Raw genomic sequence first — 55,851 nt, forward strand, 5'->3', positions numbered from 1 at the left:
CACGCCTGACAAGTTGGCCAAGCGACGGTGAGCGGCGAGTTGTGGGCGGCAGGTTGCGCACGAAGAGGCGTGAGCCGTGCGGGGAAGTGGGAGATCGGGGGAGTAGGGGCTTGGCATACAATGCGATCTGTGATCAAGCGCGTGATCTTGCTGACGGCGATTTTGGTGGTTATCGTCCCGTTGTTGGCGCGTGGGTTTACGATGGCGTTTGCGCGAAGCCGCATCTACACCGCGCCGGAGGCGACGCCGCACCACCGCGTGGCCATTGTGTTCGGCGCGGGCGTGCGCGGCAACCAGCCCAGCGCCGTGCTCTATGACCGGGTTGTCTCGGCGGTGGCGCTCTATCGGGCCGGCGTGGTGGATAAGCTGCTGATGAGCGGCGATAAGCGCTTCGCGAACTACAACGAGCCGGCTGTGATGCGTCAGACGGCGCTTCGGCTCGGCGTCCTAGACGACGACATCGCGCTCGATTACGCCGGCCACAGCACCTACGACACTTGCTTTCGCGCCCGCACAATCTTCGGCCTGCGCGACGCCGTGTTGGTGACCCAGGCATATCATCTTGACCGCGCCATATTCACATGCAGCGCGCTCGGCGTGGCTGCGGTCGGCTACCCAGCCGATCGAAGGCCGTATGCCGCTATGTCTTGGTTCCAGCTCAGGGAATTCGGCGCGACGTTAAAAGCGTTCTGGGATCTGTTCATCAGCCGTCCGCTGCCGGCGCTGGGCGAGCCGCTCCCAAATCGCCTAAGCCGGGGCGGCCTGCTACACTTCCCACTCTCATGATGAGCGACTCCCGATACAACCGCGATGCCGCTTGGGCTATCGTCACAGCGTGGACGACCGACCCTGCCTTAATTCGGCACATGTTGTCCGTCGAGACCGCCATGCGCGCCTATGCGCCGCGTTTCGGCGGCGATCCGGAGCAATGGGGATTGCTCGGTCTGATTCACGACTTCGACTACCAGCGGCATCCTAACTTGGACGGCCAGGGTCATCCGAATGTCGGCATTGCTTACCTGCGTGCGCAAGGGTGGCCGGAGGAGATCCTGCACGGCATCGCTGCTCATGCGCCCGAACTGACCGGCGTGCAGCCCAAGAACGACATGGAGCGCGCCCTGGTCGCAGTGGACGAGCTGACCGGCTTCATCGCTGCTGTAACGTTGGTTCGTCCGACGAAGCACATCGCCGATGTGCAGGTGTCATCGGTAAAGAAGAAGTGGAAGGAAAGGGCCTTTGCCGCTGGTGTGCACCGCGACGCGATCGAGCGCGCGGCAGCAGCGCTCGGCGTCCCGCTCGATGAGCACATTGGCATCGTCCTGGCCGCCATGCAAGGCAACGCGGCTGCCCTGGGTTTGGATGGGGTGAAGTGACCGACTGCCGGCCGCAGCCGATCGCCGATCACTCTGTATGAGCAGCCCGCCCAAATCACGTTACAAGCGCTGCCCTTCCTGTGGCTCACGCGCCGCGGAAGATGCGCAAGTGTGCCAAGTCTGTGGACACGAATTCGGCACCACGCAAGCCATCCCGCGCGCGCGACCCGCAGCCCAGGCAACCGCCGAGCGTCGCCCTACCCTACCTCGCTCAGGCCCGGTCAAAACGTCCCCGTCGGTTGACACACGCCGGCGATCGTCCCGGGCGCAGATCCCTTGGGGGGTCTTCGGCGTCTTGGCCGTGATCGCCGCCATCATCCTCAGCGCGACGTGGTTTGCGCAAACCATCGGCCTGTCCCTACCTTCTGCCGAACCGACCGCAGCGTCCATCATTCACGGCTCGCCAACCGCAGAGGACGGGCTGATCGCCGGCAACTTGCCGTTCGCTGAGACGCTAACACCCGCGACAAGGCCGCCGACCGCTACACCGGCGCCGACGCCCACGCCCATCCCGCCGCTCGAATACACCGTGCAGTCCGGCGACACGTGCAGCGTCATCGCGCAGCGCTTCGCTGTGCAGCTGGATGAACTCATCACCTTAAACAACCTCGACGCCGCCCAGTGCTTGATTCGCGTCGGCGACAAACTGCTGATCCCTGTGCCCTCGCCCACACCGCTCCCTACTGCGACTTTGCCGCCGAACGTCACGCCCTCCTCTAACACTGCGCCCGTTCCGGGGGAGCCGACGGCGACGTTGCCGGCGCAAATCGTGTATGTGGTGAAAAGTGGCGATACCTGTAGCGAAATCGCCCAAAAGTTCAAAGTGACGGTCGAGCTGCTGATCCAGCAAAATAACCTGGACGCAAATTGTCTGATTCGCATGAACCAGGTGCTGACGATCACGTTTGCCACACCGACGCCGCTCGTGACCTCAACGCCGATTGTGCTACAGACGCCGACCCCGCGCGCGGGTTACAGCGCCCCTATCGTCATGCTGCCGCCCAATGGCGCGCAGATCAGTAGCACACAGGGCATCGTGACGTTACAATGGCTGACGGTCGGCCTGTTGCAGGAGGACGAATGGTACGTCGTGCAAGTGCAGCCGTCGGGCGCGCTGACCGTGCCCATTTTCGAAACCAAAGCGACTTCGCTCAAGTTGACGCAAGACATCCTCGGCGATCAAGAGGAGCGCGAGATCGCCTGGTGGGTGCAGGTCAAGCGCCTCCTAAGCGTCGAACCAACCACCGGTCAGCGCACATATGCGGAGATCAGCCCGCCCAGCGCAGCGCGCACTTTTGTCTGGCGCAAACGGCCGGTTGGCACACCGACGCCCAGCCCGTGAGCGATATGCGACATCCTAACTCAGACCGATTACGCTAAGGAGACGAGCGACGTGAGTCCACCATCCAGACAAAAACGGCGCTGTCCGTCCTGCGGTTCGAGCAATCCGGCGAACGCGAAGAGCTGCGACATGTGCGGCTATGTGTTTGGCCCATCCGATGCGGGATCATCCAAGCCGGCGATTGCCTTCCGGCCTGCATCGTCTGCGCAGCCGGCGCCACCACCGACGCCTCCTGCGCCGTTGTCAGCAGACGCATCCGCCGAGACGTGCTCACAGCCCCCTGCTCCACCGATCGCACCCGGCAAGCCGATGGACATGGCGCACGTCCCCCGGGTCGAGCCTGCCTCTCCGCTGTCGGTTGCGGATGAGATGTCCGACGAGCCGCTCGCACGCGCGCCGCAAAGGGACGAAGCACTGGCTTTCGCCCCAGCCCATCTTTCCGGCGCGCCAAACGCTGTTGACGCAGACACGGCCAGCCGCGTTGAGTTCAAGGCCAAACCACAGGCCGCAGCCTACCCGGCGCGGCCAAGGCCAGCCCCTGCGCTCAAACCTGCTGCGCCTTACAGGCCGAAGGCGACGGCGCTGAGTCGCCCGACTCCCATCTCGGGGCGGCGATCCCGAAGCCCACTGGGCCTGGTCATCATTCTGGGGGCGGTGCTGGGCGTGGCCGCTCTGCTGGCCGTGGCCATTGCCGGCTCTGACGCGGGGCGCGATGCATCGGCGCGGCAGATGGCGCCGCCAATCATCGCCACCCAGCCGAGGACCGACGCATCGCCCGCGGCTGCGGCGACCGAAGCGGCACCGCCGCCCTCGCCGCTGCCCTCTCCAACCGAGATGCCTGCGCCGCCAACCGGTACGCCGTTGCCACTCCCGACGGAAACGCCCGCGCCGCAACCCACCGACACGCCGGCGGCTCAAAACAACGCAGTGACCTATACCGTGAAGCAGGGCGACTCATGCTGGGGCATCGCCACGCGGTTCAACATCTCGGTGGACGACCTGATCCGCCGGAACAACCTTGCCGCCGACTGCCTGATCCGGCCGGGCCAGGAACTCGTCATCACCCGCTGAGACAGCCTGACAAGACATTGTCTTCGCCCACCCTGCTACTTGGCATTCACCCTCTGGCGCCGCGCCTTCATCGTTCGCAGCAACCAGTCCTGGTCCACCGGCAAGCGCCGCACGCGCACGCCGGTAGCGGCGTAGATGGCATTGGTGATGGCCGGCGTGGTGGGGATGCTGGAGATTTCACCCACGCCCTTAGCGCCATAGGGCCCGTCGGCCGCCGCATCCTCCACGATGAACGAGACGATCTCCGGCGTGTGGCGGATGCTGGGCATCTTGTAGCGCGCCAAGCGGTCGGTATAGGGGATGCCTTTCTCCTGGATAAACTCCTCAGTCAGCGCGTTACCGATGCACATCACGATGCCGCCGTCAATTTGCCCTTGCAAGGCCAGTGGGTTGATCGCCCGGCCGACGTCGGTGGCGCTGATTACCTTCAAGCAGGCGACTTCGCCGGTGAGCTCGTTCACTTCCACCAGCGCGGCCTGCGCCGCGTAGCTGAAGGCGACATGCATATCGCCGCCGGCGCCCAGCGGCTGCGTCTTGGGCGCCTCGTAAAGATGGCTCAGGCGCGTGGATTGCCCCTCGGCGTGGGCCTGCTGCACTACCTCGGCAAAGCTGACCGCGCGGTCGCCGGCGCGCACCTGGCCATCGCAGAAGGTGAGCGCATCGGCCGGCGCGTCGAGCATCTCCGCAGCCACCGCCGCCAACTGCTGGCGCAGCTTGATGCTGGCCAGGCGCGCCGCGTTGCCGGTCACGTAGGTCTGGCGCGAGGCCGTGGTCGGGCCGCCGTCCGGCGTCAGGTCGGTGTCGGAGAGCAGCACATGCACGCGCTCATAAGGCAGGCCCAGCTCCTCGGCGGCGATGCTGGCCAGCACCCCCACCAATCCTTGGCCGATCTCGGCGGCGCTGGTGCGCACTTCGACGCTGCCGTTGCTGAACGCCTCGACCTCCACCGTGGAGCAATCGTTGGCGCCGCCGCCCAGGCCGGTGTTCTTGTATGCCGCGGCGAAGCCCCAGGCGTATACGCGGTTGGGTTTATCAGGCCGGCGAAAGACCCACGATCCCTGCGCCTGAGCGAGATCATCGTTCAGCGCGTCGGCCACCTTCTCGATGCATGTCAACAGGCCACAGCTCTCGCGGATGAGCGCGCCGGTGTTGGTGACCGAACCGACGCGCAGCGCATTCTTGCGCCGCACTTCAATCGGATCCAGATTCAGCCGATGCGCCAGCTCGTCAATCGCCGACTCGATGGCAAAGCACGACTGGGTGACGCCGAAGCCGCGAAACGCGCCGGCCGGCACGTTATTGGTGTAAGCTGCGTAGCAATCAATCTTGACATGCGGCACTTCGTAGGGGCCGCTGGCGTGGGTCGCCGCGCGGGTCATCACCTTGTCGCCCAGGCTGGCGTATGCGCCGGTGTCGCCCCACAGCTCGATGCGCATGGCCGTGAATGTGCCGTCGCGCTTGGCGCCCACCTTCACCTTGAACTTCACTGCGTGGCGCTTGGGGTGGAAGATCAACGACTCGCTGCGCCGATAGAGCATCTTGACCGGCCGGCCGGTCGCGCGCGCCAACAGCGCCACGTGGATTTGGCCGGCGATGTCCTCCTTGCCACCGAATCCGCCGCCGATGAGCGTGCCGATCACGCGCACCTGCGATTCGGGCACGCCGAGCGCCGCGGCGATTTGCTTGCGGTCGGCATAGGGAATCTGTGAGCCGACGTACACCTCGACGCGCCCATCATCCGTGACGCGGCCGATGGCGCACTCCGGCTCCAAGAAGGCGTGCTCGGTGGTCGCTGTCTCATACTCGCCCTCGATGATCACATCGGCCTCGGCCAGGCCGCGCTCCACATCGCCCTTCTCGACGTGGATGTGCTTGAGCAGGTTGCCCGACTCGTGTACCTTGGGAGCGTCGGGGGCGAGCGCCTTCACCGGATCATCCACCACCGGCAGCGGTTCATACTCGACCTCGATCAAGCGCAGCGCCTGCTCCGCGATCTCGCGCGTCTCGGCAGCGACGATGGCCACCGCATCGCCGACATAGCGCACTTTGTCGTAGCACAGCACCGGCCAATCGGCGTACACCAGGCCGTGATTCTTGGCGCCGGGCACGTCCTCGTGGGTGAGCACGGCGACGACGCCGGGCAGCGCTTTGGCCTTGGACGTGTCAATTCGCGCGATGCGCGCGTGTGGGATGCCGGCGCGCAGCGTGCAAGCATGCAACATGCCCGGGAAGACGTAGTCATCGGTGTACTTGGCGGCGCCGGTGACCTTGGCCACCGCATCGGGGCGCGGCAGCGGCTTGCCGACCACATTCAACGGGGGGCGCGTCTCCGGCAGCGCCAAATGTCCGTTTTGGCCAGCCGCTTGTTTGATCGCGGCGATCACGCTCACGTATCCAGTGCAACGGCAGTAAGTGTCTTTCAGCGCGTGCTTGATGTCATCCTCGCTGGGATTCGGGTTGGCGTCGAGCAGCGCCTTGGCGGTCATGATCAGGCCGGGCGTGCAGAAGCCGCACTGCACCGCGCCCTGCTCGATGAAGGCTTGCTGCAGCGGATGGAGCTGGCCGCCGCGCGCCAACCCCTCGATCGTCTCCACGCGCGCGCCGTTCGCCTTCAGCGCAGGGTAGATGCACGAGTTCACCGGCGCGCCGTCCACCAACACGGTGCAAATGCCGCATTCGGCCTCGTTGCAGCCGATCTTCACGCCGGTCAGGCCAAGCTGCTCGCGCAAGACCTCGGCGAGGAACGCCGATGGCCGCACGTCCACCGTCACCGGACGACCGTTGACGGTGAACGTCAACGACGCGGTGTGCGTCATCTTCCCATTCGTCGTCGTTTGCGTCATAAGCGTGATCCTCCTTAGAGTGCGCTGAGTTAGGCGCAGGCGTCACCCTTGCCTATCCCGCGAGCTTCCTGTTTGAGATGTGCGCCAAAATTATCGGCGCAAAACTACGCACTGACCTCAAGCGCCGCCGCGCGTTGCAGCGCGCGGCCCATCGCCTCCTGGAACAACACCGGAATTACTTCGCGCCGATATTCCGCCGTGGCGCGGTGCGGGCTGGTGCGCGGATGCGCTTCGCCGAGGAGCATTTCGCCGGCCTCGCGCAAGGTCAGCGCGTCCAGCATCCGGCCGCGCAGATAGGCTTCGGTCGCCTGCGCGCGAAACGGCGTCGGCGCGGCCGGCCCAAGCGTCACGCGGATGTCGGCGATGGCGCCGTCGGCGCGCAAGCGCACGCGCGCAGCCAATCCCATAATCGGCAGCGCCACGCCTTGTGGGCGCATCACGCGGGCGAAGGCCGAGCCTTCCGACGGTGCGCGAACCGGAAAGCGCAGTGCTGCCAAGACTTGCCGCGTGCTATCTATGGCCGATTGCCCTGGCCCGCGAAAGAGCTGGGGCAGCGGCCGCCATTCCCGAACGACGGCGTCCCCATCGGCCCAGGCGATCAGCGCCTCGCCGTCCAACGCCAGCAACGCGATGGCGCCGTCGGCGGCCGGCAGCGCATGGGCGATGTTGCCGGCCAGCGTCGCGACGTTGCGCACCTGCGGCCCACCGATCTGCCCGCAGGCCTCAACCAAGGCCGCGCCGTGCGCCTGCACAAGCGGCGAGGCGACGATCTGCGCGTGCGACACGCCACAACCGATGACGACGTAGCCTTCTTCCTCCCAGATGCCGCGCAGGTCGGCAATGCGCGTCACGTCCACCAGCGCCTCCGGCGCCGGCTGATGCGCCTCATCCACAAAGTAGTCCGTGCCGCCGCCGATCACACGGGCGCGCCCGCCGTGCGCGGCCAAGAGGCGCGCGGCCTCCTCTAACGTCTTAGGCATGAAGTAATCATTCCAACTCATGGCTTAGCGATAGGCCCAGTTCACGATGCGCCGCTCAAGCAGGGCAAAGGCGGCATATAGGGCGATGCCCATCAGCGCGACGACGATCAAGCCGGCGAACACCAGCGGCACATCGAAGCGCGAGCTGGCGATCACCATCATGTTGCCGATGCCGCGATTCGACGCGCCCAACTCGGCTACGACTGAACCGACGAAGGCCAGCGTCACCGCGACTTTGAGCGAGGCGAAGAAGTATGGCATTGCGCGCGGGAAGCCCACCTTGATGAACAGGTCGAACTTGCTGGCGCCCAACGAGCGCAACACGTCGCGCAGCTCGGGCTCCACGGTGGCGATGCCGGTAGCCACATTGACGGCGATGGGGAAGAACGAGATGAGGAAGGCGATGAGGATCGCCGGCAGCGTGCCGATGCCGAACCAGATCACGAACACCGGCACCAGCGCCGCTTTGGGGATTGAGTTGAACGCGATCAGCAGCGGGTACAACGCATCGTAGAGCAACGCCGAGTAGCCGATCAGCGCGCCGATCAACGTGCCGGTCACGATGGCCAGCGCCAGGCCGACCAGCGTCGTGAACAGCGTCTGCAGCGCATTGGGCCAAATGGCCGCTTGCCACTGGAAATAGGCGGCCACGGCGACGCTGGGGCGCGGCAGGATGAACTCGTCCACGCCCAACACCAGGCAGCCCACCTCCCATGCGAGGAAGAAGAGCGCCACGGCGACGATCGGCGGCAGGATGCGCCGCAGTGGGGAAGCCGGCCTCATGCGCGCACCTCCCCGATTCGGGTGTAGATGTCGTGCACGTAGTCGTTGAAACGCGGCTCGAACATGTGCTCCGCTGTGCGCGGACGCGGCAGATCAACGTGTGTGGCATGCACCAGGCGTCCCGGTCGCTTGCTCATCACATACACCGTGGTGGCCAAGAAGACGGCCTCGCGCAAATCATGCGTCACCAAGATCACCGTGCAGCGCCGCGCTTGCCACAGCGACTGTAACACGCCCCAAAGCTCCTCGCGGGTGAAGGCGTCCAGCGCGGCGAACGGCTCGTCGAGCAGTAGGATCTCCGGCTCGTGAATGAGTGCGCGGCAGAGCGAGACGCGCTGTTGCATCCCGCCGGAGAGTTGGTAGGGCGGCTTGTGAGCAAAACCATCCAGTCCCACCAGCCGCAGCAGCTCATGGGCGCGCGCCTCATATTCTCGTCGCTTATGGCGAAACTGCCGACGGTGCGGCTCCACAACCTCAAGCGGCAACAACACGTTCTCCAGCGCACTGCGCCACGGCAGCAGCGTGGGGTTCTGGAAGGCCATGCCGACGTTCTTCTGCGGCCCGCAGACCGGCGCGCCGTCAATCAACACCTGGCCGCGCGTGGCCGGCATCAGGCCAGAAACCAGCTTGAGAATGGTGGTTTTGCCACAGCCGCTGGGGCCGGCGATGGCCACGAATTCACCTTGCGCAATGGACAGCGACACGCCTTCGAGGGCGTGCACCTCACGCCCATCGTCGCCGTAGTAGATCAGCGACACATCGCGCAGGGCGACGCAGGGGACTGATGCTGCCACGTGAATGACGAGCAAAAGGCGGCCCGCGCAGGATTGCGGACGCCTGCGCGGGCCGATGCAAGGCGATCACATCGCCGGCGGCATGCGCGACTCCTTGGCCGGCAAATACTTATCGGTGAACACTTCCTCCGGCTTGGGGACGCTGGGCAACTCAAAGCCCTCAGCCACCAGCGCGATGCTCTTCGCCAGCCGCTCGGGGTCGGCCGCGCCAAAGCCGTTCTTCTTCACTTCTTCGGTCAGGAAGTGCTTCTCGATGGCCATCTTGAGGCGCGCCGTCTCGACCTCGGCGTCAATCAACGGTTCACGGCGCTTGATAATCTCTACGGCAGCGGCCGGATCGGCCAGCGCCTCCTGCCAGCCGCGGGCCAGCGCGCGCAGGAAGCCCTTCACCGCTTCTTCGTTCTCGGCCAAGAACTTGGGCGAGGCCATCACGGCGTTGCCGTACAGCGGCAGGCCCTGTTCGGCATACATGAAGGCGACGATCTGATCCGGCTCCACCTTGTTGCGCAGCAAGCCAAACCAGCCACTGCCGTAGAAAGCTGTGATGGCGTCCACTTCGCCCTTGGCCAGGGCGGCCTCGCGCAGGGCCGGCTCCATCGTCACCCATTCCACGCTGGCCGGATCCAAGCCTACCTGCTTGGCGAACAGCGGGAAGAGCCGTCGGCCTGCGTCGCCTGCCGGCGCGCCGAGCTTCTTGCCGGCGAGATCGGCCGGCGAAGCGATGCCCTTGTCCTTGAGCGTGAAGACCGTCATCGGCGCGTTGTTGTAGAGGATAGCGATTGCCTGCAGCGACTTGTCCGGGTTCTTCACGTTGAACTCGATCATCGAGTTGATGTCGGCGTAGCCCATCTCGTACGCGCCGCTGGCGATCTTGGTCACCGTGCCCGCCGAGCCGGTGCCCCGGTCAATGACGACCGATAGCCCTTCCTCGGCGAAGTAGCCCTTGTCGAGCGCAATGAGAAACGGCGCCGACGGCCCTTCGATGGCCCAGTCCAACGCAAAGCGAATGTGCGTGACTTTGGGCTTGGCGGGCGGCGCTGCGGCAGGTTGCTGGCCGGCTGAAGGCGGCGGCGCCGGCATCGTCGTGCATGCGGAAACGGCCACAGCAGCGGCGACAGACAAGGCAAACTTTTTGATCATGTCAAAACCTCCTGGGAATCGGTATTACGGGTGATTCGTCCTCGTCGCGGAGCATACGTGATGCATGGCGCGCGGAGAGCCAAGCAGCGCCCTCATTCGCCTTGCCCTAAATTCTATCGAAAATCGCCGCAGGCGCACCTGGGCGGGGCGGGCGAAGGTGATCCCCTCACCCGCCGTTGCGCATTTGACAAGTTGCACCTCATGGCTTACTATTTCGGCATCTTAAACATGGTACTCGCGCGCTTTGGGGGCTACTTTTGGTTTAGCTACTTTGCCGTGGGCAAAGGCAGCTTACTGGCGCGCGGGTTCGAGACGACCGGCAGGTAACCCAACAGCAGCAAGTGCAGGTCAGGTAGAAGCGCGGAGCTGGTAAGCTCCGCGCTTTTGATTTTTATACTGGGGATGACACGATGAACTATCAAACCGATGATGTCCGTATCCGCGAGATCAAAGAGCTGGCGCCGCCGGCGCATCTGATGCGGGAGTTCCCGATCACGCCAGAGGTGGCGAAGCTGGTCTACGAGACGCGCCGCGCCGTGCACCACATCCTGCACGGCAACGACGATCGACTCTTCGTCGTTGTTGGGCCGTGCAGTGTGCACGACGTACAGGCGGCGTTTGAGTACGCGACGCGGTTGAAGCCCGTCCGGGATCGCTGCCGAGACGCGCTGGAGATCATCATGCGCGTGTATTTTGAAAAGCCACGCACGACGATAGGCTGGAAAGGCCTCATCAACGATCCCGACCTCGATGGCTCATTCCGCATCAACAAAGGGCTGCGGATGGCGCGCAAGCTGTTGTTGGACATCAGCGAGTTGGGAGTGCCGGCGGCCACCGAGTACCTCGACACCATCTCGCCTCAGTATGTCGCCGACCTGATCGCCTGGGGCGCCATCGGCGCGCGCACGACCGAGTCGCAGGTGCATCGCGAGCTGGCCAGCGGCCTGTCATGTCCGGTCGGCTTCAAGAACGGCACCGACGGCAACATCAAGATCGCCATTGACGCGATCAAAGCCGCTCGTCAGCCGCACCATTTTCTATCGGTCACCAAAGGCGGCATCAGCGCCATCGTGCACACCGACGGCAACGATGACTGTCACATCGTGCTGCGCGGCGGTAAGATGCCTAATTACGATCATGCCAGCGTGCGTGCGACAGCGGAGGCGCTACTGCGGGATGGCCTGTCGCCGCGCCTCATGATTGATTGCTCGCATGGCAACAGCAACAAGAGGCATGAGCAGCAGCTTGTGGTTGCCGAGGACGTGGCCCGACAAATCGAGGCGGGCGAGCATGCCATTGCCGGCGTGATGCTGGAGTCGAACCTGCGCGAAGGCCGCCAAGACCTGACGCCGGGCCGCCCGCTTGAATACGGCAAGAGCATCACCGATGCCTGCCTCGGCTGGGAGGACACCGAGCGCGTGCTCGACCGGTTGGCCGAAGCCGCGCGCGTTCGACGTCGCAGTCGCACAACATCCTTTCACACCATCGAGCAGATGAACGGCCAGGTGGCAGCCCGATGAACTCACCTGTAACACGGGTTTCACACCGCGATACCCGCGATAAAGGCAGCGTGAGCTTAACTGTCAAACGCGAATGGTAGGAAGCATGGTCATCGTCATGAAGGCTGGCGCGTCCGCGTCCGAGATCGCCAGCGTAATCAGACATATCGAGTCAATCGGCATGCGCGCGCACCTCTCCGAGGGCGAGGAGCGCACGATTATCGGCATGGTCGGCGACGAGCGCCCGGTGGACCCCGCGCCGTTCGAGCTGCTGAGCGGCGTTGAGCGCGTGCTGCCGATCTTGCGGCCGTTCAAACTGGCCAGCCGCGACTTCAAAAAGCAAAACACGGTCATTCAACTGCGCGTGAAGCATCGCACCATCGCCATCGGCAATACGCATCTGGCGATGATGGCCGGCCCATGCGCCGTGGAGAGCCGCGAGCAGATCATGGAGAGCGCGCGCGCCGTGAAAGAGGTCGGCGCAACCATCCTGCGCGGCGGCGCGTTCAAGCCGCGCACGTCGCCGTACTCCTTCCAAGGTCACGGCGAGGAGGCGCTGAAGTGGTTAGCCGAAGCGCGCGACGCGTACGGCCTGGCCATCGTCACCGAGGTCATGTCGCCGGAACAGGTGCCGTTAGTCGCCAAGTATGCCGACATCCTACAAATCGGCGCGCGCAACATGCAGAACTTCCCGCTGCTGCACGCCGCCGGCGAAGCGCACAAGCCGGTGCTGCTCAAGCGCGGCCTGAGCGCCACGATGGAGGAGCTGCTCATGGCTGCGGAATACATCCTCTCGCACGGCAATTACGACGTGATGCTGTGTGAGCGGGGCATCCGCACGTTCGAGAAGTACACGCGCAATACGCTGGACATCAACGCCGTGCCGGTGTTGAAGGAACTCTCCCATCTGCCGGTCATCGTAGATCCCTCGCACGGCACGGGCAAATGGGAATACGTCACGCCGATCGCCAAGGCTGCTGTCGCCGCCGGCGCCGACGGGCTGATCATCGAAGTACACCCCGACCCCACCAAGGCGGTGAGCGATGGCGCGCAGACCCTCACGCCGCAGCGCTACGCCGAGCTATTCGCGCAGGTGCGGCGCGTGGCCGCTGCCGTGGATCGCACGGTATAGTCTGGTGCATCATCAACCGACGTGACACATACAATTTGCATCGTCGGCCTCGGGCTAATGGGCGCCTCGTTCGCCTTGGCGCTGCGCGCCAACGGCTACGCAGGCCGGCTGATCGGCATCTCGCGCAGCGCCGAGACGCTGCGCAAGGCGCAGGCGCGCGATCTCGTGGACATCGTCTCGTCGGAGCTAAGCCACGCCGGCGAGGCCGATGTGGTGGTGCTGTGCACACCGGTGCGCACGCTCATCACCCAGATCGGACAACTGGCCAACCTCTGCCGACCCGGCGCGATCATCACCGACATGGGCAGCACCAAAACCGAAGTCGTCCGCGCCATGGACGCGCTGCCGGCGCACCTGCGCGCCGTCGGTTCGCATCCGATGTGCGGCAAAGAGACCGCCGGCATAGATGCGGCCGACGCATCGCTGTATCGGGGTGCGCCTTGGTTGCTCACCCGCACCCGGCGCAGCGACGACGAGGCGCTGAGCATCGTCCGCGCCCTGGCGGAGCGCGTCGGCGCCACGCCGCGCGAAATCGGCGTCGAACATCACGACGCCCTATTAGCCTTCGCCAGCCACCTGCCCTATGCGCTGGCCGTCGCCCTGGTGACGGCAACCGACCAATTCAGCTTGAACCAGCCGGAGGTCTGGCAAGTGATGGCCGGCGGCTTTCGCGATACCTCGCGCGTGGCCGCCAGCGACGTCACCATGTGGCTGGACATTTTGCTGACGAACGCCGATGCCGTGCTCGGCGCCGTGCGCGACTTCCAATTCACGCTGGATCAATTCACCGCGCTGCTGGAGCGTCGTGACGAGGAAGGCCTGCGCGCCTTCCTCGCGGCTGCGGCTCAAGCGCGCAAAACACACTTCCGATGACCGTCGAGACCGTTCAACAAACGCGCGCGCTGCGCGGGGTGCTGCGCGCGCCGAGCGACCGCAGCATCACGGTGCGGGCCGCTATCCTGGCCAGCGTCGCTGAGGGCGTCAGCCGCATCCGCGAGCCGCTGGAGAGCGACGACGCAGACGCCGCGCTGCGCTGCATCGCTGCGCTGGGCGCGCCGGCGGCTCCGCTCGGTAGCGGCTGCGACTCAGCCGGCCTGCGCATCGCCGGCCGAGGATTGCGCGGCCTGCGCGCGCCGTCCCAACCACTGTTCTGCAACTCATCCGGCACGACGATGCGGCTGCTGGCCGGCTTCTTGGCCGGGCAGGCGTTCGACGCAATCTTGGACGGCAGCGAACAACTGCGCCGCCGCCCCATGCGCCGCGTCACCGATCCGCTGCGCCGCATGGGCGCACAGATCGAAGACTCAGACGGCCACGCACCGCTCGTCATCCGCGCCGCGCGTCACCCATTGCATGGGCTGACCTACGACATGCCCATCGCCAGCGCGCAAGTGAAGAGCGCACTGCTCCTGGCCGGCCTATACGCGGATGGGCCGGTGACCGTCCGCGAGCCGGCGCCAACGCGCGACCACACCGAGCGTATGTTGCGCGCCGCGGGCGTCGAAGTCACCGTAGGAGCCGAAGGAGACGCCGGCCGCATCACCACGCATCCGCCGCAGAAGCCGCTGCGCGCGTTGGATATGCTGGTGCCGGCGGACTTCTCCTCGGCGGCGTTCTTCATGGTTGCGGCGGCCATCACGCCCGGCGCGCGGCTTCGCCTCGTCGAAGTCGGCTTGAACCCGACGCGCACCGGTCTGCTCGACGCGCTGCGCGCAATGGGGGCAACGATCCATCTGTCCGGCCTGCGCGAGGAGGGCGGCGAGCCGGTGGGCGATGTGGAAATCGTCGGCGGCGAGCTGCGCGGCGTCGAAGTGGGCGGCGCGCTGACGCCGCGCATGATTGACGAGTTCCCCATCTTCGCTGTGGCCGCAACTCAGGCGCATGGCATCACCATCGTCCGCGACGCCGAGGAACTGCGCGTGAAGGAAAGCAACCGGCTGGAGGGTTTCGTCGGCGAGCTGCGCAAATTGGGTGCGCCGATTGAGGCGACGGCGGATGGGTTCATCGTCGAAGGGCCGGCCCGCCTGCGCGGCGCGGTTGTGGATGGCCTAGGCGATCACCGCGTGGCAATGGCGCTGGCCGTCGCCGCGTTGCGCGCCGAGGGCGAGACGAAAATCCTCGGCGCCGAGTGCGTGGCCAAGACCTACCCGGCGTTCTTTCGCGACCTGGCGTCGTTGGTTGACGATTGTGGAGCGTGAATCGCTGGTCGGCAGGTCGTCAATCTCTAATCCTGTCATCACCGATTACCAGTTACCAACCCCAACCGAAGATTCCCATGCTCGTCGGTCTGATCGGCCATCCGGTGGCGCACAGCAAAAGCCCACAAATGCAGCACGCGGCGTTCACCCACATCGGGTTGAGCGACTGGCGCTACGAATTATGGGACACACCGCCGGAAGCCCTGCCGGCGCGCATGCGCGAGTTAGGCGAGCGCGAGGACATCGCCGGCTGCAACGTGACCATCCCACACAAACAGGTGGTGATGCCTTACCTCGACGAGGTAAGCCCACACGCGCGCGCCATCGGCGCAGTGAACACCCTCTTCAAACGCGGGCGCGCCCTGCTGGGCGACAACACCGACTGGATCGGCTTCCTGGCCGACTTGGCCTTTCACGGCGTGGATGTTCATGCCGGGACGCAAGCGCTGGTGCTGGGCGCCGGCGGTTCGGCGCGGGCGGTTGTCTATGCGCTGGTGTCGCGGGGCGCGCGCGTGTGGATGCACAACCGCACGCCGGCCCGCGCCCAGCATCTGCTGGACGACCTGGCCCGTTCGCCCTACGCGCGCGAGGCGCGTGAGCACTGCGCTGTTGTGGCCTCGCCGCTGGATCCAGCCTGTCGAGCAGTAAACTTGATCGTCAACTGCACCCCCGTCGGCATGTGGCCGCACGAAGACAACTCGCCGTGGCCAGACCGCACGCCCTTCCCGGCCGGCGTCACACTCTACGACCTGGTGTACAAGCCGCGCCGGACGAAGCTGATGCGACAGGCCGAGGCTGCCGGCGCGCGCGCCATTGGCGGCATCGGCATGTTGGCCGAGCAAGGCGCAGCAGCGTTCGAGCGGTGGACGGGCGTGCCGGCTGCGCGCGTTTCGGCTATCATGCGGGAGGCGATCCAAGATGCTTAGGTTCCTCACCGCCGGCGAATCGCACGGCCCATCGCTGACCGCCATCCTTGAAGGTATGCCGGCCGGCGTGCCACTGCGTTCTGAGGATATTGACCGCGACCTGGCCCGCCGACAACAGGGCTACGGCAGCGGCGGACGGATGAAGATCGAGCGCGACCACGCGCGCATCACCGCCGGCGTGATGGCCGGCAAGACCACCGGCGGCCCCATCGCCTTCGTCGTCGAGAACCTCGACCACGCCAAATGGAAAGACCGCGACATCGAGCCGATGACCATTCCGCGCCCCGGCCACGCCGACCTGACCGGCGCGGTGAAATATGGCTATCGCGAGCTACGCCTGGCGCTGGAACGCGCCTCGGCGCGCGAGACGACCATGCGCGTCGCCGTCGGCGCGGCCTGTCGTGCGCTGCTGCGACAGTTCGGCATCGTCGTCGGCGGCTACGTGGTCAGCATCGGCGAAGTGGAGACGCCCGACCACGCTTCGGCCGTGGACGCCGAGACCTACCTGCGGCGCTTTGCACAGGCCGAGGCCAGCGACGTGCGCTGCTACCATCCGCCCACCGCCGAGCGCATGCGCGCCCGCATCGCCGAGATCATCGCCGCGAAGGACACGCTGGGCGGCGTCGTCGAGGTGGTCGCGCTATACGCGCCGCCCGGCCTCGGCAGCCATGTGCACTGGGATCGCCGCTTGAGCGCACGGTTGGCGCAGGTGGTGATGAGCGTGCACGCCGTCAAGGGCGTCGAGATCGGCGATGGCTTTGCCGAAGCGCGGCGGCCCGGCACCCAAGCGCAAGATCAGCTCTACGCCGCCGATGGCATGATCCGCCAGCGCACCAATCATGCCGGCGGCCTGGAGGGCGGCATCACCAACGGCGCGCCGATCGTCGTGCGCGCTGCGCTCAAGCCCATCGCCACCACGCTCAACCCGCTGGACTCGGTGGACTTGGCCACCGGCCAGATGGTCAAGACGAAATACGAGCGGAGCGACTTCTGTCAGGTGCCGCGCGCCGTCCCGATCATCGAGGCGATGGTGTGCTTCGCCCTGGCCGATGCGCTCATCGAGAAGCTGGGCGGCGACTCGCTGGACGAGATGCGTCCGCGCTTCGCGGCGCTGCGCCGGCTGCGGCTGGACGATTTGCCGATGGATGCCCTACCCTGGCGCTTCGGCTATGAGTGATCGCCAAAGATGCGTGAGGACATCGTTGACCCGCCGCGCAACCTCATCCTCGCCGGCTTCATGGGCACGGGCAAAAGCACCGTCGGCCGGCTGTGCGCACAGCAGCTCGGGCTGCCCTTCGTGGACACCGACGAGGAGATCAGCCAACGCGAAGGGATGCCGATTCCGGCGATCTTCGCCTCGCGCGGCGAGGGCTATTTTCGCACCCGCGAGCGCGCACTCGTCGCCGAACTGAGCGCGCGCCGGAACTGCGTCATCGCCACCGGCGGCGGCATGATCGTGGACGACGACAACCGCGCGGCGCTGCTCCGCAGCGGCGTTGGCGTGTGTCTAACGGCGACGCCGGAGGTCATTGCGCAGCGCGTGGGCAGCGAGGCAGCCGCCGAGCGCCCGATGCTGCACGGCGACGACGTGATCGCACGCATTACGCAGCTCTTGCGCGAGCGCGCGCCCAAATATGCCCAGTTGCACTATGCGATAGACACCTCTCAATGCACGCCCGATGAGGTCGCCGCGTTGGTGTGCGAAGCCTACCGGCGCGAGCGCATCCGGATCGCGGTGGACGCGCCCGAAGCCGGCGCGCGCTACGACATCGTCATCGGCGAGGGCGCGTTGGACGCGCTGGGATTCATGCTGGCTGGGCGCGGCTGGGCGCCGCCGTTCGCCGTGGTGAGCGATGCACACGTCGCCGCGCGCTATGGCGAGCGCGTGCTGTGCGCGCTGGCGCGCGCCGGTCTGGACGGCTTTCTGCACGTCATGCCTGCCGGCGAGGCGCACAAGACGCTGGCCAGCGTCGAGGCCATGTATCGCGCCTTCAGCGCGCACGGCATGGAGCGCACGAGCGCCGTCATCGCGCTAGGCGGTGGCGTGGTGGGCGACACGGCCGGCTTCGCCGCGGCGACTTTTCTGCGCGGCGTGCCGCTCGTCCAGGTGCCCACCTCGCTGCTGGCCATGGCCGATTCCAGCATCGGCGGCAAGGTCGGCGTGGATACCGACTTTGGCAAGAACTTGGTCGGCGCGTTCAAACAGCCTGATTTAGTAGTGGCCGATTTGAGCGTGCTGGCTTCGCTGCCGCCGCGCGAGCTGCGCTGCGGACTGGCCGAAATCGTCAAAGCAGCCCTGCTCAGTGGCGGCGCGGCCTATGGGCGGTTGCGCGAGGCGGCGACGAGCGGCGCGTTGACCGATTGGCGCAGCCCAGGGCTGCTCAATGCGCTGGTGGACGCCATCCTGCTCAAGCGCGCGATGGTGCAAGCCGACCCATTCGAGCGCGGCCGGCGCGCGCTGCTGAATCTGGGCCACACGTTCGGCCACGGCCTGGAGGCGTGGAGCGGCTTTCGCCTGAAGCACGGCGAGGCGGTGGCGTTGGGCCTGGTCTGCGCCGCGCGGCTCTCGCATGCGATGGGCGTTTGCGAGGACGCGCTGGTGGCCGAAGTGATCGGCCTGCTGCGCGGCGTCGGCCTGCCTGCGGCGCTCGATGACGCGCACGACGCGCTCGGCGACCTGGCGTTTGCGCCGGACGCGGTGTGGCGCTACATGCTGAGCGACAAGAAGAAGCGCGCCGGCAAGCTGCGCTTCGTCCTGCTGCGCGCGCCGGGCGATGCCTTTGTGTGCGACGCCGTGCCGGAAACGATGGCGCAAGACGCGCTGGCGTCTCTGGGGAGTCCGGGATAAGAAAACAGGAGGTCAACATGGAGAACGCGGCGGACAGGTCGCAGCGTCCAGCAGAGCCGCAACCGGCGAGTGACGCCGGTTCCGCGATGGCCGGCGCGCCGTGTGCCATTCTCGTGCTGCATGGCCCCAACTTGAATTTGCTCGGCTTGCGCGAGCCGGATGTGTATGGCCGCGTGACGCTGGAGGACATCAACCGGCGCTTGCGCGAGCTGGCCGCGCAGCGCGGCGCGGCGCTGCGCATTGCACAGTCGAACCACGAGGGCGCCTTGATTGACGCCATCCACGACGCGCGCGCGTGGGCGCACGGCATCCTGATCAACCCCGGCGGCCTGACGCACACCAGCGTCGCCCTGCGCGATGCAATTAGCGCGATCGCCTTGCCGTGCGTCGAAGTGCATCTCTCGAACGTGCACAAACGCGAGCCTTTCCGGCACCACTCGTTCATCTCGCCGGTCGCCGTCGGCGTGATCGCCGGCTTTGGCTGGCGCAGCTACACATTGGGCTTGACGGCATTGCTGGACATCCTGGCTGAGCAGTCGCACAATCGAAGCGATGGATGAAGCGGGGTTGATCCGCGCGGCGCAGCGCGGTGATGTGGCCGCATTCAACCAACTGGTGCTGGCCTACCAGTCTCAGGTTTACAACGTCGCCTATCGCATCCTGGGCGAGCCGGCCGCAGCATCCGACGCAGCACAGGAGGCGTTCCTCTCAGCGTTCACGCACATCAACGACTATCGCGGCGGTTCGTTCAAGGCCTGGCTGCTGCGCATCGTGACCAACGCCTGCTACGATGCGCTGCGCTATGCGCAACGCCGGCCGACTGCCTCGCTCGAGGCCAGCGACGACGGCGACGAGGGGCGCAGCCTGGCCGATGTGTTGCCCGCCGACGACGAGGACCCCCTGCGCGCCGCCGAGCGCAGCGACCTGCGCCGCTTCATCGGGCGCGCCGCGCTGCAACTGCCGCCCGATCAACGCATTACGTTTGTGCTGTCCGACGTGCAAGGCTTGAGCTATGAAGAAATTGCTGAGGTGATGCAGGTGTCGCTCGGCACGGTGAAAAGCCGGCTGAGCCGGGCGCGCGCCAAGCTGCGCGACGCCCTGCTGGCCCATGCGGAACTGCTGCCCGACGAGTTCCGTCAGTAATGGGAAGGGGAATGACCGAAGACGAGCTGATCTCCGCTTACGTGGATGGCCGACTGAGCGAGGCCGAGCGCGCCGCGCTCGACGCGCGGATGGCGCAGGACGCAACGCTACGGCGCCGCGTCGCCGCGACGCATCTGCTCGTCCGCGAATCGCGCGCGCTGCCGGCGCTGCAACCGCCGCGCAACTTCATCTTGCCACTCGATGCCGGCCGAAAGACGGCCGCGCCCAAACGGCGACGGCCCTCGTTCTCCCCGTGGCTCTTGCGACTGGGTTCGCTGGCGGCGACGGCGCTCTTCGCCGCGCTGGTGGCGTTTGAGCTGGCGCGCCCTACGCCCTTCACCGCAACGCCTGCCGTCGCCCCGGCGGCTGTGCCCGCCCTGGAGATGCCAACGCAACACGAGTCGGCGACGCCCGCCGAACCAGCAGCCGAGATGGCGCCGGCGGCGCAGCCGACGCAGAGCGAAGCGGCGCCGGCTGCCCCGATTCAAGCCGCCGCCGCGCCCGAGGCTAAAGCCGAAGCGGCAGGCGCGGATGCAGCGCAGCGCTCCCTTCAAGCGTCCGGCGCGCCGACGGTCGCCGTCGGCGCGCCGGAGCCTGCGCCCGCGCCATCGGCCGCCGGGCCGATCACGCCCACGCGCCTGTTGGCTGCGATTGCGCTGCTTGCCGCTATCGCCCTGGGCTTGCTGGGCGGGGTGAAGCGGTGACCGCGTCCGGCCACGGGTCTTTCGCTTCGTGCGCGTGCGAGCGCTTCTATAATCCGCAGGTCAATAACAGGTCGAGCTGCTTTGAGCGATTCGACCGGCAAGCATCCAGGTTTCATCATGCGGAACTTTATCTCTCAGCGCGTCGCGTCTGTTCCCCCTTCCGGCATCCGACGTTTCTTCGACATCGCCGCCACCATGCCCAATGTGATCTCGCTGGGCATCGGCGAGCCGGACTTCGTCACGCCGGCGCCGATCCTCAACGAGGGCATCGCCTCGCTTCAGCGAGGCGAGACGGCCTACACCAGCAACTCCGGCATGATCGAGCTGCGCCGCGCGCTCAGCGCGCACCTGGCCCGACTCTACGGCGTGGAATACGACCCGGAGACCGAGCTGCTGATCACCGTCGGTGTGAGCGAGGCGATGTATCTCGCCTTGACGGCGATCGTTGACCCCGGCGACGAGGTCATCGTGCCGCAGCCGTGCTTCGTGTCCTATGCGCCGGAGGTGGTCTTCGCCGGCGGCGTGGCCGTCCCCCTCCCAACGCGCGTCGAGCACGAGTTCCAGGTGACGGGTGAGGAGATCGCCGCACGCATTACGCCACGGACCAAGGCCATCCTGATCGGCTATCCCAACAACCCCACCGGCGCGGTGATGAGCCGCGCGCGGCTGATGGAGATCGCCCACCTGGCAGAGCAGCATGACCTGGTGGTCATCAGCGATGAGATCTACGATCGCCTAGTGTATGGTGTGTCACACGTGTGCTTCGCCGCGCTGCCGGGCATGCAGGCGCGCACGATCCTGTTGGGCGGCTTCAGCAAAGACTACGCCATGACCGGCTGGCGCATCGGCTACGCAGCGGCGCCGGCGGAGCTGCTGGCCGCGATGCGCAAGGTGCACCAATACACCATCATGTCTGCGCCGACCACCGGCCAGCATGCTGCGCTGGCCGCGCTCCAGGAGGGCGAGGAGCATGTGCAGCGGATGGTGGCCGAATACGACCGGCGGCGCAAGCTGATCGTGAGCGGGTGCAACGCCCTGGGGCTGGACTGCTTTGAGCCGCGCGGCGCGTTCTACGCCTTCCCCTCGGTCGCCCGGACCGGCATGAGCGACGAGGCATTCGCCGAGAGGTTGCTGCTGGAGGAACAGGTCGCCGTAGTGCCGGGCAGCGCGTTCGGCGCAGGTGGCGCCGGATATGTGCGCATGGCCTACGCCCAATCCTACGAGAAGATCGAACAGGCCCTTGAGCGTATCCATCGCTTTATGCGGCGGCACGGATGACGCGACACTCAACCGTCTCCGACGATATGCTCAGGCCGGCATATGCCCTCACACCGCCTACCGCGTGGCAATGCCCGGTTGCCGGATGAGCGCGCGACTAATCCTCCTACCCTAGATCAAGGACTTCACCGCGCGGCTGCGGATGAGCCCACGGCATCGCTCGATCCACAGGCGCGCGCCGCGTTAGTCGGAAGGTTAGGGCAACTCAAACAGTCGGGCGTGGCGATGATCGGTGTGTTTCACCACGTCGAGGAAGTGCGCCATTTGGTGGACAAGGAAGTGGTGCTGGCGCAAGACGCAAGACGCAGCAGGAGCGCATCGCCCAGATGCGCGACACGCCGCCGGCATGGGACGTGGTGCGTGAAGTGACGGCGCTCTCTTCGCGGCACCGGTTGCCTATCGCTTCGCACGACGACGACACGCGCCAGAAGGTGGCCTTGATGGCCGAGATGGGCGCGACGATCAGCGAATTCCCGGTGACGTTGGAAGCCGCCGAGGAAGCCAAGCGGCGTGGCATGCATGTGGTGATGGGTGCGCCGAACGCGTTGCGAGGTGGTTCGCATTCCGGCAACCTCAGCGCGCTCGATGCGATTGCTGCGGGTTTGGTGGACATGCTGGCGGCGGACTATCACCCGGCAGCGCTGCTGCAGGCGGCCTATGCTCTCGTCCGGCGTGGCGCCTTGCCGCTGCACGCTGCCGTCAGGCTGATCACCCAGAACGTGGCTGAGGCCTTGGGGCTGCGCGAACGCGGCGTCATCGCCGAGCGGCACTACGCCGACTTCGCCTTCGTCGAGGAAGGCCCGCTGCGCCCACGCGTGCGCGGCGCGCTGCGCAACGGTCAATTCATCTACCTCGATCGAACGCTCGCCGCGCGAAGGAAGCATGCTACACACGGTTGACCGCTTTCCCTCGGATCGCATCCACACGCGGAAGCACTTGTGCGAGCGACCGACCATTCATCCATCATCATTCGTGCTCGACAGTCGCCTCGGCTCGTGGACGGATATCGGGCCGAACTGCTCGATCATCGAGTCGGTCTTCGACGATTACAGCTACGCCGCCGATAACGTCTCGATCATCTACGCGCAGATCGGCAAATTCTGTTCGATTGCCTCGCACGTGCGCATCAACCCCGGCAACCACCCGATGGATCGCGTGACGCAGCATCACTGCACGTATCGGCGCGTGGAATATGGGTTTGCCGAGACGGATGACGAAGCGTTCTTCGACTGGCGTCGCGCGCACCGATGGGTCGTCGGACACGACGTGTGGATCGGACATGCGGCCGTTGTCATGCCTGGCGTGAGCATCGGGATAGGCGCGGTCGTGGGTGCGGGCGCAGTGGTCACGAAGGACGTAGGGCCGTATGAGGTCGTCGTCGGTGTGCCGGCGCGACGCATTCGCAAGCGCTTCGATGATGCAGTGATCGAGAGGCTCATGCGCATTGCGTGGTGGGATTGGGATCGGCCGACGCTTGAAGCGCGCTTTGACGACTTGCGCGACGTGTTGGCGTTCTTGGAGAAGTACTCGCGCTGACAAAATCAAGCGACGAGCGATCGTGGGGCGCAAACGGCGCGACGGCTGAACGGCCGGAAGACCCGCCATCGTCTCGCCCAAGCGTCAGTGCGTCATCCCCGCGCAGGCGGGGAATGCGCGGGGAATGCGCGGGAATGACAGGGAATCCAGCCTTGCCCAGTTTCTGGATGCCCTAGGTGCATTTTCTTGTAGGGGCAGCCCTGCGTGGTTGCCCCCATCTTTCGGACATGACGATGTAGCAGCCTACGGCCACCGGCGCCAGACGTCGCGCAGGGCCGACCAGAGTTCATCCACCGCGGCCTGCCCCCTTGATGCGCGATGAGCGGCAAGACGGCAACCAGATTCGCCACGGAGTCCTTGATCGGGCGTGACGCGAACGCCGCCAGGGCTGCTGCTCTCCACCTCCTCATCGCCGATCTCTCGCGCCGAGACCAGCTTCATCGTGGACGACGCGATCCGGATCGGCGCGCGGGTGGTGTGGATGCAGGAAGGCATCGAGAACGAGTTCACGCCCTCGATCACTTCATGTAGCTACATTCGCTTGCTGCTGATGCATCGGATGACTGTGTTCAGGAGATGCGTTTCACGCGCCGGACGAACTCGTCCAGGCTGATGGGGGCGTCGCTATCATCGAACCATTTGCTCGATCGCGTCAATGAGCTCCGCCGGTGTAAACACCCGTTCTGAATTCGCAAACTTCAAGGGTTCCTTTGCGCCGTTGCTCACACGGACTATCTCGCCATCTATGACGAGGCGGCTCCAGGGACCATAGTAGAAGCCATAGGAACCATCAGGGTTCTTGCTCAGCAGCAACAAATGACGGTCGCCGGGAAAGGACATGGGAAAGTCAACCTGCAGATCGTCACTCAGTCGGCGCACTTCATTCGTTGGATGTCCTGTGATGCGCAAAATGATAGGCTGACCCGCTGCAATCGAGCCGTCATCTTTCAATGATCTTTCGACCTTGATGCTGAAGTCGGTGAAAGGAACTCCGGATACTGGCTTATCCGGTTCACCGGCATGAAGAATTAGCCTGCCGGTTGCATCGTAGCCGCCATAATATCCCTGTCGTATGACCTCTGCTACTTCACCAATCGCGATGATATCCGCTTTGCTCACGAGTTCTGACAAATCCTTTGGCGGTGGGACGAGCATGGCGGTAGAACCGAAGGGTGCTCTGGCACACGCTTGAACGAGCAACAAGGCAAGGATTGTAAGCGCCTTGATGTTCATGGCTTTTCTCTGGCTCATCGTAGCCGTGTTTGCCCTACCTGCGCTTGCACTGTTGAAATTCAATAGTACAGGTTGATAAACCCAATTTCATCGGACTGAAGCACGGATGGAAGGTTGCCACAATTGGGTGTCTTCATGACGGTGTAAACCGAGCAACTCTCATGTGCAAGGCCGAAGACATGACCCATCTCGTGTCGGGCAAGGTAATTACCCTCTGGCAGCACGTAGTAGGTATTGAAATACAGGTCGCCTCTTACGGCTCTTCTATCATAGCCATTACAGTTGCCAAAGATAGGAAAGAGGCTGGGCCACCATACACAAGAGTAGTATTGACCGTTGATATATGAAAACGGCACGGCACCTCCGGCCCAACCTGTTGCTCCATAATTGCCTGTTAATGCGGCAATCAGTCCCCCTGAGCCTTGTGTGAGATCTGTGCTTGAGTCATAGTTGTTTGCTGCACTCACCATATAGGGCCACATAGAACCCGCACCATTACCTCTCTTGATTGAGAGTGATTCCAAATTACTTGGCCATTGCACTACTGGCAAGATGCACTGCACTACGTTTGGCATAGTACGTTGCATCAAATTTGCCGACGAACTTCAAATCCATCCCAAATCCATCCCAAATGCTGGGCCCGATGCACCGCCTCCTTCCGGCTGTGCACGTGCAGCTTGCTCAGGATGCGCTGTGCCTCGTTGCGCACGGTGTGCACGCTGATCTGCAACTCGGCGGCGATCTGTTTGGAGCTTTTGCCCTCGGCGAGCTTCCGCAACACCCGCAACTCGCATTCCGTCAACCGATCAGCTTCCGCCTCGGGCGGCAGCAGCGATTGGTTCAGCCAGGCCAGCTTGATCACGTCGAATAGATCGTCGAGGCTGACGTCCACCGGCAGACACGCCCTCACTCCCAGCCGGGCTGCGTCGGTGAGCACCAACGGGTCTTCGCACCGGTCGGTGATGAAGACGACTCGCACGGGCGTCACCTGATCCCGCGCCCAGCGGCAGGCAGCGAAGCCGTCGGCGGTGTGCAGAAGCGGGCCAACGAGCAGCACGACCTTGCCGCTCACGTCCAGCTCGCGCCATCGCGCGTCCAGCTCCGCAATGCTGCTGGCCGAACCCAGGACGTGACAGCCACGCTTGGTCAGCCCATGGACGGCGCCTTCCAGCACCAGCGGGGAACGATCTACGACCAGGAGAAGGAGATGTGCAGATGAGGAAGGTATAGATGAGGCGACTGGCGGTTTGTCACTCCGCTGCATGTCCTCCCAGAAAATTTCCTGTTCACGCCTGTACGTAATATATGATTGCGCCTGTCCGTTGGGAGTTGCGTTTATACGAGTGCTATGGTGCAGGCTGATGTTGCGGCCATTAGGCAAGCGCCTATGCTTAACCTCACTTAACACGATTCTGTATCATGTCGTATCAACGAAGATGGATATGGCATGCGGTGTGTGCGTTCCAGCCGAAAGCGAACGTGAAGCGCCTCCGCTCGAACTTGAGCAAGTCTATGTGTTGCTCAAGTTGCTCGGAGAGCCGAACCGGTTGCGCATCTTCACGTTCCTCATTCGCGGGGAGCGTTGCGTGTGCGAGATCGAGGCGGCCGTGACGATGCCGCAGAACCTAGTGTCGCATCACCTGCGCGTCCTGCGCGAGGCCGGCCTGATCGAAGTGCGGCGCGAGGGGCGCTGGGCGTATTATCGGGTAAACAAGGCCTACCTGGCTCAGGTGTATCCCGCTTTGTGCACCCTGTTCGACCCGAATGCGGTAAGTGATGCGCGCGCCGCCTGTTGATAGTTCATAGCGATGACTGAGATTCCAAAGAAGCGTGTGCTGATTCTGTGCACGGCCAATTCGGCGCGCAGCCAGATGGCCGAAGGCATCCAACGCTGGCTAGGCGGCGATCGCTACGACGTCTTCAGCGCCGGCACCAAGGCTACTAGCGTCAACCCTTTTGCCATCCGGGTGCGAGATCGGAGTGGACATCCGCAGCCAATACTCGAAGACCTACGAGCAGTTCATCGGCCAGCCGTTTGACGCCGTGATCACTGTGTGCGATGACGCTGCCGAGACCTGCCCCGTTTCGCCGGGTAGTTACCGGCGCATTCACTGGAGCTTTCCCGATCCCGCGGCTGTGGCCGACGACGAGGCCAAGCTTCAAGCCTTTCGCAGTGTGCGGGACGGGTTGATCGAGCGATTCAAGAGATTCATCGAAATGAACCAGGAGGTTTCGCATGCCTAAGTCCAATGTGTTGTTCCTGTGCACCGGCAACTCGGCCCGCAGCCAAATGGCCGAGGCTTTCCTGCGCCACTACGCGAGCGACCTGTTCAATGCCTACAGCGCCGGCCTGGAACCGAAGGGCATGAACCCGTTCACCGTCAGGGTGATGAACGAGATCGGCATCAGCGTCGAAGGACAATACTCCAAGAGCCTACGCGAGTATCTCGGCAAGCAGCTATTTGCCTACCTTGTCACCGTGTGCGCCGACGCCGAGGCGCGCTGTCCGTCTGTGTGGCCGGGTGTGCAATTTCGGCTGCACTGGAAGTTCGACGACCCCGCCGCTTTCGAAGGCACCGAGGAAGAGAAGCTGGCCAAGTTCCGTGAAGTGCGCGACCAGATTAAGGCTGCCATCGAAGCATTCGTCGCACAGGAACGGGCGAAGTATGACACAGCGGCAGCCTCTCAACGCTAGCCGGCATCACTGGCAACGCTATCTAGCCGAGTTCATCGGCACGTTCTTCGTCGTCTTTGGTGCCTGTGGCGCGGTCATCAGCGATCGCGCGAGCAACGGCGCAGTGACGCTGCTGGGTATCGCGCTTACGCCGGGCCTCGTCGTGCTGGCGATGGTGTATGCACTAGGGCCGATCTCGGCGGCGCACTTCAACCCGGCGGTCACGCTCGGATTCGCCGTTGCGCGGCGCTTTCCGTGGCGGTATGTGCCGGCCTATCTCTTGGCGCAGGCGGCGGGCGCGCTAATGGCCAGCTTGCTGCATCAACTGCTGTTCGGTCGCGATGTGGCGCTCGCAGCGAGCTTCGGCGCGCACATTCCGGCACCGTGGGTGTCTGTGCCGGCGGCATTCGGCTTCGAGTTCATCTACGGCTTCCTGCTGATGTTCGTCATCATTGCGGTAGCGACTGATCGGCGCATTGCTGCGCCGATTCCCGGCTTAGCCATCGGTCTGACCGTAGCGCTGGCGATCATGATGGGCGGGCCGATCAGCGGCGCATCTATGAATCCGATTCGTAGCCTTGCCCCGGCGGTATTTGCGGGTGGTCAGGCACTGGCGGTGCTCCCCATCTACCTCATCGCACCGACGGCCGGCGCGGTGATGGCCGCCCTCACCTACGAGGTGCTGCGCGATGGGCAAGTGCATGCCCAATCCGCGCCGGCGGATTTGATGTGACTGGCGCATCGCATATTACTCGAACATGCACCCAAAAACCATGTGCGCGGTGGACTTCGTCGCGCAACTCCAACCTTACGCAGATAAGCTGCTCATCTTCGAAAGCGATGGCCGGCGCATCCGGCCCGGCTATCACATCACCGAGATCAAGGCGGCCAGCTTTCGCTCACTCGACTGCGGCGCCCGCCCACAGCAGTGGGAGGAGGTGATCGTTCAACTCTGGGATGTAGCCGACGGGCCTGAACAAGGCCACATGCGCGTAGGTAAGTTTCTCGGCATCTGGCACAAAGTCGAAAGGGATGTCGGTCTGAACAGCAATGCCGAGATCAAGTTTGAATGGGGCGACGCCGTCCATCCCGCCGTCCACTACACTTTCGCTTCTTTGTATGAGGATGGTGACGCACTGATCGTCTCGCTGGAGCCGGTGCGCGCCACCTGTAAGCCACGCGATGACTGGTGGCTGGCGCAAGGCGGCGCAGCTGTATGTTGTGCGCCGGCCGACAGCTGCCGCTGCTGGCGGTGACCGGTTCATTCCTCCACCAGAACGGGCAAGATCCAGTGTTTCTGATGGGCTATCTGTACGTAGTGATCATCTACTCGGTGCTGTTCACCTGGGTGTATAACACAACGCACGCAGCATGCTGGCCATCATCCTGTTGCATTTCTCCATCAATCTGACCAGCCGCGTCCTCGTCATGCCCGCTGAGATCTTCACCTACAACAGCTTCATCCTGCTCGCGGCGCTTGCGCTGGTGCTGTGGCGCTACGGTGGTCAGTATCTGGTGCGCGATCATCGGGCGAAAGGAGGAAGATGATCCGCCCATCCCTCGTCGTTACATTACTTCTTGGTCGCTTACGCCTTCTCGTGGGCGATTGGCGGCCTGCTGACCGCCGACCACCACGGTGTAGTCAATGTGCCGAAGGTCTTGCACTATGTCAGCGCATTTGGACCGGCGTTCGCTGCCATCGTCGTGACCGCGCTCGTCGGCGGGCGCGCTGGGCTGGCTGACCTGTGGCGGCGTGTCGTTCACGCCAACGTCGGCCTCCGCTGGTGGCTGATCGGCATCGGCACGCCGTTGCTGCTGGGTATTGCCGCAGTCGCCGTGTATGTCCTGAGCAATAATACCCTGCCTGACCCGGCGTTATTCAGCGAGGTTGACTATCTGGGGAATATCGGCCTGCTCGCGGCGCTGGTTCTGTGGGTTGCGACGTATGGCTTCGGTAAGGAGATCGGCTGGCGCGGGTTTGCCTTCCATCGCATGGAGCCCGGCGGATTGGGTGCGGGCGACGGCAGTGGTGGGTGCGTTGTGGGGATTGTGGCATCTGCCGTATTTCTTCTACAAGGCGAACTTCATGGCGCCGGGCGCGAGTGGCTTCGTCGGCGATGTCATCAGCATCACGATGGGGTCTATTTTGCTGTCGTGGATGTATCGGGGCAGTGGTCACAGCATCCTGATCGTGGCGCTGTGGCACGGGCTGTTCGACTTCGTGAGCGCCTCGCCCGTCGCGGAAGGCACGGGCAACGCCGTCATCAGCGGCGTGGTCATCGTCTGGGTGATCTTGATTCTGCGCACGGCGGCGCGTCGGCGGTGACATCTCTCTTTGTTCGAGATCGGGACGGATTTGTCGCTAAAATTGAGATGTGCTGATTGCCTAAAGCAAACACAATTGGTGCGGCCCGCTAGTCAACCGACCCGACTGACCCAATGACAAAGACGCTTGCTAACGGTCAAGGTGCGCTACTCGAGGCGCGCCAGCCGATCTACGTCGTAGGCCACAAAAACCCGGACACGGACGCCGTCGCGTCGGCCATCGGCTACGCCTGGTTGTTGCGCGAGCGCGACGGGAGCGAGGCGGTCGCCGCGCGCGCCGGCTCGGTGAATGCGCAAACCCGATTCGCGCTGGAGCACTTCGGCGCGCCGACGCCCATGCTCTTGGAAGACGCTTCGCCGCGCTTCGAAGCCATCGTCAACTGCATCGAGCCGCTGACCCCGGACACGCCGCTCTCGGCAGCTTGGCAGCTCTCAGCCAAGACGCATCGTGCTGCGCCGATCGTCGAAACCGACGGCACGCCGGTCGGCCTGGTCACCGGCCAGTCGGTGTTCGGTTACCTGTCGCAACGGTTAGACATGACCTATGCCGTGTTCGGCAAATTGATCGCCATTCCCTGCGGCGAGGCGTGCGATACCGATGTGCCGAAGTTCGCACTGACCGACCGCATCAGCGACCACCGCGAGCGGGTGATGCGCACCCAGCGCGATGACTTCTGGGTGGTGGACGGCGATGGCAAATACGCCGGCATCTGTACGCGCGCCGACATGCTGCACCCGCCGCGCGTGAAGTTGGTGCTGGTGGATCACAACGAGCCGGGGCAAGCGGTGAACGGCTTGGCCGAGGCCGAGCTGGTGGAGGTGCTCGACCATCATCGCCTGGGCCCGATCAACACGAACACGCCGATCTCCTTTCATGTGGATGTCGTCGGCTCGTGCTCGACGTTAGTCGCCGAGCGCGCCCAAGCTGCGCGGCTGACGCCGCCGCGGGAAGTGGCCGGCCTGTTGCTATCCGGCCTGCTCAGCGACACGCTAGCCTTCAAGTCGCCCACCACTACCCCGCGCGACCGCAACGCAGCGACCTGGCTAGCCAAGCACGCCTTCGGCGCAGAGGATGCCGAAGGCAAGATGCGCGAGTTCGCCGAAGCCCTGTTGCAGGCCGGCGCGGACGTGAGCGGCCGCTCGGCGCAGGACATGGTGCAGGCCGACCTCAAGCTCTTCGAGTCTGGCCCGGTCAAGTTCGGCGTGGCTCAGGTCGAGGTGACGAGCTTCAACGCAATCCTGCCACGCATGGACGAGATTCGCGCCGCGCTGAAAGCGTTGCAAGAGCAGCGCAGCCTGGATTTCGTCGCGCTGATGATCACCGATATCGTCGAGAACAACAGCCTGCTGGCCGGCGTGGGCGAGACGCGCTTCTTCGAGCGCCTGCCGTTCTCGCGCAAAGCCGACGGCGTGTGGGACATGCCCGGCGTGGTCTCGCGCAAGAAGCAGTTGTTGCCGACGCTGCTCGGCATGCTCCAAGGCTGAACGAATCGAGAATTGAGAATGAAGAATTGAGAAAGGGTTTACGTCTCTGCGCTTGGTCATTGTAGCGTGCTGCCTATTGACCTTTCTCAATTCTCAATTCCCACGCGTTGGTTGAGCCTTTCGATCCGGTCTTTATCATCACCGATGAAGAGTTCAACGACCCAGGCGCGATGTCGTGCGAGCAGATCCAGGCGTTCCTGAACGCGCGGCACGGCATTTTGAAGCGTTACGCTGTGGACGGCCGGACGGCGGCCCAAATCATCTGCGACAACGCCAACCGCTTCGGGACCAACCCGCGCTTGCTGCTGATGATGATGCAAAAGGAGATGGCGCTGCTGACCGATCCCGCACCAAGCGAAGGGGCATTGAACTGGGCGATGGGCTGCGGGCCGGGCTGGGACAGCACCGAGGGCTTCGCCGTCAACGTCGAGTGCGGCGCGCGCACGCTGCGTCGCAATTTCGACCGGCCGGGGCTAGGCCAGGAGACGATTGACGGCGTCACGCCGGTCAATCGAGCCACGCTGGCGCTGTATCGCTACACACGCCATGTCAGCGGCAACCGCGACTTTTGGACAATCTGGACCGGCTACTTTCCGCAAAGCACGGCGAGTGGGGTGCCGCCGGAGATCTATGTGGACAGCCGCAACGTCGAGTTGTCGCCACCTATCCTAGGTGAGCCGACATGCCGCAGCGGTTGGGTGGTGGGCAGCAAAGGGCGCGGTGGGCATCACCTGGCCACACCGAACGTGGCCACACTCGGCGAGTCCACCAACAAAGTGATCTGGCGGCCATATCTGCCGTTCGAGGGCGCCTATCGCGTGTTCGTCTTCATCCCCGACCGCGCGGCCATCGTTTGGCTATGTGGACCCCTCGCCACTCAGTTGGATACGACCAACGCGCGCTACAAGATCAGGCACCGTGATGGCGTGACCAGCTACGCTATCAACCAAGCGCCGATTCACGACGGATGGGTGGAGCTGGGGTCATAATTACTTCGCCGCCAGCTCGGAAGGCTACGTCATGCTCGATGATGTGACCGGCGAGCCGAGCGGCACGCGCTGGGTGAGCATAGACGACATGAAGTTCGTCTGGCTGCATCCGTGAGTCATCTTTGGGCAAGTCGCGGGATACAGACCCAACCCGCGCTCAATGCTGGCTGCACCCGCGTGTCATCGGTATGCGGAATATGAGGCAACATCCGTCACGGCCGGATAGCTGCTTCGCGCTGACGGCGGTGCACGATGACATCCGTCGTCGCGAACGTGGACGCCGCGCTGGCGGCAGTGAGCACGGCCGTCTGTAAGGCATACGCTGAGTCAAGGATGCCGGCGCGATAGAGGTTGACCGGCTGACCGGTGAGCACGTCCACACCCCACCCGCGCTTCGCCTTGCGGACGTACTGCACCGTTGCCCCGCCGTGCATCCCCGCGTTCTTGGCAATCGCATGCGCGGGCGCAGACAGCGCTCCGAACACACATTCCATGCCCAAGCGCACATCTTCCTTTGCCCGACTCACTGCTCGTTGCAGCGATCGCTCACAGTGCACCAGTGCGACACCTGCGCCGGGGACGACTCCATATCGCCTTACCTGCAACAGCAAGCCGGCCAGGCGCTCGGCCTGTGCCTTGCGATGCTCTCGCTCGGCGTTGGTGTGAGCGCCCACTTTCAAACGCACCACGCCGCTCCCGAAGGTGGCCATGCGATCGCGGTAGAAGCGTATGCGCGCAGGGTCATCCTCAGCTTCCCAAGCGACGTCCAGCTGGGCCAGATGCGCGACTTGCGCGGCGCGGTCGCCGCAGCCATCCTCGATCCCGAAGAAATGCTCACTGGCCCATGCGACGCCGGCGCGCCCCAGACAACTGGGCAACAGATCGGGCAGGCGAAGGACAGGTGCTGCGCCTTCTCGCGCTTCGACGTAGGGGATGAACGTCGCGCCGGTCAAGATCGCCGCATCGGTCAGCACCGCTACACGGTCAGGGCCGCTCACTGCGGGCGGTTTGACGAAGACTACATCGCCGATGCCCTTCTGCCGCGCCTGCGCGAACAGCGCCAGCATCTGAGGCGAAACGCGACGGCAAATGATGAGTAGGCGAGCCGGCCGCAGCCGCGACAATGTCCGAATGAGCGGCTCCATGTGCGCTTCGTCCGATAGGTCGAGATCGGAGACCAGGACGTATGCGCCGGGCAGCCGCAGCATGAGATTCGCGGCATATTCGTTCGCCGCAAACGGAGAACCATGCCAACCGCTACGCCAGAGTGCTCCGCGGATGAATTCGTACTCGATGCATGTGCCGGTGCCGTTTTCGACATGGATGTGCACGTCGGGCGGGAAGGAAGTCGTGATCGTTGCCATGATTTCGCCCAAAGCGAGATCGTCGCAGTGCGCACGCAACCACGCCCGCAGCACAGCCGGATCGTCCTCGGGCAGCGGCTGAGCTTGACGGCCCAATTCCTCGGCGACGATCTGAGCGGCTTGCAGGAAGCCGTCACACAGGCGCATAGGGTTGCCGCCTGCCGCAAGGATGCAGCGCGCACGTTGCATGATGGCTTGGAAGAGCACGGCTGTCGTCGCGACGCCGTCGCCGGCGCGCTCGTGCACTCGACACAAAGCGTGCCGGAGCAACATCGCACCGACGTCGGCATCCGGGTTGGACAAGGCGATAATGCGACGAGCAACAACCCCGCCATCGCTCAGCACATCGGGCGAGAAACGACGGCCCGCATTCCGCTCGGCCAGCACTGTGCGGCTCTGCGGGCCGAGCGTTAGGCGCAGCGCGTCCACCAACAGACGCGCGCCGACCCACATCCTATCCGCCACATCGGGCTGAAAGACCACGCGCTCCTTCGATAGGAAGCCATTGCCCCTCGGAGCCGGTGGCCGGAAGCTTCTCAGCATGGCTCACTTCAGTCCACCCAGCACGATGCCGCGAATCAGATACTTGTTGGCGAAGAAGTATAGCGTCAGGACGGGAATGGCCGCCACGAGCGCGGCCGCGAAGCGCGAGCCACGGTAGATCACCGACATGTGCTGCGAGTTGAAATATGAGAGGCCGACCATGATGGTCTGGCTCTCCGGCTTAGACAGATAGATCAAGGGACCGAGCACATCGTTCCAACTGCCCATGAATGCGCCGATGCCGATGACGGCCAGCACTGGAAAGGAAAGGGGGAGAAAGACGGACCAGTAGATGCGGAAGAAGCTGGCCCCATCTATCCGCGCTGCCTCTTCCAACTCCTTCGGGATGGTGAGGAAGTACTGGCGCATCAGGAACACGGCGAAGGCCGATGTCAAGAAGCTTGGGATGACCAGTGGGCCGATGGAGTTCACGCCGAGATTGATGCCGATGAGGTTGGTCGTGAAGCGACCCACGTCGCGCCAGAACATGTAGGCCGGCACGAGGCTGATCCAGCCAGGGATCATCAGCGTGGTCAGCATAGCGCCAAAGATAATGCTCCTGAGCGGGAAGCGCAGCCGGGCAATGGCAAAGGCCGCCAGCGAGTTGGATAAGATCGAACCGGTCACCGCGATCAGACAGATCACGAACGTGTTCAGCGCCATGCGCAAGAGCGGCACTACCTCGAACGCGCCTCGAAAATTGTCGAGCGTCCACTTCTCGGGGATGAGCGTCGGCGGATAGCGGAAGAGTTCCTCCGTCGTCTTGAACGACGCCGTGGCCAAATAGTAGAACGGGTAGGCCAGGATGACCGTGAGCAGGATCATCAACCCATAGACGACGATCAGCTTGAAGGTCTCGCGATTGCGACCCAAGATCGAGCGCGCATAAGTGGGGGTGGAGGTCGAAGCGGTCGCAGCCATGATCAAGACAGGTCGTAATTCACCCAGCGCCGCTGAGTGGCGAGGTTGATAATAGTAAACACCAGGATGACCAGCCCAAGGACGATGGCCGACGCTGCCCCCATGCCGGGCTTGTTATAGGCGAAGGCATACTGGTAGATCTGCACCGACGCCGTCCACAAGTTCACGTCGGCGTTCTGTGTGCCGGGCGTCGCCCAAAAGTAGATGATGTCAAATGTCTGCCAAGCACCAATCACCCCGAGCACCAATTGGAAGAACAGTGTCGGCGTCATCAACGGCAAGGTGATGCGCACAAGGGTTTGCCAGGCGTTGGCACCGTCTACCTTCGCCGCGTCATAGTAGTCTTTAGGAATGGCCTGTAAGCCGGCCAGCGCAATAATCATTCCCGGTGCGGCGCCCCACGCCAACAGCAGGAGGATGGCGACCTGTTTCCACTCGGTGAGCGTGTTCCAGCGTGGTGGGTTGGCGATGCCGATGCTGCGCAGAAAGCCGTTTACCGGCCCATCGACACTGAACAGGAAAGTCCACACCGCAACGAGCACCCCTGCGCCCGTGACCGCGGGCAAGTAACACACCACGCGGAATAGGGTCTGTCCTTTCACTGCCTGGTTGGCCAGCAGCGCGATGCTAAAGGAGATGGCGATGCTGACCGGCACGAACAACACGTAGATCAACGTGCGGCCTAGGCCTTTGAGGAAATCGCTACCCGGCTGCAGGATGGCCTGATAATTCGTCCAGCCCACTGGTTCAGGCGGCCGGCGGCTGATCCAGCTCCAGTTGGTGAAGCTCAGCTCGACGCCGCGAAAGTTCAAATAGACGAATATGATGAAACCGATCACTGCCGGCAGCACGAACAGCCAGCCGGTGAGCGCTTCTTCACGTTGATTCGGTGATCTCAGCCAGCGCAGCAATTGGCTGGATTTGGAAGTCGTCCTTTTCGTCACCGTGCTTGCAGCCATACCGATCCGTCGTCCAACGTAGTTTACGCGCGCTTATCGCGCCGTCGCCGGTTCGCTCACGGCCTCAAACCCAAGACGCCTGCAGCGCCTTGGGGTCTGAGAAGCCTAATCCCGACTAATGTTCGATCGCCGATGCCGCTATGCCGCGGTGCCCGCCAACACCTTGTTCGTCTCTTCCTGAGCCACCTTCAGCAGCTCGGCGATGCGCGCTTCATCGTCGGTCTTGCCCTGGACGACCTCCTCCAACACTTCGTTCAGCTTACTCAGGAACTGTCCCCAATAAGCTTTGGGCGGCACCGGCCATGTCTTCAGATGCCTCACGACATCAAAGTTGGTGGTGACTGCCGCACGGAAGCCTTTCTCGCGTTCGCCGAGCTGATTGTTGTTCCTGGAGAACCGGACGTAGTCATCCACGGTGTATTTATCCGTCGGAGCGAAGCGACCTGAGCCGGCCCAAATGTCCAGGCCCTCTTGGGCGCCGCAGAAGTAGCAGAAGTCGGCCGCCTCTTTTGGATGCTTGGAGTCGCGCGCGAAGGTCCAGAAGTTGATGCCTGTGAAGCCGTCCACGCGCGGCTCGACACCTTCGTAGCGCGGCCCGGAGTGCGATCCATACTCGAAAGCTGCGGTGTTCATCTGCGTAGGCGCCCAGGTGGACATCGGGGCGATCATCACCTTGCCGCTGAGCATCCCGTCGAGGTGAGGCGGAGCGACATCGCCGCGCGCCAGCACGTGCGTGCGATAGAACTTGGCCAGCATGGCGACCGTCTTGACGTTCGCTTCGTTAGCGATGATGGACTGAGTCGCATCCTCGTTGACCATGCCGTGGAAGCCCGGTTGGTTCGCGCTGGCAGCCATAAACGCGCTCCAGAACTGCCAGGAGCCAGGTCCCATCGCGAACTCGTCGCTACCCACCTTGCCCTTCGCCTCGGTAAGGAAGTCGTTAAGTTGGGTGAAGGATGGGTTTTGCGGCAGCGGCTGCAGGCCGGTCTTGTTCAGAATGCTCTCGTTATACATCCAGTTCACGCCGTCGGAGAACACCTCAAAGGGCATGCCGACCAGCTTGCCGTCCACCTTGCCGGCGTCCACGATGTTCTGGAAAGTCTTGGCAGCTTTGGTGTCGAAGATGTCGGTGACGTCGGCGATGATCTCTTCTTTGATATAAGTGGCCGCTTCGATGCCTGGGTCCCACTGTCCAAAGCGCATGAACCAGAAGATATCGGGGACTTCGCCGCTGTTCAGCAGCACGCGAACCTTAGTGATGTATTCGCTCCACGGCACGCCAACTTCCTCGATGGTGACGTTGGGGTTCTTCTCTTTGAATTGCTTGCGTTGCGCCTCGAAGAGCGGGAAGTGATCTTTTTCCATCGAGGCATAGCGCTGCAGCGTGATAGGTTCGCTCGCCGGCGCAGGCGCGGCATCGGTCGGCTTCTCTTCGGCGGCGGGAGCAGCCGGTTGCGCGGGTGGCGCCGTCTGGGGCGCGGCCTGGCAGGCAGCCATGTAAGCGGCCAGCGCCGATGCGCCGGCTGTCAGACGGACGAATTGTCGTCGGGTAAGCGTCTTACGTGGACTCATCTTCTATACCTCCTGAGGAACCGATAAAATCTCTCCCGTGCGAGCACTGCGCTTGTCTACAATGCAGGCAAGCCTGCTGCACATGTCAATGTAGTCTGTACCCATTCCTGTGTCAATCGGCTGGCGGACAGATTTAGGACTATCTGAGGACATTTCACCTGATGAACACGAATTTGGCGAGCGACGATGCTGTGACATGGACGCGTAAGGCGCTGACCAACCTCTTCGACCTGGACTTTTTGGCCAGGCATATCAGCGCCCAGGCGCGATTTACCAACGCCCTGCAGGCTCAGCAGCGCTTGCTGCGCGCGATCGAGTCCATCCGTCCGCCAGCGGACATGTCCATTCACGCGCCGGCCTGGCGACGGTATAACGTCCTGAACCTGATTTACGTGCAGGGGCTGCCGCAGGCGGAGGTGGCCGCACAACTCAACCTCAGCGTGCGGCAGCTCCGACGCGAGCTAGCCAAAGGCGTGCGCGTCATCGCGGCGCTGCTCTTCACCGAGGAATGGTCTCAGCTAGCCCAGCCGGCCGTCCCTGCTGCGCCTTGGCACGCGCCGGTGCCGCCCAAGGATTACCTGCGCTGCGAAGAACTGTTGCGCAGATCGCTGGCGCTGTTGGAACCCTTGCTCGAACGACAAGACCTCACGGTGAATGTCGCTATCACCGACGGCCTGCCGGCTTTGTATGGCGACCCGATGGTCATCCGCCAATTGATCATCAGCGCGCTGACCTGGCTGCTGAGCGACATCCAGGGCACGACGCTGCGCATCGAGCTCGTCGCGGAGGACGATGCACTGATGCTGAAGCTGGAGCGGCCGTCGAGTGCCGACGCCACCGAACAGTTGAACACCGTGCGAAGCTTGGCCGAGATGGCCGGTGTGCGCGTTGAGCTTCAGCCAGCGGACGCAAGGTTGCGCCTGACGCTGCGCCTGAACACCTCTAGCAAACGCTGCGTACTGATGATTGATGACGACCCCGACGCCATTCGGCTTGTCGGGCGTTACCTGGAGGGCAGCGCGGAATTCGACCTGGTATCGGCGACGAGCGTTGACGAGGCGCTGCGTGTCGTGACGTCATTGCAACCGGCCTGTATCCTGCTCGACGTGATGCTGCCGCAGCGCGATGGTTGGGAGTTGCTCACGCTGCTTAGGGCGCATCCCGAGACGGCGCGCATCCCGATCATCATCAGTTCGGTGCTGCACCAGGACGAGCTGGCGTGCGCCCTCGGCGCAACGGCTGTATTGCCGAAGCCCTTCACGGCTGAGGAGCTGCTGACGACGCTGCGGGCCACATCGTCACCGGCTCGGCCGCTCGCTCGGCGAGCGGAGGTAGCCCTGGCGACGCAATCGGCAGCAAAGCAGTGATGCTTTGCACGAGTTCACGCGCCGTCAACCCGCCCGGTTTGATCAGTGTCAAATGCGACGAGGTCAGCGGATCGTTCTGCATCTGTTGGCCGCTGACGATGCACACCGGCAGGCGTTGCGTCCGCTCGTCCTCTCCCATGGCGCACAGCACGTCCCAGCCGTTCACAGCACCCAGGCTCAGATCGAGGATGAGACCGGCCAGCGATGCGGCATCGGCACTCCTCAGCACCTCGAGAGCCTGCTCGCCGCTGCGCACTTCGATGGGCAGCAGCACGTCGAACCCGAATGGCCGGATCAGTGACGATGGCACGGCGCGCAGCATACGACCCAAGAGCCGCAACGCATCTTCGTCATCCTCGATCAGGAGGATGCGCGCAACGCGGTTGCGTCCCCCATTCAGTAGGCCGTTGCCGTCACATTGGGCGCGACGCTCGAGAATACGCTGTACTGCCTCGTTGAACTGTTCCTGCGTCACCGGCTTGACGATGTAGCCGCAGACCTGCGGATTCTGCAGATAGTCCTCCGGCCCCGGCACGAAGCATTGGAAGATCGGCGTACGTCGCCATTCCGGCACCAATCGCATCATCGTGTCTACGATCTCTCCGGGAGCGATGGGCTGGTTGACGATGACGGCCTCGGGGGCGGCTTCGAGTCGCCGTTCGGCCAGATCGGCTAACGATGCAGCGTGCACGATCGCCATGCCCTCGATGCGATGCTCGAGGATGCGCGCGAGGATGGAGCGTGGCTCGATAACAGCGAGCGTGCCGATGGCATGGCGCCGGATCGAGCGGCGCGCGGTGACCATCGTCGCCTCTGGTGCAGGGAGGTGCAGCGGCAACGAGAAGCTGAACGTGCTGCCCATACCGACTGCGCTGGTCACCCACATGCGTCCCCCATGCAGCTCGACGAATTCCTTGCTGATGGTCAGGCCAAGGCCGGTGCCGCCCTGAGGTCGGTCAGATGGGCCTGCCAGTTGCGTGAAAGGCTCGAAGATGCGCTTCAGGTCGTGTGGCGCGATGCCGATGCCAGTATCGGCGACGGAAATGACTACTTCCGGCGACGATGCGTTCGTCGGTGGTGACGAGTCGTCGGCCGGCACGCCATGCGGCCTGCGCAACTCGGCACGGATCGTGATGCCGCCACGCTGGGTGAATCGGAGTGCGTTGGCCACCAGGTTCAACAGCACCTGGCGGATGCGCGTTTGATCGGCATACACCGTCGGCAAATCTGGGGCTATCTCCAGTGTCAGCGTCAGGCCGCGCTCGTGAATCAGTTGGCGGAAGTCTTCCAGGGCGCTCTCGATGAAGTCGCCCAGTTGCACCGGCTCGCGCACGATGGTCATGCGGTTCACGTCAATCTGGCTCAGGTCGAGGATGTCGTTCACCAAGTTGAGCAAATGCTTGGCGTTGCGGTGAATGATGTTGATGTCGGACAACATGCCGGCAGGTATGTTCCGCGCTTTGTAGGTCGCGGGTGCGTGGAGTAAGACTTCCGAAAAGCCGATGATCAGGTTGAGCGGCGTGCGCAGTTCGTGGCTGATGTTGGCAGCGAATCGCTGCTTCGAGCGCCGCGCGTCCTCCGCATACTGCATGGCGATTTGCAACTGCTCGTTGGCTTGCTCCAGCGCGAACGTGGTTTGTTGCAATGACTTGAGCGCGAGCGCCAGCTCGGCGCTTCGCTCGCTCAATCGTTGCGCCTGTTCGCGCGCCTCAGCATAGCCTTGCTGCATCCATGACAACGTGCGCAACAGCACGCGCGATACGCTGTGCGCTAACCAGACCGAACATCCGATGGCCAAACCGACGAGCAGCGCCTGAGACGCGTTTAGCCAGGCGACTTCATCCGTGTTCGCCAGCCAGATCAGCGCTGCGACGGCGGCGCACACGCTGGCCCAGCCGGCCGCCGCGCCGGCGATGAACAGCGAGACCACACAGGCGAGCACCAGCCAGCCCAGCGCACTAGGCTGGCGCAAATTGGCCAAAAGGAAGATCGCCCAGGCAACCAGGCCGACTGCACAGACCCATCGGCTGAGGCGTAGGGTCGGCGGTCGCTTGAGCACGATGCACATCAAACCGAGCGCCAGGGGAAAGAGCGCGAATCCGATATGCGACCACTCGAGCCTGCGGAACGAGACGAACAGGATGATGAACGCCGTTCCCCAGCTCAGGATCAGCGCAGGCGCGAGCACGCCGATCGCCATGACTTCGGCTCGCAGGTCGGATACTTCTTCATGGAAAGTCCGGTCACGTCCCGCCATGAATGGATTTTAAAGGCGTCGCCAACTTGCCGACGCACGACGAACTGGCTATGCTTGATGCGCTATGATGAATCCCTGGTTCGACGAAGCAGGCAGGCTAGTCAAGCGCCCGCCCGGCAAGACCGGCCTGATGATCACCCCGATCTGTGTCGGCTGTGCCCCGTTGGGCAAATCGCATTTGCGCACGCCCGCGGCGTCGCTGTGTTGAACGCTGCACCCTATGGCAGCGGCATTCTGGCCAAAGGACCGAGCGCTTATCCGCGCTATGCCTATAGTGAGGCCGATGCCGATCTGGTGGAACGCGCCGGCCAAATGGAACCAGCTTGCGAGTACTACGGTGTGCCTCTGGCTGCGGCGGCCTTGCAGTTCTCGCTGCGCGACCCGCGCATCACGTCCACCATCATCGGCATGAGCAAACCGGAGCGCATCCCGCAGGCGCTGGCTGCAGTGCCTATTCCCGACGCGCTTTGGCCGGAGCTGGACGCGCTGGCAGCGCCGCCGCGCGAGTTGTGACTCACCCCAGCCGGCCGAATTCTTTCTCGATCTGCTTCAGGCCGACATAGATCATGGTCGGGCGACCGTGCGGGCAGGTGCGCGGTGATTCACATGCTTCCAGGTCGCGCACCAACGCCTGCATCTCGGCGAACGAGAGCACGCGCCCGGCCTTGATCGCCATGCGTTTGCACACGCGCCGCAGCACGCGCGCCTCCAGGTCTTTGCGCAGCGCGGCGTCCCCCATCTCCAGGTCGGCCACGATCTCGCGCAGCGCCGTGGCGGTGTCATCCTGGATCATCAACGCCGGCACGGCGCGCACCAGGAAGGTATTGCCGCCGAACGGTTCGATCTCGAAACCCAGGTCGCGCAACATGTCACGCTGGCCTTCGAGCAGGTAGGCGCTCTCCGCGGGGAGGGTCACCGGCACGGGGTCGAGCAGATGCTGCGACGGCAGCGCGCCGAGTTCGTGCTGCGCCAGCAGGCGCTCCCACAGCACGCGCTCGTGGGCAGCGTGCTGGTCTATCAGATACAAGCCCTCCGGCCCCTCGGCCAGGATGTAACTCTCGGCGAGTTGGCCGAGGATGCGCAGCGCCGGCAGGTTCTGCGTTCTAAGCGGCGAAGGTTGGGTGATGGGCGCGCTCGAAGTGGCAGCATCGGTGACAGGCACGCGCCCGCCAAGCGCGCCGGTTTGCCGGGCGATGCCGACACGCTCCCACGCCTCGCTGCCGGTCAGCGGCGGCTGGGCCGTAGGCTCGACGATGCTTGGCCTCTCGTCGGTGGCGGCGAGAGCAGTAGCGCCCGACTCCTGACGGTCATTCGGCCACTGGCGCAGCAGCGATGGGGGTGCCGGAGGCGTCATGTTGTCCAGCAAGGCGCGTCGCACGGCGCGCTGCACGGCGCTGAAAACGGCGTCGGCGTCGCGGAAGCGAACTTCGGCTTTGGCCGGATGCACGTTCACGTCCACCTCGGCCGGCGGAACGCGCACCAGGATGACCGCGACCGGATAGCGCCCGGTCATCAGCAACGTGTGATACGCCTGCACCACGGCGTAGCTCAGCTTGGCGTCTTGCACCGGCCGGCCGTTCACGAACAGCGTGATCTTGCTGCGATTGGCATGATCGAGCGTGGGTAAGGAGGCGTAGCCATAAACAGAGATTGGAGATTGGAGATTGGAGATTGCCTCAATCTCCAATCTCCAATCGCTCATCTGCCCCGCATCCCCAACCTCCGCCATCTGCGCCGTTGCATCTGCGCCGTACACCTCCACGAGCACATCGCGCAAGTTGCCGGTGCCCAACGATTGAAAGCTCACCCGGCCATCATGAACCAGCGTGAATCGGATGTGCGGGTAAGCCAACGCATAGCGCGTGACTATGCCATCGATGTGCCCCCGTTCGGTCTGCGTGGATTTGAGGAACTTCAAGCGCGCCGGGACGCGCGCGAACAAGTGCTCCACCGTCATGGTAGTGCCGGGTGTGCGGCCGATGCGTTCTTGGGCGATCAGCCGCCCGCCGTCGAAGCGCAGCAGCGTCCCGCCGGCTTCATCGGCGTGGCGGGTGATACATGTCACCTGACTCACCGAGGCGATGCTGGCCAGCGCCTCGCCGCGGAAGCCCAGCGTGTGGATCTCGGCCAAGTCGTCGGCGCTGGCGAGCTTGCTGGTGGCGTGGTGCGCGAAGGCCAGGGCCGCCTCGGCGGCTGGGATGCCGCTGCCGTTGTCGGTGACGCGGATGAGCCGTTTGCCGCCCTCGGCGCACTCGATGCGGATGTCGGTTGCGCCGGCGTCAATCGCGTTCTCGACCAGCTCTTTGACCACCGATGCGGGGCGTTCCACGACTTCGCCGGCGGCGATGCGGGCGACCAAAGCGTCGGGCAGGATGTGAATGGGCATGTCCGAATCGTCGCGCGTGCGCGTCTTCAGGGAGCATTGTAATCACATCGGCAGCAGCGAAGATGCGCGGCGGCCGGCCCGTCGCTCACCCTGCATCCGCCTCGCGAAAATCCAACACCTCTAACTGCAAGCGCGACTCGCCGTTCCATTCGTTCGCATTCAACCGGCAGGCCAGGTCCACGCGCGTGCCGACCGTGAGCTGCCGTATGCGGTCGCCCATGCGCCAGGCGATCGCATCCCAGGTGACGCGCCGCGCGTCGGTGACGCGGAGCCGAAGGTGCGGCGGGGCGCCGTTCTCCGCGCGCCCCACGCGGCGCGCATCGCTCACCACCGCGCCGCGCACGACGAACGTCGGTTTGGGGTTGCCTTGACCATGCGGTTCAAGGGATTGCAACTCGGCGATCACCTGTGCGTTGACCTCGGTCGGGGCTACCTCGGCATCAATGTGAATGATGCGCGTCCAGCCGCCTTCGGGTTGCCGGCGACGGGCGATGTCGCTCAGTCGCCCGCGTAGCACCTCCAGCGCATCGGCATGGACGGTGAAGCCGGCGGCCGCTTCGTGGCCGCCGTGCTTGAGCAGCAGGTCGGCGCACTCATCGAGCGCCGCGGTGATGTCGAACCCGTTGATGCTGCGACAGGAGCCGCGCGCTTCTTCGCCGTTGATGCTCACCACGACCGCCGGCCGGTGATGCTTCTCGACCAGGCGCGCCGCGGCCAATCCAATCACGCCGATATGATACTCCGGCGATGCAGCAAACAGCAGCGGCGGTGCGGGCGCATCGTCTCCGCTGAGTGCATGAGTGGCCATCACCTGGCGCTCCGCGCTGTCAGCCACAGCGGCCGTCACGCTCTGCCGTTCGCTGTTTTGCCGATCCAGCGTGCCGGCTAAATCTGCGGCGCGCGCAGGGTCGTCGCACATGAGCAAGTCGTAGGCGGCCCGCGCGTGCTCCAGGCGACCGGCAGCGTTCAGGCGCGGCCCCAAGGCGAAGCCGATCCGGTCGGAAGTCACCGTTCCCGGTTTGAGTCCGGCCGCCTGGATGAGCGCCTGCACGCCGATCTGCGGCTTGCGGTTCATGTGCTCCAAACCTGCCCGCACGAGCGCGCGATTTTCCCCAATGAGCGGCACGACATCGGCGACGGTGCCGAGCGCTACCAGGTCAAGCAGAGATGCCTCGCTGACGTTGCCCCGCGACTGACCGGCGTCGCGCGCCTGGCGCAGCAAACACTGCGCCAGGCGGAACGCCACGCCCACGCCGGCCAGGTGCTTAAAGCCATAGGCGCAATCCGGGCGCTTGGGATCCACGACGGCGTGAGCATCGGGGATAGCGCCGCCTTCCAACTCGTGATGGTCGGTGATGATGAGGTCAAGGCCGATCCCGCGCGCGTGTTGCGCTTCGGCATGGGCGCGCGCGCCGCAGTCCACCGTCACCACCAGGCTCACGCCCTGCGCGTGCAGCCGGTCGAGCGCCTGTGCATTCAGGCCGTAGCCTTCCTCAAACCGATCGGGGAGGTAAATTTGCGCGCGCGCGCCCAGCGCGGCCAATGTGCGCATGAGCAGGGCGCCCGCCGTTACGCCGTCGCAGTCGTAATCAGCATAGACCGCGATGGACTCGCCGTTGGCAATCGCCGCCAGGATGCGCTCGACCGCGCGCGGCATGTCCTGTAACGCGAACGGATTGACCGGCGCATACTCGCCGAGCAGAAAGGCGCGCGCGACAGCCGGATCGGTCAGGCCGCGCGCGTAGAGCACCTGCGCCGTCAGCGGGTGTAAATCACTCAACGCAGCAACATACGATTCGGGCGCGCGCGGGGCGATCTTCCATTCGGTCATAGCCACAGCGAAGCCAATATACGACGGGATTTACAATGCACAAGCTAAATGCGCTATGCCAATCTGGGCTTATTTTCTCATCGGCGCGGCGCTGGCCGGATTGATCGGCTTGGCGCTGCATTGGCAGCTCGTCGTCGCCGAAGGCGCTTATCTTGGCCCGCATGTCGTCGCGTGGCTCTACGACCGGTTCGCGCCACATTACGACCGCGTCAAGCAGTTCGACAAGGCCGGCGACGCGCTGATGCTGGCGGCGCCGATCTTAAAACATTTGGCGGTGTCGGCGGTGTCGCATGCGGTCGTGCTGGACGTGGCGACGGGCACGGGCCGGCTTCCCGATGCGCTGCTTGCGCAGCGCCGCTTTCGCGGGCACATCGTCGCGCTCGATCTCTCCAGGCGCATGCTCGACCGGGCGCAGGCGAAGCTGGCCGCGTATGGCGACCGCGTGGTTTTCATGCGGCGCGACGCGCAGCGCCTGCCGTTCGACGCCGACGCGTTCGACGTGGTGACTTGCCTGGAGGCGTTAGAGTTCATGCGCGACCAGCACGCCGCCGTGCGCGAGATGTGGCGCGTGCTCAAACCGGGTGGCCTGCTGATGGTGAGCAATCGCATCGGCCCCGATGCATGGAAGCTGCCCGGCCGCACCTTGCCAACGGCGGCATTCGCCGCACGGCTGCGCGCGCTGGGCTTTCAGGATGTGCAGAGTCGTCCCTGGTTGGTGGATTACGATTTAGTGACCGGCATCAAGCCGTGAAAAGCACTGCGGCGCAGAGGACTGCGCCTCGGAGAAAATCCATATCATGCTCAATCGAGTTTTGGATTACGCCCGCGCGCACCGCGATGAGTACCTCAAAGACCTGCTGGAGTACCTTGCCATTCCCAGCGTGAGCGCGCAACCCGACCGCGCCCGCGATGTGAAGATGGCCGCATTGTGGCTGTCGGGGCATCTGCACGAAGCCGGCCTGCGCGCCGAAGTGATGCCGACTGCCGGCCATCCTGTCGTGTATGCGGAGTGGTCCGGTCCCGACCATCATCGCCCCACGGTGCTGATCTACGGCCACTACGACGTGCAACCCGCCGAACCGTTCGAGTTGTGGCACAGCGAGCCGTTCAGGCCGGTGGTTCGCGATGGCTACCTCTATGCGCGCGGCGCGAGCGACAACAAGGGCCAGCACCTCGCGCATGTGAAGGCCGTCGTCTCATATCTGCGGGCCGAGGGCACGCTGCCGGTCAACGTCAAGTTCCTGATCGAGGGCGAAGAAGAGATCGGCAGCCCGAACCTCAGCGCATTTATCGCAGCGCACCGCGATCTGCTGGCGTGCGATTGTGTGATGATCAGCGACGGTGCGCTGTTCAACCTCACCCAACCCGTGCTGACCTACGGGCTGCGCGGTCTGGTGGGGTTCGAGGTGCAAGTGCGCTGTCTGGATCGCGACGTGCACTCCGGGCACTACGGCGGCAATGTGCAGAACCCCGCTTTTGCGCTGGCTCAAATCCTGGCCTCGCTCAAGGACGCGCAGGGGCGCGTGACCGTGCCCGGCTTCTACGACGACGTGCGCGTGTTGAGCGCCGAGGAGCGCGCGGCGCTCGCCCGCATCCCCTACAGCGATGCCGACGTGATGCGCGAGACCGGCGCATCCATGGCCTTCGGCGAGCCGGAGTTCACGGTCAACGAGCGCAAGGGCGTGCGCCCCACGCTGGAGGTCAACGGCATGTGGAGTGGCTACACCGGCCCCGGCAGCAAGACCATCATCCCGGCGACGGCGCACGCCAAGATCACCTGCCGGCTGGTTCCCAACCAAGACCCAGCGAAGGTGATCCGCTTGGTGCAAGATGCGATGCGCGCTGCCGCGCCGGCCGGGGCCGAGGTCACGTTCAACGACGCGCGGGGGACGCCGGCTTCGCTGGTGTCGCTCGATGCGCCGCAGATTCAAGCGGCTGCGCGCGCCGCAGCAGCCACCTATGGCAACCCACCTTTCTATGAGCTGGAGGGCGGCTCAATCCCCGTGGTGCACGACTTTCAGAGCTTGCTCGGCAAACCCATCGCGCTGCTGGGGTTTGGCTTGCCGGACGACAACATTCACTCACCCGACGAGCGCTTCGCCGTCGTGTGTTACGAAAAAGGCATCGAAGCCAGCATCCGCTTCATCGCAGAGCTGTAGCAGCGATCCGGTCTCTCAGCTCGCTTTAGGCGGACGAAGGCAATGCCTTCGTCCACCCGGTGCAAGTGTCTGAGTGTCAGTGATTGGGCGCAGGCGCGGCGCTGGACAGGCCAGAACCCATCGCGCGCTTTTGTTCCGCGACCTGCTCCTTAGCCACATGACAAGCCACCATGTGGCCAGGCTTCAACTCTTCCAGCGGCGGCTCGACCGTCTTGCAGATGTCCACGGCGAACGGGCAGCGGGTGTGGAAGCGGCAGCCGCTGGGCGGGTTCACCGGCGAGGGCACATCGCCCTGTAGGATCATCCGCTCGCGCTTTACCGTGGGGTCGGGGATCGGAATCGCCGAGAGCAGCGCCTTGGTGTAGGGATGCAGCGGATCGCGGAAGAGCGTATCGCGATCGGTCAGCTCCACCAACTTGCCGAGGTACATCACCCCTACGCGGTCGCTGATGTGCTCCACCACGCTCAGGTTGTGGGCGATGAACAAGTAGGTGAGGCCGAACTCCGCCTGCAGATCCTTCAGGATGTTCAACACCTGCGATTGGATGGACACGTCCAGCGCCGACACCGGCTCGTCGCACACGATGAACTTGGGGCGCAAGGCCAAGGCGCGGGCGATGCCGATGCGCTGGCGCTGGCCGCCGGAGAATTCATGCGGGTAACGTCGGGCGTGATAGTCTTCCAGCCCGACTTTGCGCAGCATCTCGATGACGATCTCGTTGCGCTTTTTGGCGTCGCGCATGCCGTGTACCAGCAACCCCTCGCCGACACTCTCGCCGACCGGCATGCGCGGGTCGAGCGATGAGTAGGGGTCTTGGAAGATGATTTGCATGTCGCGGCGCAGCGCCTTGAGCTGGCTGCCGTTCAGCTTGAACACGTCCTGCCCTTCGAAGATGACCGACCCGCTGGTGGCCGGGATCAGGCGCAGGATGGTGCGGCCGACCGTGGTCTTGCCGCATCCTGACTCGCCGACCAGGCCCAAAGTCTCGCCCTTGCGCACCGCGAACGAGACACCGTCCACCGCTTTGACGTGGGCGACTGTGCGTTGTAACAATCCTCCCTTGATCGGGAAGTATTTGCGAAGATCCCTGACTTCCAGCAGAGGTTCTGATTGGCTCCCGTTCATGCCCATCGCGCTTTCACCTGTTGCAGTCAACCACAAACGCATATCCTAGGTTAATCATAGAGCCATGTGCGCACCCAATGGCCGGGCGTGATTTCACGCAAGGGGGGCAGCTCAGCCCGGCAACGCTCGCGCGCGGCTCCCTCGCATTTCTGACAGCGGGGTTCAAACCGACATCCTGGCGGCGGGTTAATCAAGTTGGGCACGGTGCCGGGGATCACATCCAGGCGATCACGCACCTGGCCAAGGATGGGGATCGAACCGATCAGCCCCTGGGTGTAGGGATGCAGGGGATTGGCGAACAGTTCTTTCACCTCAGCCTGTTCGACGACCTGACCGGCGTACATGACGATGACGCGATCGCACATCTCGGCCACCACGCCCAGGTCGTGGGTGATCAGCATGATCGCCGTGCCGGTCTTCTCCTTCAGTGCGCGCATCAAGTCGAGGATTTGCGCCTGGATGGTCACATCGAGGGCGGTGGTCGGCTCGTCGGCGATCAACAGTTCGGGTTGGCACGCCAGCGCCATCGCGATCATCACGCGTTGGGCCTGGCCGCCGGAGATTTCGTGCGGATAGGCGTGGGCGCGCTTGGCCGGTTCGGGAATGCCCACCATGCGCAATAGCTCGATGGCGCGCTGCCAACCGGCCTCGCGCCCCAGGGCCTGATGAATGTTGAGCACCTCAGCGACCTGATCGCCGATCTTGAACACCGGGTTCAAGCACGAGGTGGGCTGTTGGAAGATCATCGAGATGCGGTTGCCGCGAATCTTGGTCATTTCGCGTTCAGGCAGGTCGAGCAGGTTGACGCCGTCGAAAACAATCTTGCCCTCGACGATCTTGCCCGGCGGGCTGACCAGGCGCATGATCGAAAGCGACGTGACGCTCTTGCCACAGCCGGACTCGCCGACAATGCCGAGCGTCTCACCGCGCCTGACGTAGAGGTCCACGCCATCCACGGCTTTGACCACGCCGTCTTCAGTGTAGAAGTACGTCTTCAGACCCTGGATATCGAGCATCAGGTCGTTCAATTGGCCGTTGCGCGCGCCGGTCGAAGCGGTGGCGGCGCCAATTGCAGCGTTCACACTCATGCCGACTCACTCTCTCCTGATGTTATGGTTTCAATGGTTCGATAGGCTCGACGCGTCAATTGCGGCGCGCCAGATGTCGTCTACTATCCACGCGAAACCCATCCAGCAGCGCCGACTCGGCGATGTCGCCGTAGCCATACGCGCCGTGGACGACATAGGTTTCGCCTGATAATTTAAGCACAGTTACGGTTTTTGATTGCGGATCTACGATCCAGCATTCCGGGATGCCAGCCTGCGCGTATTCGCGGCGTTTGTCGCGGAGGTCGGTTGCCCTGTTTTTGGGTAACACAACCTCGATGACCATATCCGGCTTCTCCCAATATTGCTCGTGAATGCGATGACGGTGTTCGGGCAGCATCAACACGATATCTGGCTCTCTTAGGGTGTTCGGCCCGAGTCGGATAGGTAGCGAAGCGAACAGCGCTTCTGCGCCGGGATAGCGCTGACCGATGAAGCTAAGCAGCAGCCTGTAGAGAAAGGCTACGATGCGTTGAAATCTTTCCAGCCGCCCTGCCGCTAATTCAAGCCGGGTATTGTCGGGCAAGGCAAAGTAATCTTCCTCGGTCCATTCTCCCTGCGCGGGAAAGAGGTAAGCAACCTCCCAAGCCGGTTCTTTGACCGTGTCGGTCTCGTCGTTGAATCCGAGCGTCATTGTCACATCTTCAACCGCGGATCCAGCGCATCGCGCAGGCCGTCGCCGATGAAGTTGAACGCCAATGAGCACAGCACGACCGGGATGCCCGGAATAAGCGGCGCCCATGGGTGGGTCAACATGAATTGTGTCGCAAAGTTGAGCATGTTGCCCCAGGTCGGCGTGGGGTCGGTGATGCCGAGGCCGAGGAAGCTCAATGCTACTTCAGCCGTGAGGCCGTCGGCCAAGGCAAGTGTGTATGCCACGATCAGCGGCGGGAAAGCGTTTGGCACCACGTGCCGGGCGATGATCCACAGATTGCTTGCGCCCAACGAGCGGGCCGACTCGATGAAATCGCGCTCACGCACCGAGAGCACCATGCCACGCATCAAGCGCGCCGCGCCGGTCCAGCCAAACAGGGTGATGACGAAAATCACCACTAAGACGCTGCGCGATTCCTTCTGCGGGTCAATCAGCATGATCCCAGAGACGAGGTTCACCAGGAAGTCGGGGAAAGGGAGCAGCTTGGGGTCCTGGTTTAGCACCGACGCCAAGATGAGCAAGATGGGGAAGGTCGGGATGGCCGACATGAACTCCAAGAGGCGCATGAGCAGGCCATCAATCGCGCCGCGATAGTAACCGGCGAGCGCACCAACGGCCATGCCGATCAAGGTGCTTAACGTGGCCACGATGAAGGCGACGCTGAGGGTGATGCGCGCTGCATAGAGCAAGCGGGTGAACGTGTCGCGCCCAATGTGATCGGTGCCCAGCAGGTGCAGCTTCTTGTTGTCTCGGGTGTCCGCACTGAACGGCAGCGAGAAACGCATGACCGGATTCACCGCGTCGCGCGGGAAGGGGGCGACCAGAGGGGTGAGCAACGAAGCAATGAACACAACGAAGATAAACGCCAGTGAGACGATCGCCAGCCGATGACGGCGGAAACGCCGCAGCACGATCGTCCACTGACCTTCGGGCTTGGCCAGGGTGACCGGCGCTGCGGCTGCGGTTTCGACGCGGGCAGACGCTGTTGCCATGCGCTCACTCCTCCGGGCTGCTTGCGTTCACGATAGGCGAATGCGCGGATCAACAATGGTATAGAGCACGTCTGAAATTAAGTAGCCGATCAGCACCAAGAAGGTCGAGATCAAGATGAAGCCAATCGCCACGTTGTAATCGCCTGCCGTCAGCGCAGCGATGAATAGACGTCCCATGCCCGGATAGTTGAACACGCTCTCGGTGATGATGGCGCCGCCAAACAGCGCCGGCAACACGCCGGCCAGCAACGTCACGAACGGGATGAGCGCGTTGCGCATGGCGTGCTTCACGATCACCACGCGCTCGATCAGCCCCTTGGCACGCGCCGTGCGCACGTAGTCCTGCCGCAGCACCTCCAGCATCGAAGAGCGGATGAAGCGGCTCCACTGCGCCAGATTGAAGATGGTAAGAATCATGACCGGCAGCACCAGGTGCCACAGCCGGTCGAGGAACGACCCAGCCTTGATCGTGCCGAAGAGCGGGATGACCGTGTCGCGCGGCGACTCGGCCGTGCCCGCCGGCAAATAGGGGAGCCCTGCCTCCTTGAACAACACGGCGAAGATCAAGATGCCCATGATCCCCATGAACAGCGTCGGCATCCCCGAGCCGATGAAGGCGAGCGTCGTGACGGTGTAGTCGAAGCGCGAATACTGCTTGACTGCCGAGATGATGCCGATCGGTATGGCGATCATGATGGACAGGAAGGTCGAGATGCCCATCAGCAAGAGCGTGTTCACAATGCGGCTCTCGAACAGGCGTATCACCGGCTGCTCGCGCAGAATTTGTGTGGACTTGCCAAAATCAAGCCGCAGCACCCCGTTGCTGACCGGCCGGTCCGCCAGGTCGCGCAGAAAGACCGGCTTGGCGCAATCCACTTCCACCACGCGCCCATCAGGATAAACCAGCCGCGCCCGACCCTCCTTTAGGCATCCCACCTGGAGATCGGCAAAGAACTGTTGTCCGCCGATCGCAATCGGCCCGCGCGGATGACCGGTGAGCCAACGCAAAAAGCGAGGGATCAGGAAGATGTCCAGGTCGTAGCGCTTCATCGTGCGCTCGATCAGGTCAAGATCATTGCGCTGCGTCGTGCTCTGGCGCGCGGCAATCTCTTGTAACGGCCCCCCCGGCGCAATGCTCAGCAAAATAAACGACGCAAACGCGATGATGAACGCCATCACCACGATCACGACTGCCCTTCGAATCAGATAGGTCGTCAAACGATGCTCCACCTCGCGCGTTGCACATGCCACATCACGCACCATCTTGCGCGACGCGGAATGAACAACGCCAACGTTTTCAACCTGACCCTACTCAAAGCCATCAGAATTTTACAGAAAATGAGTAGCCCCACAACTGGGGCTACTCATTGATGCGCTCATCATTCCCCAGGGCCGGGGTTAGCGGGTGTTGAGGTTCATATCGGCGTGCTCCCAGGTCGGGCTGGCGATTGGCTCGGCGTTGATCTTGCCGGCCTGTGCTTCCTTGATCACCGTCTCGAGCTCCTGGCCTGCGCCGATGACTTCCTTGCCGACGATGTCCACCGTGCCTTGCAGCAGAGCGGCCACCGCGCCAGCTGGGTTCGCGTCGAAGATTTGGATGACGATCTCTTCCGCCTTCGGTGCACCCAGGTAGAAATCGGGGAAGGCCTTGAGCGTGATCTTCGAGCCTTTCTCCCAGCTCTCCAATTTGAACGGTCCGGTGCCGAGCGGCTTTTCGGTCAGCTCCGGCAAGTTCTTGAAGTCCTTCGGCGGAACCTCGGCTAGGGTCTTGCCCTTGTATTCGCCTTCGGTCTCCACCACGCGGTGTGACGGGTAGTAACCGTAGGGCGGCAGATAGTATCTCGGGTTCAGGTAACCAGGCACATAGGTCACCGTGTAACCCAGGCCATCTGCCAGCACCTCATGCTTGGCCGTGCGGTCACAAGTGAAGTAGGAAGTGTTGCCCGACTCGCGATCGCAGGCGACCTTGTAACCCAACTCGAAGTCGGCGTTCTTCAGGTCTTCGCCGTCTTGCCACTTGCGCGGCTTGAACTTGAAGGTCACGGTCAGTTGCGGCACCTTGACGCCGGCGACCAGGTCTACTTCCTCGCCGGCGGCATTCTTCACCTTAAGCGCCAACTCTTTGCCTTCGGCGTCGGTCAGCTTGCCGTCCTTGAAGGTGCCGACGTCGCCGTTGGCGTTGACCAGCACATCGCCGTCCTTGATCTCGACTTCGGTGAGCGTCGCGCCGCCGTTCTCGATGCGCGGGAAGTCCTCGCCTTCCAAGCCGACGTTCTGGAAGCCGTAGCTATATTGCGTAGCATCCACGCCGTAGATCAACTGACCGACGATCACCGCCACGGCCGCGCTCTCTTGCAACAAGAACAGCGACTGCGGCTCTTGACCGAGCGCCACGACGATGGTCTTCCGGTCAGGTAGCTCAAAGTCCTGCGAATTCGCCGACCAGTATTCAGTCGGGTCCGGGCGCAAGCCCTTCAGATCCTTGTTGTAGGCCGTGGCCTCCAAGCGCTGGAAGAGCGGCAGGGACACCATGTCCTTGCTGAACTCTTCCTGCACGATCACGTAATTCTTCTTGCGCTCTTCGAGGTTGAGCGTGTTGTTGGCCTGCTTGATGGCGTTGCTAGCGCGCTCGTTGCACCAGCCCATGTAGTTCTGGCCGTTCCAGTTGTTGGCCGGTGTGGGGATCTGGTCGCAGGCATAAAGGCTCGGGCCGGGCGGCTCGGTCTCGCCAACCCAGGCGAAGGCGCCGATGTCGAAGTCGCGCCGGCGCAGGCCGGAGTTGCCGCCAAACCAGATCGAGCCGGGGATGTAGGACGGCAGGAGCTGGATGCCGCATTGCTGCAACTGGCTCACCCACACCGCGCCCCAGGTCTGGCGGAACGGCGCGTTGGTGGTGGTGAAGCGAATCGCCAGCGGCTCGCCTTTATCGTTGACGCGAATGCGCCCACCTTCGGGCAGCTTCCAGCCGGCTTCGTCGAGCAACTGGCCCGCTTTCTCGATGTTGAATTCATAGGTGACGACGTTCGCGTTCGGATCAATGTTCTTGGCGTACCATGGCGAATCCTTCGGGATGAAGGTATCCATAATCTGCTTGGCGCGCTGCTCCTCCGGCAGGAACCCGTACACCGAGCCGATCAGCTCAATCGGGTTGGTGCAGTGCGCGATGGCCTGGCGCACGCGCACGTCGCTCAGGATGGGATGGGGGCGCGTCCACTCCGGTATCGGCGTCGCGGTCACTTCGACGATCTTCTCGACTTCTTTCTCCTTGACCACCTCGACGACCTCGGTCACTTTGACCTCAACAGTCTGCACGACCGGGGCAGATCCTTGCGGCGCGCAGGCTGAAAGGATCAGACCGGCTGCTGCAGCGGAAGCAAGTACGACATGGGGTTTTCGGTTTCGCATGTGTATAGGTCTCCTCCTAAGTGAGATTTAGGACACTGAATTGATGGGAAGCTTCTGATGCGCAAAGCATAGGGTTGGCTTGGGTGAAGGTGGCTGTCAATTACGCAAGCATCTCTACTCGTGTCGCCGGAGTGAACGAACGTTCGGCAGTGCGACCTTGATGATTAAAATTATCGCGAATGAGGGGGGACTTGTCAAGAAACGCAGGGGCCTTCGGCCTTCGCATGTGGGAATTTGGCGGGGCGCCCTGTGGTAACCTAGCCTGCGCTATGCCATCATTGCGCGACGCCCTGGCCCGCACGCGCAGCAGCCTATTCGGCAAAGTCCAAGCGCTGCTGGGCCAGGCCGACATCACCGACGAGACCTGGGACGAACTGGAGGCGCTGCTGTTGCAAGCCGACGTTGGGGTAGCGACCACCCAAAAGCTGCTTGCTGCGCTCAAGCAACGCGCCCGCAATGAGGGCATCATGCGCGCCGAGAAGCTGCGCGATGTGCTCAAGGACGAGTTGCGGAAGCTGCTGTTGCCGGGCGGCGCGCCGGCGCCCTACGTCTACGACAGGACGCGCCTGCTCGAAGTGATCCTGGTTGTCGGCGTGAACGGCAGCGGCAAAACCACCAGCATCGCCAAGCTCAGCAAGCTGTATCAGTCTAAAGGGCGCAAGGTGCTGCTGGCGGCGTGCGACACTTTCCGCGCGGCGGCGATTGACCAACTGCAAATCTGGGGCGAGCGCGCCGGCATCCCGGTGATCGCCGGCCTGCCCAACAGCGACCCCGGCGCAGTCGCCTTCGACGCCATCCAGGCCGCCTTCGCCCGCAAGTGCGACCTGTTGATCGTAGACACCGCCGGCCGGCTGCACACCAAGCACAACCTGATGAAGGAGCTGGAGAAGGTGCGCAACGTGCTGCAGCGCT

Annotated in this window: 58 protein-coding genes (2 of these 58 running past the window's edge); 36 read left to right on the forward strand and 22 right to left on the reverse strand. The window is 63.7% G+C overall.

Annotated elements, in window-relative coordinates; all coding sequences use genetic code 11:
* The 5 genes from GXH28_RS03805 to GXH28_RS03825 all read left to right on the forward strand — a co-directional run.
* A protein-coding gene (locus GXH28_RS03805; protein ID WP_445082640.1) for a cytidine deaminase crosses the window boundary here: on the forward strand, nt 1-31 show its end. Its footprint begins 359 nt before the window's first position; the window shows 31 of its 390 coding nt (coding positions 360-390); its start codon lies beyond the left edge, outside the window; its stop codon occupies nt 29-31.
* Nucleotides 32-120: 89 nt separating this feature from the next.
* A complete protein-coding gene (locus tag GXH28_RS03810) occupies nt 121-786 on the forward strand; it encodes a SanA/YdcF family protein (RefSeq protein ID WP_169237690.1) in 666 nt (221 codons plus the stop codon).
* On the forward strand, nt 783-1,373 hold the full coding sequence (locus GXH28_RS03815; protein ID WP_320447908.1) for an HD domain-containing protein: 591 nt from the start codon (nt 783-785) through the stop codon (nt 1,371-1,373). The genes GXH28_RS03810 and GXH28_RS03815 overlap by 4 nt, the downstream gene beginning before the upstream one ends.
* A 109-nt stretch (nt 1,374-1,482) precedes the next feature.
* Complete coding sequence (locus GXH28_RS03820; RefSeq protein WP_206156700.1) at nt 1,483-2,715, forward strand: LysM peptidoglycan-binding domain-containing protein; 1,233 nt, start codon at nt 1,483-1,485, stop codon at nt 2,713-2,715.
* 129 nt (nt 2,716-2,844) lie between these two features.
* A complete protein-coding gene (locus tag GXH28_RS03825) occupies nt 2,845-3,786 on the forward strand; it encodes a LysM peptidoglycan-binding domain-containing protein (RefSeq protein ID WP_169237692.1) in 942 nt (313 codons plus the stop codon).
* A 35-nt stretch (nt 3,787-3,821) separates the two neighbouring features.
* Here the strand turns inward: GXH28_RS03825 and GXH28_RS03830 are convergent, their stop codons facing one another.
* From GXH28_RS03830 to GXH28_RS03850, 5 genes are all read right to left on the reverse strand, one after another.
* Nucleotides 3,822-6,629 carry a molybdopterin-dependent oxidoreductase gene (locus GXH28_RS03830; RefSeq protein WP_240550162.1) on the reverse strand — a complete coding sequence of 936 codons (2,808 nt, stop codon included), beginning with the start codon at nt 6,627-6,629 and terminating at the stop codon, nt 3,822-3,824.
* A 104-nt stretch (nt 6,630-6,733) separates the two neighbouring features.
* Nucleotides 6,734-7,609 (reverse strand): FAD binding domain-containing protein, encoded by an 876-nt coding sequence (locus tag GXH28_RS03835; protein ID WP_169237693.1) that lies wholly within the window; start codon nt 7,607-7,609, stop codon nt 6,734-6,736.
* Nucleotides 7,610-7,633: 24 nt separating this feature from the next.
* A complete protein-coding gene (locus tag GXH28_RS03840; RefSeq protein WP_169237694.1) occupies nt 7,634-8,392 on the reverse strand; it encodes an ABC transporter permease in 759 nt (252 codons plus the stop codon).
* On the reverse strand, nt 8,389-9,186 hold the full coding sequence (locus GXH28_RS03845; RefSeq protein WP_169237695.1) for an ABC transporter ATP-binding protein: 798 nt from the start codon (nt 9,184-9,186) through the stop codon (nt 8,389-8,391). Before GXH28_RS03845 ends, GXH28_RS03840 begins: the two co-directional genes overlap by 4 nt.
* Nucleotides 9,187-9,252: 66 nt before the next feature.
* A complete protein-coding gene (locus GXH28_RS03850; RefSeq protein WP_240550163.1) occupies nt 9,253-10,326 on the reverse strand; it encodes an ABC transporter substrate-binding protein in 1,074 nt (357 codons plus the stop codon).
* Between the two features lie 201 nt (nt 10,327-10,527).
* On the opposite strand from GXH28_RS03850, the gene GXH28_RS16615 reads away from it, so the two are divergent.
* The 15 genes from GXH28_RS16615 (at nt 10,528) to GXH28_RS03920 (ending at nt 24,203) form a co-directional block, all read left to right on the forward strand.
* Nucleotides 10,528-10,653 carry a hypothetical protein gene (locus GXH28_RS16615; RefSeq protein ID WP_255464515.1) on the forward strand — a complete coding sequence of 42 codons (126 nt, stop codon included), beginning with the start codon at nt 10,528-10,530 and terminating at the stop codon, nt 10,651-10,653.
* Nucleotides 10,654-10,736: 83 nt separating this feature from the next.
* Nucleotides 10,737-11,846, forward strand: coding sequence for a 3-deoxy-7-phosphoheptulonate synthase AroG (gene aroG, locus GXH28_RS03855; protein WP_169237696.1), 1,110 nt, complete (start codon nt 10,737-10,739; stop codon nt 11,844-11,846).
* Between the two features lie 85 nt (nt 11,847-11,931).
* Nucleotides 11,932-12,957, forward strand: coding sequence for a 3-deoxy-7-phosphoheptulonate synthase (gene aroF, locus GXH28_RS03860; protein WP_169237697.1), 1,026 nt, complete (start codon nt 11,932-11,934; stop codon nt 12,955-12,957).
* 21 nt (nt 12,958-12,978) lie between these two features.
* The gene (locus GXH28_RS03865; RefSeq protein ID WP_169237698.1) at nt 12,979-13,830 is read left to right on the forward strand and encodes a prephenate dehydrogenase/arogenate dehydrogenase family protein; all 852 of its coding nucleotides are present in this window, start codon (nt 12,979-12,981) and stop codon (nt 13,828-13,830) included.
* Entirely contained in the window at nt 13,827-15,155 is a 1,329-nt protein-coding gene (aroA, locus tag GXH28_RS03870) for a 3-phosphoshikimate 1-carboxyvinyltransferase (RefSeq protein ID WP_169237699.1), read from the forward strand. The genes GXH28_RS03865 and aroA overlap by 4 nt, the downstream gene beginning before the upstream one ends.
* Before the next feature lie 77 nt (nt 15,156-15,232).
* Complete coding sequence (gene aroE / locus GXH28_RS03875; protein ID WP_169237700.1) at nt 15,233-16,081, forward strand: shikimate dehydrogenase; 849 nt, start codon at nt 15,233-15,235, stop codon at nt 16,079-16,081.
* Nucleotides 16,074-17,258: a chorismate synthase gene (gene aroC, locus GXH28_RS03880; protein WP_169237701.1), complete on the forward strand. Its 1,185-nt coding sequence runs from the start codon at nt 16,074-16,076 to the stop codon at nt 17,256-17,258. Before aroE ends, aroC begins: the two co-directional genes overlap by 8 nt.
* A 9-nt stretch (nt 17,259-17,267) precedes the next feature.
* A complete protein-coding gene (gene aroB / locus GXH28_RS03885; RefSeq protein WP_169237702.1) occupies nt 17,268-18,929 on the forward strand; it encodes a 3-dehydroquinate synthase in 1,662 nt (553 codons plus the stop codon).
* An 86-nt stretch (nt 18,930-19,015) separates the two neighbouring features.
* Nucleotides 19,016-19,489, forward strand: a complete 474-nt coding sequence (gene aroQ, locus GXH28_RS03890; RefSeq protein ID WP_169237791.1) for a type II 3-dehydroquinate dehydratase — start codon at nt 19,016-19,018, stop codon at nt 19,487-19,489.
* Nucleotides 19,482-20,072, forward strand: a complete 591-nt coding sequence (locus GXH28_RS03895) for an RNA polymerase sigma factor (protein WP_169237703.1) — start codon at nt 19,482-19,484, stop codon at nt 20,070-20,072. Before aroQ ends, GXH28_RS03895 begins: the two co-directional genes overlap by 8 nt.
* Nucleotides 20,073-20,083: 11 nt before the next feature.
* Entirely contained in the window at nt 20,084-20,776 is a 693-nt protein-coding gene (locus GXH28_RS03900; protein WP_169237704.1) for an anti-sigma factor family protein, read from the forward strand.
* A 117-nt stretch (nt 20,777-20,893) separates the two neighbouring features.
* Entirely contained in the window at nt 20,894-22,054 is a 1,161-nt protein-coding gene (locus tag GXH28_RS03905) for an aminotransferase class I/II-fold pyridoxal phosphate-dependent enzyme (RefSeq protein WP_169237705.1), read from the forward strand.
* A gap of 326 nt (nt 22,055-22,380) precedes the next feature.
* On the forward strand, nt 22,381-22,953 hold the full coding sequence (locus GXH28_RS03910; RefSeq protein ID WP_169237706.1) for an amidohydrolase family protein: 573 nt from the start codon (nt 22,381-22,383) through the stop codon (nt 22,951-22,953).
* Nucleotides 22,937-23,590, forward strand: coding sequence for an acetyltransferase (locus GXH28_RS03915; RefSeq protein ID WP_169237707.1), 654 nt, complete (start codon nt 22,937-22,939; stop codon nt 23,588-23,590). The genes GXH28_RS03910 and GXH28_RS03915 overlap by 17 nt, the downstream gene beginning before the upstream one ends.
* 367 nt (nt 23,591-23,957) lie before the next feature.
* Entirely contained in the window at nt 23,958-24,203 is a 246-nt protein-coding gene (locus tag GXH28_RS03920) for a hypothetical protein (protein ID WP_169237708.1), read from the forward strand.
* A 14-nt stretch (nt 24,204-24,217) separates the two neighbouring features.
* On the opposite strand, the gene GXH28_RS03925 is transcribed toward GXH28_RS03920, so the two are convergent.
* From GXH28_RS03925 to GXH28_RS03935, 3 genes are read right to left on the reverse strand one after another with little or no spacing between them, the layout of a single operon-like run.
* On the reverse strand, nt 24,218-24,823 hold the full coding sequence (locus GXH28_RS03925) for a hypothetical protein (protein WP_169237709.1): 606 nt from the start codon (nt 24,821-24,823) through the stop codon (nt 24,218-24,220).
* A 59-nt stretch (nt 24,824-24,882) separates the two neighbouring features.
* Nucleotides 24,883-25,398: a hypothetical protein gene (locus tag GXH28_RS03930; protein ID WP_169237710.1), complete on the reverse strand. Its 516-nt coding sequence runs from the start codon at nt 25,396-25,398 to the stop codon at nt 24,883-24,885.
* 11 nt (nt 25,399-25,409) lie between these two features.
* Nucleotides 25,410-25,997, reverse strand: a complete 588-nt coding sequence (locus GXH28_RS03935) for a LuxR C-terminal-related transcriptional regulator (protein WP_169237711.1) — start codon at nt 25,995-25,997, stop codon at nt 25,410-25,412.
* Between the two features lie 268 nt (nt 25,998-26,265).
* Here GXH28_RS03935 and GXH28_RS03940 point away from each other — a divergent pair, with 268 nt between their 5' ends.
* The 7 genes from GXH28_RS03940 to GXH28_RS03965 all read left to right on the forward strand — a co-directional run bounded on the left by GXH28_RS03940 (nt 26,266) and on the right by GXH28_RS03965 (nt 29,045).
* Nucleotides 26,266-26,619, forward strand: a complete 354-nt coding sequence (locus tag GXH28_RS03940; protein ID WP_169237712.1) for an ArsR/SmtB family transcription factor — start codon at nt 26,266-26,268, stop codon at nt 26,617-26,619.
* Between the two features lie 75 nt (nt 26,620-26,694).
* Nucleotides 26,695-26,862: a hypothetical protein gene (locus GXH28_RS16785; protein WP_320447915.1), complete on the forward strand. Its 168-nt coding sequence runs from the start codon at nt 26,695-26,697 to the stop codon at nt 26,860-26,862.
* On the forward strand, nt 26,804-27,067 hold the full coding sequence (locus GXH28_RS16790; protein ID WP_320447909.1) for a hypothetical protein: 264 nt from the start codon (nt 26,804-26,806) through the stop codon (nt 27,065-27,067). The genes GXH28_RS16785 and GXH28_RS16790 overlap by 59 nt, the downstream gene beginning before the upstream one ends.
* Nucleotides 27,060-27,518, forward strand: coding sequence for an arsenate reductase ArsC (locus GXH28_RS03950; protein WP_169237713.1), 459 nt, complete (start codon nt 27,060-27,062; stop codon nt 27,516-27,518). The genes GXH28_RS16790 and GXH28_RS03950 overlap by 8 nt, the downstream gene beginning before the upstream one ends.
* Entirely contained in the window at nt 27,490-28,230 is a 741-nt protein-coding gene (locus GXH28_RS03955) for an MIP/aquaporin family protein (protein WP_169237714.1), read from the forward strand. The genes GXH28_RS03950 and GXH28_RS03955 overlap by 29 nt, the downstream gene beginning before the upstream one ends.
* 25 nt (nt 28,231-28,255) lie before the next feature.
* Nucleotides 28,256-28,753 (forward strand): DUF6428 family protein, encoded by a 498-nt coding sequence (locus GXH28_RS03960; RefSeq protein WP_169237715.1) that lies wholly within the window; start codon nt 28,256-28,258, stop codon nt 28,751-28,753.
* A gap of 115 nt (nt 28,754-28,868) precedes the next feature.
* The gene (locus GXH28_RS03965) at nt 28,869-29,045 is read left to right on the forward strand and encodes a hypothetical protein (protein ID WP_169237716.1); all 177 of its coding nucleotides are present in this window, start codon (nt 28,869-28,871) and stop codon (nt 29,043-29,045) included.
* A gap of 18 nt (nt 29,046-29,063) precedes the next feature.
* Here the strand turns inward: GXH28_RS03965 and GXH28_RS16185 are convergent, their stop codons facing one another.
* Nucleotides 29,064-29,261: a hypothetical protein gene (locus GXH28_RS16185; RefSeq protein ID WP_240550164.1), complete on the reverse strand. Its 198-nt coding sequence runs from the start codon at nt 29,259-29,261 to the stop codon at nt 29,064-29,066.
* Nucleotides 29,262-29,475: 214 nt separating this feature from the next.
* Here GXH28_RS16185 and GXH28_RS16190 point away from each other — a divergent pair, with 214 nt between their 5' ends.
* The 3 genes from GXH28_RS16190 to GXH28_RS03980 all read left to right on the forward strand — a co-directional run bounded on the left by GXH28_RS16190 (nt 29,476) and on the right by GXH28_RS03980 (nt 32,296).
* The gene (locus GXH28_RS16190; protein ID WP_240550165.1) at nt 29,476-29,823 is read left to right on the forward strand and encodes a CPBP family glutamic-type intramembrane protease; all 348 of its coding nucleotides are present in this window, start codon (nt 29,476-29,478) and stop codon (nt 29,821-29,823) included.
* 113 nt (nt 29,824-29,936) lie between these two features.
* Entirely contained in the window at nt 29,937-31,307 is a 1,371-nt protein-coding gene (locus GXH28_RS03975; RefSeq protein ID WP_169237717.1) for a DHHA2 domain-containing protein, read from the forward strand.
* Nucleotides 31,308-31,414: 107 nt separating this feature from the next.
* A complete protein-coding gene (locus tag GXH28_RS03980; RefSeq protein ID WP_169237718.1) occupies nt 31,415-32,296 on the forward strand; it encodes a golvesin C-terminal-like domain-containing protein in 882 nt (293 codons plus the stop codon).
* Between the two features lie 212 nt (nt 32,297-32,508).
* Here the strand turns inward: GXH28_RS03980 and GXH28_RS03985 are convergent, their stop codons facing one another.
* From GXH28_RS03985 to GXH28_RS04000, 4 genes are all read right to left on the reverse strand, one after another.
* Nucleotides 32,509-34,203, reverse strand: a complete 1,695-nt coding sequence (locus GXH28_RS03985; protein WP_169237719.1) for a TCP-1/cpn60 chaperonin family protein — start codon at nt 34,201-34,203, stop codon at nt 32,509-32,511.
* Nucleotides 34,204-34,206: 3 nt separating this feature from the next.
* On the reverse strand, nt 34,207-35,124 hold the full coding sequence (locus tag GXH28_RS03990; protein WP_169237720.1) for a carbohydrate ABC transporter permease: 918 nt from the start codon (nt 35,122-35,124) through the stop codon (nt 34,207-34,209).
* 2 nt (nt 35,125-35,126) lie between these two features.
* A complete protein-coding gene (locus GXH28_RS03995) occupies nt 35,127-36,068 on the reverse strand; it encodes an ABC transporter permease subunit (RefSeq protein ID WP_169237721.1) in 942 nt (313 codons plus the stop codon).
* 153 nt (nt 36,069-36,221) lie between these two features.
* A complete protein-coding gene (locus GXH28_RS04000; protein ID WP_169237722.1) occupies nt 36,222-37,655 on the reverse strand; it encodes an ABC transporter substrate-binding protein in 1,434 nt (477 codons plus the stop codon).
* 161 nt (nt 37,656-37,816) lie between these two features.
* Between GXH28_RS04000 and GXH28_RS04005 the strand changes: the two genes are divergently transcribed.
* Complete coding sequence (locus tag GXH28_RS04005; RefSeq protein ID WP_169237723.1) at nt 37,817-39,022, forward strand: response regulator; 1,206 nt, start codon at nt 37,817-37,819, stop codon at nt 39,020-39,022.
* Here the strand turns inward: GXH28_RS04005 and GXH28_RS04010 are convergent.
* A complete protein-coding gene (locus GXH28_RS04010) occupies nt 38,913-41,279 on the reverse strand; it encodes an ATP-binding response regulator (RefSeq protein ID WP_240550167.1) in 2,367 nt (788 codons plus the stop codon). The genes GXH28_RS04005 and GXH28_RS04010 overlap by 110 nt on opposite strands.
* A 64-nt stretch (nt 41,280-41,343) precedes the next feature.
* Between GXH28_RS04010 and GXH28_RS16195 the strand changes: the two genes are divergently transcribed.
* Both GXH28_RS16195 and GXH28_RS16200 read left to right on the forward strand, forming a co-directional pair.
* Complete coding sequence (locus GXH28_RS16195) at nt 41,344-41,487, forward strand: hypothetical protein (protein ID WP_240550184.1); 144 nt, start codon at nt 41,344-41,346, stop codon at nt 41,485-41,487.
* Nucleotides 41,484-41,792 (forward strand): aldo/keto reductase, encoded by a 309-nt coding sequence (locus tag GXH28_RS16200; protein ID WP_320447910.1) that lies wholly within the window; start codon nt 41,484-41,486, stop codon nt 41,790-41,792. Before GXH28_RS16195 ends, GXH28_RS16200 begins: the two co-directional genes overlap by 4 nt.
* Nucleotide 41,793: 1 nt before the next feature.
* On the opposite strand, the gene mutL is transcribed toward GXH28_RS16200, so the two are convergent.
* The gene (mutL, locus tag GXH28_RS04020; RefSeq protein WP_169237726.1) at nt 41,794-43,665 is read right to left on the reverse strand and encodes a DNA mismatch repair endonuclease MutL; all 1,872 of its coding nucleotides are present in this window, start codon (nt 43,663-43,665) and stop codon (nt 41,794-41,796) included.
* 85 nt (nt 43,666-43,750) lie between these two features.
* The gene (gene recJ / locus GXH28_RS04025; RefSeq protein ID WP_240550180.1) at nt 43,751-45,496 is read right to left on the reverse strand and encodes a single-stranded-DNA-specific exonuclease RecJ; all 1,746 of its coding nucleotides are present in this window, start codon (nt 45,494-45,496) and stop codon (nt 43,751-43,753) included.
* A 55-nt stretch (nt 45,497-45,551) separates the two neighbouring features.
* Between recJ and GXH28_RS04030 the strand changes: the two genes are divergently transcribed.
* Complete coding sequence (locus GXH28_RS04030) at nt 45,552-46,247, forward strand: class I SAM-dependent methyltransferase (RefSeq protein ID WP_169237728.1); 696 nt, start codon at nt 45,552-45,554, stop codon at nt 46,245-46,247.
* Nucleotides 46,248-46,293: 46 nt separating this feature from the next.
* Nucleotides 46,294-47,655 (forward strand): dipeptidase, encoded by a 1,362-nt coding sequence (locus GXH28_RS04035; RefSeq protein WP_169237729.1) that lies wholly within the window; start codon nt 46,294-46,296, stop codon nt 47,653-47,655.
* Nucleotides 47,656-47,731: 76 nt separating this feature from the next.
* Here the strand turns inward: GXH28_RS04035 and GXH28_RS04040 are convergent, their stop codons facing one another.
* The 6 genes from GXH28_RS04040 to GXH28_RS04065 form a co-directional block, all read right to left on the reverse strand.
* A complete protein-coding gene (locus GXH28_RS04040) occupies nt 47,732-48,823 on the reverse strand; it encodes an ABC transporter ATP-binding protein (protein WP_445082639.1) in 1,092 nt (363 codons plus the stop codon).
* Nucleotides 48,824-48,831: 8 nt separating this feature from the next.
* On the reverse strand, nt 48,832-49,797 hold the full coding sequence (locus GXH28_RS04045; protein ID WP_169237793.1) for an ABC transporter ATP-binding protein: 966 nt from the start codon (nt 49,795-49,797) through the stop codon (nt 48,832-48,834).
* Between the two features lie 127 nt (nt 49,798-49,924).
* Nucleotides 49,925-50,521: a Uma2 family endonuclease gene (locus tag GXH28_RS04050; protein WP_169237730.1), complete on the reverse strand. Its 597-nt coding sequence runs from the start codon at nt 50,519-50,521 to the stop codon at nt 49,925-49,927.
* Nucleotides 50,522-50,523: 2 nt separating this feature from the next.
* Nucleotides 50,524-51,534 (reverse strand): ABC transporter permease, encoded by a 1,011-nt coding sequence (locus tag GXH28_RS04055; RefSeq protein ID WP_169237731.1) that lies wholly within the window; start codon nt 51,532-51,534, stop codon nt 50,524-50,526.
* A 27-nt stretch (nt 51,535-51,561) separates the two neighbouring features.
* Nucleotides 51,562-52,785, reverse strand: a complete 1,224-nt coding sequence (locus tag GXH28_RS04060) for an ABC transporter permease (RefSeq protein WP_320447911.1) — start codon at nt 52,783-52,785, stop codon at nt 51,562-51,564.
* Between the two features lie 147 nt (nt 52,786-52,932).
* Complete coding sequence (locus GXH28_RS04065; protein WP_169237732.1) at nt 52,933-54,846, reverse strand: ABC transporter substrate-binding protein; 1,914 nt, start codon at nt 54,844-54,846, stop codon at nt 52,933-52,935.
* A gap of 362 nt (nt 54,847-55,208) precedes the next feature.
* On the opposite strand from GXH28_RS04065, the gene ftsY reads away from it, so the two are divergent.
* Nucleotides 55,209-55,851: the 5' portion of a signal recognition particle-docking protein FtsY gene (gene ftsY, locus GXH28_RS04070; protein ID WP_169237733.1), read on the forward strand. The gene runs 278 nt beyond the window's last position; the window shows 643 of its 921 coding nt (coding positions 1-643); it begins with the start codon at nt 55,209-55,211; its stop codon lies beyond the right edge, outside the window.

The sequence above is a fragment of the Candidatus Roseilinea sp. NK_OTU-006 genome (genome assembly GCF_012931985.1).
Taxonomy (GTDB): domain Bacteria; phylum Chloroflexota; class Anaerolineae; order J036; family Brachytrichaceae; genus JAAFGM01.

Excerpts from the sequence above, each read along its gene's own strand:
- GXH28_RS03810 (WP_169237690.1), top strand. The coding sequence starts at position 121 with ATGCGATCTGTGATCAAGCGCGTGATCTTGCTGACGGCGATTTTGGTG.
- GXH28_RS03815 (WP_320447908.1), top strand. The coding sequence starts at position 783 with ATGATGAGCGACTCCCGATACAACCGCGATGCCGCTTGGGCTATCGTC.
- GXH28_RS03825 (WP_169237692.1), top strand. The coding sequence starts at position 2,845 with ATGTGCGGCTATGTGTTTGGCCCATCCGATGCGGGATCATCCAAGCCG.
- GXH28_RS03830 (WP_240550162.1), bottom strand. The coding sequence starts at position 6,629 with ATGACGCAAACGACGACGAATGGGAAGATGACGCACACCGCGTCGTTG.
- GXH28_RS03835 (WP_169237693.1), bottom strand. The coding sequence starts at position 7,609 with ATGCCTAAGACGTTAGAGGAGGCCGCGCGCCTCTTGGCCGCGCACGGC.
- GXH28_RS03840 (WP_169237694.1), bottom strand. The coding sequence starts at position 8,392 with ATGAGGCCGGCTTCCCCACTGCGGCGCATCCTGCCGCCGATCGTCGCC.
- GXH28_RS03850 (WP_240550163.1), bottom strand. The coding sequence starts at position 10,326 with ATGATCAAAAAGTTTGCCTTGTCTGTCGCCGCTGCTGTGGCCGTTTCC.
- GXH28_RS16615 (WP_255464515.1), top strand. The coding sequence starts at position 10,528 with ATGGCTTACTATTTCGGCATCTTAAACATGGTACTCGCGCGCTTTGGG.
- aroG (WP_169237696.1), top strand. The coding sequence starts at position 10,737 with ATGAACTATCAAACCGATGATGTCCGTATCCGCGAGATCAAAGAGCTG.
- aroF (WP_169237697.1), top strand. The coding sequence starts at position 11,932 with ATGGTCATCGTCATGAAGGCTGGCGCGTCCGCGTCCGAGATCGCCAGC.
- aroA (WP_169237699.1), top strand. The coding sequence starts at position 13,827 with ATGACCGTCGAGACCGTTCAACAAACGCGCGCGCTGCGCGGGGTGCTG.
- aroE (WP_169237700.1), top strand. The coding sequence starts at position 15,233 with ATGCTCGTCGGTCTGATCGGCCATCCGGTGGCGCACAGCAAAAGCCCA.
- aroC (WP_169237701.1), top strand. The coding sequence starts at position 16,074 with ATGCTTAGGTTCCTCACCGCCGGCGAATCGCACGGCCCATCGCTGACC.
- aroB (WP_169237702.1), top strand. The coding sequence starts at position 17,268 with ATGCGTGAGGACATCGTTGACCCGCCGCGCAACCTCATCCTCGCCGGC.
- aroQ (WP_169237791.1), top strand. The coding sequence starts at position 19,016 with ATGGCCGGCGCGCCGTGTGCCATTCTCGTGCTGCATGGCCCCAACTTG.
- GXH28_RS03895 (WP_169237703.1), top strand. The coding sequence starts at position 19,482 with ATGGATGAAGCGGGGTTGATCCGCGCGGCGCAGCGCGGTGATGTGGCC.
- GXH28_RS03900 (WP_169237704.1), top strand. The coding sequence starts at position 20,084 with ATGACCGAAGACGAGCTGATCTCCGCTTACGTGGATGGCCGACTGAGC.
- GXH28_RS03905 (WP_169237705.1), top strand. The coding sequence starts at position 20,894 with ATGCGGAACTTTATCTCTCAGCGCGTCGCGTCTGTTCCCCCTTCCGGC.
- GXH28_RS03910 (WP_169237706.1), top strand. The coding sequence starts at position 22,381 with ATGCGCGACACGCCGCCGGCATGGGACGTGGTGCGTGAAGTGACGGCG.
- GXH28_RS03915 (WP_169237707.1), top strand. The coding sequence starts at position 22,937 with ATGCTACACACGGTTGACCGCTTTCCCTCGGATCGCATCCACACGCGG.
- GXH28_RS03925 (WP_169237709.1), bottom strand. The coding sequence starts at position 24,823 with ATGAACATCAAGGCGCTTACAATCCTTGCCTTGTTGCTCGTTCAAGCG.
- GXH28_RS03930 (WP_169237710.1), bottom strand. The coding sequence starts at position 25,398 with ATGCCAAACGTAGTGCAGTGCATCTTGCCAGTAGTGCAATGGCCAAGT.
- GXH28_RS03940 (WP_169237712.1), top strand. The coding sequence starts at position 26,266 with ATGGCATGCGGTGTGTGCGTTCCAGCCGAAAGCGAACGTGAAGCGCCT.
- GXH28_RS16785 (WP_320447915.1), top strand. The coding sequence starts at position 26,695 with ATGGCCGAAGGCATCCAACGCTGGCTAGGCGGCGATCGCTACGACGTC.
- GXH28_RS03950 (WP_169237713.1), top strand. The coding sequence starts at position 27,060 with ATGCCTAAGTCCAATGTGTTGTTCCTGTGCACCGGCAACTCGGCCCGC.
- GXH28_RS03955 (WP_169237714.1), top strand. The coding sequence starts at position 27,490 with ATGACACAGCGGCAGCCTCTCAACGCTAGCCGGCATCACTGGCAACGC.
- GXH28_RS03960 (WP_169237715.1), top strand. The coding sequence starts at position 28,256 with ATGCACCCAAAAACCATGTGCGCGGTGGACTTCGTCGCGCAACTCCAA.
- GXH28_RS03965 (WP_169237716.1), top strand. The coding sequence starts at position 28,869 with ATGCTGGCCATCATCCTGTTGCATTTCTCCATCAATCTGACCAGCCGC.
- GXH28_RS03975 (WP_169237717.1), top strand. The coding sequence starts at position 29,937 with ATGACAAAGACGCTTGCTAACGGTCAAGGTGCGCTACTCGAGGCGCGC.
- GXH28_RS03985 (WP_169237719.1), bottom strand. The coding sequence starts at position 34,203 with ATGCTGAGAAGCTTCCGGCCACCGGCTCCGAGGGGCAATGGCTTCCTA.
- GXH28_RS03990 (WP_169237720.1), bottom strand. The coding sequence starts at position 35,124 with ATGGCTGCGACCGCTTCGACCTCCACCCCCACTTATGCGCGCTCGATC.
- GXH28_RS04000 (WP_169237722.1), bottom strand. The coding sequence starts at position 37,655 with ATGAGTCCACGTAAGACGCTTACCCGACGACAATTCGTCCGTCTGACA.
- GXH28_RS04005 (WP_169237723.1), top strand. The coding sequence starts at position 37,817 with ATGAACACGAATTTGGCGAGCGACGATGCTGTGACATGGACGCGTAAG.
- GXH28_RS04010 (WP_240550167.1), bottom strand. The coding sequence starts at position 41,279 with ATGGCGGGACGTGACCGGACTTTCCATGAAGAAGTATCCGACCTGCGA.
- GXH28_RS16195 (WP_240550184.1), top strand. The coding sequence starts at position 41,344 with ATGATGAATCCCTGGTTCGACGAAGCAGGCAGGCTAGTCAAGCGCCCG.
- mutL (WP_169237726.1), bottom strand. The coding sequence starts at position 43,665 with ATGCCCATTCACATCCTGCCCGACGCTTTGGTCGCCCGCATCGCCGCC.
- recJ (WP_240550180.1), bottom strand. The coding sequence starts at position 45,496 with ATGACCGAATGGAAGATCGCCCCGCGCGCGCCCGAATCGTATGTTGCT.
- GXH28_RS04030 (WP_169237728.1), top strand. The coding sequence starts at position 45,552 with ATGCCAATCTGGGCTTATTTTCTCATCGGCGCGGCGCTGGCCGGATTG.
- GXH28_RS04035 (WP_169237729.1), top strand. The coding sequence starts at position 46,294 with ATGCTCAATCGAGTTTTGGATTACGCCCGCGCGCACCGCGATGAGTAC.
- GXH28_RS04040 (WP_445082639.1), bottom strand. The coding sequence starts at position 48,823 with ATGCGTTTGTGGTTGACTGCAACAGGTGAAAGCGCGATGGGCATGAAC.
- GXH28_RS04045 (WP_169237793.1), bottom strand. The coding sequence starts at position 49,797 with ATGCTCGATATCCAGGGTCTGAAGACGTACTTCTACACTGAAGACGGC.
- GXH28_RS04050 (WP_169237730.1), bottom strand. The coding sequence starts at position 50,521 with ATGACGCTCGGATTCAACGACGAGACCGACACGGTCAAAGAACCGGCT.
- GXH28_RS04055 (WP_169237731.1), bottom strand. The coding sequence starts at position 51,534 with ATGGCAACAGCGTCTGCCCGCGTCGAAACCGCAGCCGCAGCGCCGGTC.